Annotated in this window: 49 protein-coding genes (2 of these 49 cut by a window edge); 31 read left to right on the top strand and 18 right to left on the bottom strand. The window is 64.2% G+C overall.

What is annotated here, in order from left to right; translation table 11 throughout:
- Nucleotides 1-808, top strand: the 3' portion of a protein-coding gene (locus tag AIOL_RS13715; protein ID WP_049643498.1) for a Ppx/GppA family phosphatase. The gene continues 743 nt to the left of window position 1, outside the view; only the last 808 of its 1,551 coding nucleotides appear in the window; the start codon falls outside the window, past its left edge; the stop codon is at nt 806-808.
- A 344-nt stretch (nt 809-1,152) separates the two neighbouring features.
- On the opposite strand, the gene AIOL_RS13710 is transcribed toward AIOL_RS13715, so the two are convergent.
- Genes AIOL_RS13710 through AIOL_RS13695 form a run of 4 tightly spaced genes read right to left on the bottom strand, consistent with a single transcriptional unit; the run spans nt 1,153 to nt 4,553 of the window.
- Nucleotides 1,153-2,034 carry an amidohydrolase family protein gene (locus AIOL_RS13710; RefSeq protein WP_049643497.1) on the bottom strand — a complete coding sequence of 294 codons (882 nt, stop codon included), beginning with the start codon at nt 2,032-2,034 and terminating at the stop codon, nt 1,153-1,155.
- A gap of 3 nt (nt 2,035-2,037) precedes the next feature.
- Complete coding sequence (locus AIOL_RS13705; protein ID WP_235439031.1) at nt 2,038-3,090, bottom strand: 4-oxalomesaconate tautomerase; 1,053 nt, start codon at nt 3,088-3,090, stop codon at nt 2,038-2,040.
- A 36-nt stretch (nt 3,091-3,126) separates the two neighbouring features.
- Nucleotides 3,127-3,819, bottom strand: coding sequence for a 4-carboxy-4-hydroxy-2-oxoadipate aldolase/oxaloacetate decarboxylase (locus AIOL_RS13700; RefSeq protein WP_049643495.1), 693 nt, complete (start codon nt 3,817-3,819; stop codon nt 3,127-3,129).
- A complete protein-coding gene (locus AIOL_RS13695) occupies nt 3,816-4,553 on the bottom strand; it encodes a PIG-L deacetylase family protein (RefSeq protein ID WP_049643494.1) in 738 nt (245 codons plus the stop codon). Before AIOL_RS13695 ends, AIOL_RS13700 begins: the two co-directional genes overlap by 4 nt.
- Nucleotides 4,554-4,652: 99 nt before the next feature.
- Between AIOL_RS13695 and AIOL_RS13690 the strand changes: the two genes are divergently transcribed.
- The 9 genes from AIOL_RS13690 (at nt 4,653) to preA (ending at nt 12,745) form a co-directional block, all read left to right on the top strand.
- Nucleotides 4,653-5,888 carry a LysR family transcriptional regulator gene (locus tag AIOL_RS13690; protein WP_049643493.1) on the top strand — a complete coding sequence of 412 codons (1,236 nt, stop codon included), beginning with the start codon at nt 4,653-4,655 and terminating at the stop codon, nt 5,886-5,888.
- Nucleotides 5,889-5,995: 107 nt separating this feature from the next.
- Complete coding sequence (gene ligA / locus AIOL_RS13685) at nt 5,996-6,391, top strand: protocatechuate 4,5-dioxygenase subunit alpha (RefSeq protein ID WP_049643492.1); 396 nt, start codon at nt 5,996-5,998, stop codon at nt 6,389-6,391.
- Nucleotides 6,391-7,236 carry a class III extradiol dioxygenase subunit beta gene (locus AIOL_RS13680; RefSeq protein WP_049643491.1) on the top strand — a complete coding sequence of 282 codons (846 nt, stop codon included), beginning with the start codon at nt 6,391-6,393 and terminating at the stop codon, nt 7,234-7,236. Before ligA ends, AIOL_RS13680 begins: the two co-directional genes overlap by 1 nt.
- Before the next feature lie 76 nt (nt 7,237-7,312).
- Nucleotides 7,313-8,257, top strand: a complete 945-nt coding sequence (locus AIOL_RS13675) for a Gfo/Idh/MocA family oxidoreductase (RefSeq protein ID WP_049643490.1) — start codon at nt 7,313-7,315, stop codon at nt 8,255-8,257.
- A gap of 138 nt (nt 8,258-8,395) precedes the next feature.
- Entirely contained in the window at nt 8,396-9,724 is a 1,329-nt protein-coding gene (locus tag AIOL_RS13670; RefSeq protein ID WP_049643489.1) for an NAD(P)-dependent oxidoreductase, read from the top strand.
- 36 nt (nt 9,725-9,760) lie between these two features.
- Entirely contained in the window at nt 9,761-10,591 is an 831-nt protein-coding gene (locus AIOL_RS13665) for a class I SAM-dependent methyltransferase (RefSeq protein ID WP_049643488.1), read from the top strand.
- A 7-nt stretch (nt 10,592-10,598) separates the two neighbouring features.
- Nucleotides 10,599-10,922, top strand: coding sequence for a hypothetical protein (locus tag AIOL_RS13660; protein WP_049643487.1), 324 nt, complete (start codon nt 10,599-10,601; stop codon nt 10,920-10,922).
- 18 nt (nt 10,923-10,940) lie between these two features.
- Nucleotides 10,941-11,438 carry a hypothetical protein gene (locus AIOL_RS13655; RefSeq protein WP_049643486.1) on the top strand — a complete coding sequence of 166 codons (498 nt, stop codon included), beginning with the start codon at nt 10,941-10,943 and terminating at the stop codon, nt 11,436-11,438.
- 2 nt (nt 11,439-11,440) lie between these two features.
- Nucleotides 11,441-12,745, top strand: a complete 1,305-nt coding sequence (gene preA, locus AIOL_RS13650) for an NAD-dependent dihydropyrimidine dehydrogenase subunit PreA (RefSeq protein WP_049643485.1) — start codon at nt 11,441-11,443, stop codon at nt 12,743-12,745.
- A 271-nt stretch (nt 12,746-13,016) separates the two neighbouring features.
- Here the strand turns inward: preA and AIOL_RS13645 are convergent, their stop codons facing one another.
- Nucleotides 13,017-13,688, bottom strand: coding sequence for a FadR/GntR family transcriptional regulator (locus tag AIOL_RS13645; RefSeq protein WP_049643484.1), 672 nt, complete (start codon nt 13,686-13,688; stop codon nt 13,017-13,019).
- A gap of 182 nt (nt 13,689-13,870) precedes the next feature.
- Between AIOL_RS13645 and AIOL_RS13640 the strand changes: the two genes are divergently transcribed.
- The 17 genes from AIOL_RS13640 (at nt 13,871) to AIOL_RS13560 (ending at nt 34,305) form a co-directional block, all read left to right on the top strand.
- On the top strand, nt 13,871-15,208 hold the full coding sequence (locus tag AIOL_RS13640) for an NAD(P)/FAD-dependent oxidoreductase (protein ID WP_049643483.1): 1,338 nt from the start codon (nt 13,871-13,873) through the stop codon (nt 15,206-15,208).
- Nucleotides 15,209-15,268: 60 nt separating this feature from the next.
- Nucleotides 15,269-16,744, top strand: coding sequence for a glutamine synthetase family protein (locus AIOL_RS13635; RefSeq protein WP_049643482.1), 1,476 nt, complete (start codon nt 15,269-15,271; stop codon nt 16,742-16,744).
- A 153-nt stretch (nt 16,745-16,897) separates the two neighbouring features.
- Nucleotides 16,898-17,779, top strand: a complete 882-nt coding sequence (locus tag AIOL_RS13630; protein ID WP_235439030.1) for a glutamine amidotransferase — start codon at nt 16,898-16,900, stop codon at nt 17,777-17,779.
- Nucleotides 17,767-18,636 carry a GltB/FmdC/FwdC-like GXGXG domain-containing protein gene (locus tag AIOL_RS13625; RefSeq protein WP_049643480.1) on the top strand — a complete coding sequence of 290 codons (870 nt, stop codon included), beginning with the start codon at nt 17,767-17,769 and terminating at the stop codon, nt 18,634-18,636. Before AIOL_RS13630 ends, AIOL_RS13625 begins: the two co-directional genes overlap by 13 nt.
- A 99-nt stretch (nt 18,637-18,735) precedes the next feature.
- Nucleotides 18,736-20,097, top strand: coding sequence for an FMN-binding glutamate synthase family protein (locus AIOL_RS13620; protein ID WP_049643479.1), 1,362 nt, complete (start codon nt 18,736-18,738; stop codon nt 20,095-20,097).
- 82 nt (nt 20,098-20,179) lie between these two features.
- A complete protein-coding gene (locus AIOL_RS13615) occupies nt 20,180-20,593 on the top strand; it encodes a hypothetical protein (RefSeq protein WP_049643478.1) in 414 nt (137 codons plus the stop codon).
- 116 nt (nt 20,594-20,709) lie between these two features.
- Nucleotides 20,710-21,552, top strand: coding sequence for a carbon-nitrogen hydrolase family protein (locus AIOL_RS13610; protein WP_049645448.1), 843 nt, complete (start codon nt 20,710-20,712; stop codon nt 21,550-21,552).
- Nucleotides 21,549-22,133, top strand: coding sequence for a hypothetical protein (locus AIOL_RS13605; RefSeq protein ID WP_049643477.1), 585 nt, complete (start codon nt 21,549-21,551; stop codon nt 22,131-22,133). The genes AIOL_RS13610 and AIOL_RS13605 overlap by 4 nt, the downstream gene beginning before the upstream one ends.
- A gap of 194 nt (nt 22,134-22,327) precedes the next feature.
- Nucleotides 22,328-22,618: a DUF1330 domain-containing protein gene (locus tag AIOL_RS13600; protein ID WP_049643476.1), complete on the top strand. Its 291-nt coding sequence runs from the start codon at nt 22,328-22,330 to the stop codon at nt 22,616-22,618.
- Nucleotides 22,619-22,624: 6 nt separating this feature from the next.
- The gene (locus AIOL_RS13595) at nt 22,625-23,962 is read left to right on the top strand and encodes an NAD(P)-binding domain-containing protein (RefSeq protein ID WP_049643475.1); all 1,338 of its coding nucleotides are present in this window, start codon (nt 22,625-22,627) and stop codon (nt 23,960-23,962) included.
- Between the two features lie 114 nt (nt 23,963-24,076).
- Complete coding sequence (locus tag AIOL_RS13590; RefSeq protein ID WP_049643474.1) at nt 24,077-25,027, top strand: ABC transporter substrate-binding protein; 951 nt, start codon at nt 24,077-24,079, stop codon at nt 25,025-25,027.
- A 141-nt stretch (nt 25,028-25,168) separates the two neighbouring features.
- Nucleotides 25,169-26,194 (top strand): quaternary amine ABC transporter ATP-binding protein, encoded by a 1,026-nt coding sequence (locus AIOL_RS13585; protein WP_049643473.1) that lies wholly within the window; start codon nt 25,169-25,171, stop codon nt 26,192-26,194.
- A 56-nt stretch (nt 26,195-26,250) separates the two neighbouring features.
- Nucleotides 26,251-28,230 carry an ABC transporter permease gene (locus AIOL_RS13580; RefSeq protein WP_082152803.1) on the top strand — a complete coding sequence of 660 codons (1,980 nt, stop codon included), beginning with the start codon at nt 26,251-26,253 and terminating at the stop codon, nt 28,228-28,230.
- A gap of 103 nt (nt 28,231-28,333) precedes the next feature.
- Entirely contained in the window at nt 28,334-30,712 is a 2,379-nt protein-coding gene (locus tag AIOL_RS13575) for a DUF1989 domain-containing protein (RefSeq protein WP_049643471.1), read from the top strand.
- A 668-nt stretch (nt 30,713-31,380) separates the two neighbouring features.
- Nucleotides 31,381-32,226 carry a TauD/TfdA family dioxygenase gene (locus AIOL_RS13570; protein ID WP_049643470.1) on the top strand — a complete coding sequence of 282 codons (846 nt, stop codon included), beginning with the start codon at nt 31,381-31,383 and terminating at the stop codon, nt 32,224-32,226.
- Nucleotides 32,213-32,995, top strand: a complete 783-nt coding sequence (locus AIOL_RS13565; RefSeq protein ID WP_053101280.1) for a carbon-nitrogen hydrolase family protein — start codon at nt 32,213-32,215, stop codon at nt 32,993-32,995. The genes AIOL_RS13570 and AIOL_RS13565 overlap by 14 nt, the downstream gene beginning before the upstream one ends.
- Nucleotides 32,992-34,305 (top strand): NAD(P)/FAD-dependent oxidoreductase, encoded by a 1,314-nt coding sequence (locus AIOL_RS13560; protein WP_049643469.1) that lies wholly within the window; start codon nt 32,992-32,994, stop codon nt 34,303-34,305. Before AIOL_RS13565 ends, AIOL_RS13560 begins: the two co-directional genes overlap by 4 nt.
- An 87-nt stretch (nt 34,306-34,392) precedes the next feature.
- Here AIOL_RS13560 and AIOL_RS13555 read toward each other — a convergent pair whose 3' ends face one another.
- From AIOL_RS13555 to AIOL_RS13545, 4 genes are all read right to left on the bottom strand, one after another.
- Entirely contained in the window at nt 34,393-35,559 is a 1,167-nt protein-coding gene (locus AIOL_RS13555) for a cytochrome P450 (RefSeq protein WP_049643468.1), read from the bottom strand.
- Between the two features lie 82 nt (nt 35,560-35,641).
- Complete coding sequence (gene glnT / locus AIOL_RS13550; RefSeq protein WP_049643467.1) at nt 35,642-36,943, bottom strand: type III glutamate--ammonia ligase; 1,302 nt, start codon at nt 36,941-36,943, stop codon at nt 35,642-35,644.
- A gap of 638 nt (nt 36,944-37,581) precedes the next feature.
- The gene (locus tag AIOL_RS25730) at nt 37,582-37,743 is read right to left on the bottom strand and encodes a hypothetical protein (protein ID WP_200898756.1); all 162 of its coding nucleotides are present in this window, start codon (nt 37,741-37,743) and stop codon (nt 37,582-37,584) included.
- Nucleotides 37,744-37,768: 25 nt separating this feature from the next.
- On the bottom strand, nt 37,769-39,157 hold the full coding sequence (locus AIOL_RS13545) for an ammonium transporter (protein ID WP_049643466.1): 1,389 nt from the start codon (nt 39,155-39,157) through the stop codon (nt 37,769-37,771).
- A 656-nt stretch (nt 39,158-39,813) separates the two neighbouring features.
- Between AIOL_RS13545 and AIOL_RS26145 the strand changes: the two genes are divergently transcribed.
- On the top strand, nt 39,814-44,664 hold the full coding sequence (locus AIOL_RS26145; protein WP_053101277.1) for a LamG-like jellyroll fold domain-containing protein: 4,851 nt from the start codon (nt 39,814-39,816) through the stop codon (nt 44,662-44,664).
- A 258-nt stretch (nt 44,665-44,922) separates the two neighbouring features.
- Here AIOL_RS26145 and AIOL_RS13535 read toward each other — a convergent pair whose 3' ends face one another.
- On the bottom strand, nt 44,923-45,138 hold the full coding sequence (locus AIOL_RS13535) for a hypothetical protein (protein ID WP_152912526.1): 216 nt from the start codon (nt 45,136-45,138) through the stop codon (nt 44,923-44,925).
- A 223-nt stretch (nt 45,139-45,361) separates the two neighbouring features.
- On the opposite strand from AIOL_RS13535, the gene AIOL_RS23965 reads away from it, so the two are divergent.
- Complete coding sequence (locus AIOL_RS23965; RefSeq protein ID WP_082152586.1) at nt 45,362-47,707, top strand: M10 family metallopeptidase C-terminal domain-containing protein; 2,346 nt, start codon at nt 45,362-45,364, stop codon at nt 47,705-47,707.
- Between the two features lie 36 nt (nt 47,708-47,743).
- Here the strand turns inward: AIOL_RS23965 and AIOL_RS13525 are convergent, their stop codons facing one another.
- Together AIOL_RS13525 and AIOL_RS13520 are read right to left on the bottom strand one after the other, a co-directional pair.
- Nucleotides 47,744-48,544 (bottom strand): hypothetical protein, encoded by an 801-nt coding sequence (locus AIOL_RS13525; protein WP_049643464.1) that lies wholly within the window; start codon nt 48,542-48,544, stop codon nt 47,744-47,746.
- Nucleotides 48,545-48,557: 13 nt separating this feature from the next.
- Complete coding sequence (locus AIOL_RS13520; protein ID WP_049645444.1) at nt 48,558-49,187, bottom strand: DnaJ domain-containing protein; 630 nt, start codon at nt 49,185-49,187, stop codon at nt 48,558-48,560.
- A 74-nt stretch (nt 49,188-49,261) separates the two neighbouring features.
- On the opposite strand from AIOL_RS13520, the gene AIOL_RS13515 reads away from it, so the two are divergent.
- A complete protein-coding gene (locus tag AIOL_RS13515; RefSeq protein ID WP_049643463.1) occupies nt 49,262-49,519 on the top strand; it encodes a BolA family protein in 258 nt (85 codons plus the stop codon).
- Nucleotides 49,520-49,529: 10 nt separating this feature from the next.
- On the opposite strand, the gene AIOL_RS24465 is transcribed toward AIOL_RS13515, so the two are convergent.
- From AIOL_RS24465 to AIOL_RS25525, 5 genes are all read right to left on the bottom strand, one after another.
- On the bottom strand, nt 49,530-49,994 hold the full coding sequence (locus AIOL_RS24465) for a DUF4177 domain-containing protein (RefSeq protein WP_082152585.1): 465 nt from the start codon (nt 49,992-49,994) through the stop codon (nt 49,530-49,532).
- A 137-nt stretch (nt 49,995-50,131) separates the two neighbouring features.
- On the bottom strand, nt 50,132-51,085 hold the full coding sequence (locus AIOL_RS13505; protein ID WP_235439028.1) for a murein L,D-transpeptidase catalytic domain family protein: 954 nt from the start codon (nt 51,083-51,085) through the stop codon (nt 50,132-50,134).
- A 190-nt stretch (nt 51,086-51,275) separates the two neighbouring features.
- Complete coding sequence (gatB, locus tag AIOL_RS13500) at nt 51,276-52,784, bottom strand: Asp-tRNA(Asn)/Glu-tRNA(Gln) amidotransferase subunit GatB (RefSeq protein WP_049643461.1); 1,509 nt, start codon at nt 52,782-52,784, stop codon at nt 51,276-51,278.
- Nucleotides 52,785-52,869: 85 nt separating this feature from the next.
- On the bottom strand, nt 52,870-53,448 hold the full coding sequence (locus AIOL_RS13495) for a hypothetical protein (protein WP_049643460.1): 579 nt from the start codon (nt 53,446-53,448) through the stop codon (nt 52,870-52,872).
- Nucleotides 53,449-53,574: 126 nt separating this feature from the next.
- Nucleotides 53,575-56,487 carry a hypothetical protein gene (locus AIOL_RS25525; protein WP_049643459.1) on the bottom strand — a complete coding sequence of 971 codons (2,913 nt, stop codon included), beginning with the start codon at nt 56,485-56,487 and terminating at the stop codon, nt 53,575-53,577.
- Between the two features lie 162 nt (nt 56,488-56,649).
- On the opposite strand from AIOL_RS25525, the gene AIOL_RS13485 reads away from it, so the two are divergent.
- Nucleotides 56,650-57,345, top strand: a complete 696-nt coding sequence (locus tag AIOL_RS13485; RefSeq protein ID WP_082152584.1) for an SIMPL domain-containing protein — start codon at nt 56,650-56,652, stop codon at nt 57,343-57,345.
- Nucleotides 57,346-57,439: 94 nt separating this feature from the next.
- Here the strand turns inward: AIOL_RS13485 and AIOL_RS13480 are convergent, their stop codons facing one another.
- Nucleotides 57,440-57,671, bottom strand: the final stretch of a protein-coding gene (locus AIOL_RS13480; protein ID WP_049643458.1) for a malonate--CoA ligase. 1,280 nt of this gene lie beyond the right edge of the window; 232 of the gene's 1,512 nt are visible here — the last part of the coding sequence; the start codon falls outside the window, past its right edge; its stop codon occupies nt 57,440-57,442.

Raw genomic sequence — 57,671 nt, 5'->3', positions numbered from 1 at the left:
GACCGCCAAATCGATCCACCAAACGCTGAAATGGATCGACGAGCACGACCATGACGCGTTGCGGATGGCCAGCGGCGTGTCCGAGGCGCGCATGTCCCTTGTGCCCCTCGCGGGCGAGGTCTTTAAGGAGCTGATTCGCGCGATCAAGCCAAAGGAGATCGCGATCTCGAGCTACGGGATCCGTGAGGGCATGCTCTATCAGGCCATGCCCGAGGCGCTGCGACCACGCGATCCGCTGATCGAAGCCTGCCGGTTCTCCGAGGAGAAGGACGCGCGCATGCCCGGCTTTGGCGCGGTGCTTTATCGCTTCCTACAGCCGCTCTTTAACCAGGCGCCGCCAAACCGGCAGCGGCTGATCCAGGCAGCCTGCCTGCTGCACGATGTCAACTGGCGCGCGCATCCCGATTACCGCCACGAGGCCTGCTTTGACAGCGCCACCCGTGCCAGCCTGGGCGGGCTGACGCATACCGGGCGGATCTTTGTGGGCCTCGCGCTGCTCCATCGCTACAAGAGCAGCCGCGAGGGCACACGCCTGGCGGACCTGGTGGGGCTCTTGTCGGAAAAGGACGTGCACCAGGCCGAGGTTCTAGGGCGCGCGATGCGCTTTGCCTCGATGCTTGCGGCCAGCGACGCGACCGCGATGGGTGCGCTGTGCTGGAAGCCGCGCAAGAAAGAGCTGCACCTGCTACTGCCCCGCCATGCGGAAGGCCTGTTCGGAGAGGTCGCCGAGGCGCGTTTCAATGCGCTGGCAACGGCGCTGGCATCGCGGCCGGTGGTGCGCCGCCTGGCGAGGCGTTCAAATAGCTAAGGTCCTTATGTGGGCGAGATCAGGGTGTCGGCGGTTGGCCTGTAGCGGTCATTGAAGCGCTACCGCCCCGGACTTGATCCGGGGCCTCCACCGTGAGCCGAGCGCAACGCGGGCAGCGGCCGACCTGGAGGTCGCTTGTGCTACGGTTCTGTGTTGCGTGCGGTCTTCGAAAACGCCAGCGCTCCAATAGGTTGTGACGTTGCAAAAGCGGCCTCCTGGGGGAGGTCGGCCGCTGCCCGAGGCAAGCTCGGGCGGTTGCACTACTTGGATTCCGCTGCGTCTGGGGTCGGCAGGCGTTGTCAGGGTCGCGCATGTTGGCAACGCCCGCTCCAGGCCAATCCCGATCACCCCCAATAGAGCCGCATCGGGTTATCCACCAACAGCTTGCGCTGCTTCTCTTCGGTGTCGGCGATCAGTGGGATCAACTCGACCAATTGCCCATCGTCCGGCACGTGGCTCTTCATGTTCGGGTGCGGCCAGTCCGTGCCCCAAAGCACTCGGTCCGGATAGAGATCGACCAGCCGCTTCATGAAGGGCAGCACATCCGAGTAATTCTCGTGGCTGCCGCCGTGCTGGGTCAGCCGCTCGGGGCAGGAGACCTTGCACCAGAACTGGTCGCTTTCCATCAGGTCCACAAAGGCCTGGAAGTCCGGGTGGTCCACGCCTTTGGCCACGTCGGGCCGTGCCATATGGTCGAAGACCACGGTGACCGGCAGGCTCTTGAGGAATGGCACCTGCTCGGCGAAATCCGCCGCCTCGATATAGACGATGATGTGCCAGCCCAGGGGGGCGATCTTGTCGATAATGCGCTCGTAGTGATCGCGTGGCTTTGGGTCCACCAAGCGGCGCACGAAGTTGAAGCGCACGCCGCGCACGCCGGCGGCGTGCATTTCGGCCAACTCATCGGCGCTGATCTGGTCATCCACCACGGCGATGCCGCGGGCCATGTCATCCGAGGCCTTCAGCGCGTCGATCAGCGCGTCATTGTTGCGCCCGTGGCAGGAGGCCTGCACGATCACATTGCGGCTGAATCCCAGATGGTCGCGAAGCGCGAATAGCTGCTCCTTCGATCCGGTGCAGGGCGTGTATTTGCGCTCCGGCGCGTAGGGAAAGACCTCTTCCGGCCCGAACACATGGCAATGCGCGTCCACCGCGCCCTCGGGCGGCTGGTATTGCGGCTTGCGCGGGTTCTGGTGCCAGACCTTCCAGTCGGGATCCATGGGCATGGGCTATCCTTCCTCGTGCGGGAACACTGTCCCGTCCATCAGCTTGCGGGCCGTGCGCAGGATCGCGGCCTCTTTGATCTCATCGCCCTCCAGCGTGGCCACAACGGTCATCTCGCCGGTGGGGTGCTCGACTGAGAGGCTGCGGGTTTGGCCTGCGCCCCGCTCGGCCAGGTCATAGGCGGTGGAGCCGGGGATCAGGCAGGCCGTGGCCACGCTGACCGCGCCCAGCACACCGATGGTCTTGTGGCAGCGATGCGGGATGAAGGTGCGGGTGGAGATCGCGCCGCCATCGCGGGCGCGGCTCACCATGGTCATCTTGGGCACGCTCTTCTCAGTCACATCGCCGAGGTTCGTCAGCGGGCCGCAGGCCAGGCGGATCGCCTCGAGCTTGGCGCGCAAAGGGGCGTTCTCCTCAAGCGCTTGCGGGCTTTCCTCGCCGCTGATCCCTATGTCGGAGGCGCGGATCACCACGCAGGGCATGCCATTGTCGATCATTGTTACCTCGACGCCCTCCACGATGTCCGCGGCATTGCCCGTGGGCAAGAGCGCGCCGCAGGAGGACCCGGCGGTGTCCTTAAACGTGATTGGCACCGCCGCGGAGGGCAGGGGTACCCCGTCGATCCGGGCCTCGCCGCGATAGGTAACGCGACCCTGCGGGGTCGCCACCCGCGCCACGGCGACCTGGCCGGTGTTCTCCATATAGATGGTCACCGGCGTCTCGCCGTCATGTGCGGCGACCAGCCCGCGTTCAATCGCGAAAGGGCCGACGCCGGCCAGGATGTTGCCGCAGTTCTGCGCGTCCGTGACGATGGGCTGGTCCACGAAGACCTGCAAGAAGAGGTAGTCCACGTCCACGCCGGGGCGGTCCGATGCCTTGACCACCGCCACTTTCGAGGTCAGCGGGTCGGCCCCGCCCATCCCGTCGATCTGGCGTGTGTCTGGCGAGCCGAAAACGCTCAACAGGAATGCGTCGCGCTCGGCAGGCAGGTCCTCGGCCAGGAAGTACCCGCCCTTCGAGGTCCCGCCCCGCATCCACATGCAGCGCACGCCGCTCACTGTCGAGGACGCCTATCAGGGCAGATGAGACGCCCCCTAGACATACTTCAAACCCTTCTCGGCGAGGGTCTCGCGGAAGCCATACATGTCCAGCCCCAGCACGCCGGAGGCGAGTTTCTCGCGCTTGTCGCCCTCGTTGGCCTCGCGCGCCTGCGCCTTGGCCAGCACATCCGCGGCCTCATCGCGGCGCACCACGACCACGCCGTCATCATCGGCCACAACCACATCGCCGGGGTTCACCAGCTGCTGGGCGCAGACGACGGGCACGTTGACCGAGCCCAGGGTGGCCTTGATCGTGCCAGTGGCGCAGACCGCCTTGGACCAGACGGGAAAGCCCATCTCGGTCAGGTCCGCCACGTCGCGCGTGCCCGCGTCGATCACCAGCCCCACCGCGCCGCGCGCCTTGCAAGAGGTCGCCAGCAGATCGCCAAAATACCCCGCATCAGACGCGGACATCACCCCCGCGATCAGGATATCGCCGGGCTTCACCTGCTCAACGGCCACATGGATCATCCAGTTGTCGCAGGGCGGCATAAGGATCGTGACCGCGGAGCCTGCAACGCGGGCACCGCCATAGATGGGGCGCATGTAGCTGGCCAAGAGGCCCTTGCGCCCCTGCGCCTCATGCACCGTGGCCACGCCCGCGGCGGCCAGCCCGTCGATTACCGCCTGCTCGGCGCGCTCAATATTCTGGACGACAACGCCCACGTCTCCGGGTTGATAGCTCATGCCAGTTCATCCACGGTCTGCGGGAAGATCATCTGGAAGCCCTCGGCATGGGTGGCCTTGCGCCCGCCCGCCATGCCGCCGGAGTTCCGGCGGAAATGGTTGCCGCGGTTCTCGGCCACGTTGGTGTAGAAGTCCCACAGGTGCTCTTGGCCCTGCATGCACTCGATGGCGGCGCGTTTCTTGTCCCAGACCTCGGAGATGTCCAGGAACACGTTGGGCTTCCACTCCATCTGCTCGGTCTGGTGCGGCTCAAAGAGGTAGAGCTGCGGCGCGCCCAGGACCTTCTGGCCGGGGTTATGGCCCCAGGCCTGCGCGATCATGCGGCAGGTCAGCGCGAAGTCGGTCGTGTACATGTGGTCGGTGTTGTAGGGGTCCCATTTGGAGTGGCTCATCATCCATTTGGGTTGCACCGCGCGGATCACGTCGACCATGCGGTCCTGGGTCTCGCGGCCCAGGTCCAGCGGGTAGTCGCCCACGTCGAAGAACTGGATGTCATGCACGTCCAGGGCCTGGGCGGCGGCCTCGGCCTCCTTGCGGCGCTCGACTTTGACGCGGTCCAGCGTCATGCCCTCCTGCTTCCACAGCTTGGCGCTCTCGCCGCGCTCGCCATAGGAGAGGCAGACCACCGTGACCTCATAGCCCTTTTTCTGATGCAGGGCGATGGCGCCGCCGCAGCGCCAGACGAAATCGGCGGAATGCGCGCTGATAATCAGCGCGGTTTTTGTGTCGCTCATCGGATTCGTCCCCTATAACCTGTCTCTGCTTATTGTCGCGCTTCTTTTCTATCTTGCCAATTCGGAAAGCCGAGGCCCTAATAAGTTTCTGCTATACCGATGTTTGTGATGGTGAGCGCCGTGATGGAAATTCCGAACATAAGGCACATGCGCGTGTTTACGGAAACCGTGGCCACGGGGTCCGTCTCGATGGCCGCGGAGCGGGTGCATCTTACGCAGCCCGCCGCCAGCCAGGGGATCGCCAAGCTGGAGGCAACGGTGGGCGTTTCGCTGTTTTTGCGCCAGCAGGGGGCGATCGTGCCGACCGCCGAGGGCGCGCTTTTTGCGCGTCGCGTGAGCCGCGCCTTGGCGTTCATAGACGCGGGCGGCGAGCGGCAAAGCCGCCGCCTTGCAGGTGGCGACGTGCGCATTAGCCAGAAGGTGACCGCCGCGCAGCTGCGGGCGCTGATCGCCGTTGGCGACACCGGCAGCTTTACATTGGCGGCCGCAAAGCTTGGGATCGCGCAGCCCACGGTGCATCGCTCGGCGCGGGCATTAGAGCAGGTCCTGGGGCAGCCCCTATTCGGCGTGGTGCAAGGCGGGGTGGCGATGACGGCTTTCGGGCGCGCGCTGTTTCAGCAGGCCAAGCTTGCCCGGGCCGAGCTGGTTCAGGCCAGCGAGGAAATCGCCGCGCTGGCCGGGCGCGAGGCGTCGCGGATCATGGTGGGCAGCCTGCCTTTGGCGCGCAGCCAGATCCTGCCCGACGCGATTGATCACATGGTGCGGGCGCATAAGCGGTTGCAGATCCGAGTGATTGACGGGCGCTACGACGCCTTGCTGCGGGGGCTGCGCGAGGGGGATCTCGACTTTATCATCGGCGCGTTGCGCGGGGATCTGCCCGCCGATGACATCGTCGAGGAGGAGCTGTTCGACGACAAGCTTGCGATCATCTGCGGTCGGCATCACCCGCTGGCCTCCAAGCCGCATGTGTCGCTTGCCGATACGCTGAGATTCCCATGGGTCGGTCCGCCGAAATCGACGCCCTCCGGGCAGATTCTGGTCGCGGCGCTGGGCATCGATGACATGCCGAACACGCCGGTGCGCGTGGTGTCGTCTTCGCTGGTCCTGGTGCGGCAGCTCTTGGCGCGCGGCGACTACGTGTCGATCCTGTCGCGCCATCAAATCGCGCATGAGGTGCGGCAAGGCGACATCGTCGTATTGCCGATCCGCTTGCCGACGGGCGAGCGCCCGATTGGGCTGACGCGCCGGCGCGATTGGTCCCCCACGGCGCATCAATCCGCCTTCTTAGACGCCATCCGCGCGGCGGCGCGCGACGCGGTCCTGGGGGTGGAATAGGATTTTCTTATGCGTGGCCAGAGAATCAGATTTGTGTCATACGCCGCCAGATCGTACATATCGTCGTAATCCAAACGCGACTGCAGCAAGCAGGAGGGAGGAACCATATGGCCATCCAAAAAGACTACGAGGACATTCCCGGAACCTTTGTGTTTGACGCCGATCGGGCCCGGGTGGGATATCCTCTGAACCAGTTCTGCATCTCACTGGGCAAGCAGGCCGGGCGCGACGCCTTCGCGGCGGACCCCGAGGCCTATATGGCCAGCTTTGGGATGACCGAGGAACAAAAACAAGCCGTGCGCGACCGCGACTGGAACGCCATGTTCACAGTGGGCGGGAACGTCTATTACACCGCGAAGCTGGCCGCCAATGACGGGCTGAGCTTTCAGCAGCTCGCGGCGCTGATGACCGGCATGGGCCATGACGCCTATCGCGAGATGATGCTGAACGGGGGGCGCCCGATCGAGGGCAACCGCTACAAGTCCGAATGGGGAGAAGAGTAATGGCGAGGATCACCGCAGGGGTGGCCTGTTCCCACGTGCCCGCCATCGGCGCGGCCGTGGATCTGGGCAAGACCGAGGAGGAGTATTGGAAGCCTCTGTTCAAGGGGTTCGAGTACTCCAAGGAGTGGATCAAAGAGCATAAGCCCGACGTGATCTTTATGGTCTATAACGACCATTGCACCGCCTTTGATGCCTCGGTGATCCCGACCTTCGCGCTGGGCTGCGCGCCAGAGTTCAAGCCCGCCGATGAGGGCTGGGGCCCGCGCCCGGTGCCCGTGGTCAAGAACCACGGCGTGCTGGCCAGCCATATCGCGCAGTCGCTGATCCTGGACGAGTTCGACATCACCATCATGAACGAGATGGAGGTCGATCACGGCCTGACCGTGCCGCTGACGCTGATGTATGGCCAGCCCGAGGAATGGCCCTGCCTGGTGATCCCGCTGGCGGTCAATGTGGTGCTCTACCCGGCGCCGACGACGAACCGCTGCTACCAGCTGGGCAAGGCGATCCGCCGCGCTGTGGAGAGCTTTGACGAGGACCTCAACGTGGTGATCTTCGGCACCGGCGGCATGAGCCACCAGCTGCAATACAAGCGCGCCGGGCTGATCAACAGCGACTGGGACAACATGTTCATGGACAAGATCGTGAACGATCCGGTCGCCGCCAGCCAGATCCCGCATATCGAGTACCTGCGCGAGGCGGGCTCGGAAGGCGTCGAGATGGTGATGTGGTCGGTGATGCGCGGCGCGCTGGACGAGGAAGTGGAGCTGAAGCACCGCTTCTACCACGTGCCGGCGTCCAACACCGCCGTGGGCCATCTGATTATGGAAAACAAGGCCGCCTAGAGCGCCAAGGGGGCGGCGGCCCAGCGGGCCGCGATCCTCGCGCTTCGTCAGGGCGGGCCGGAAGAAAGGGAAGAACATGCGGATTTGCGTAGCGGGGGCCTATGGCGCCTTCGGCGTCAAACATATGGATGCACTGGCCGAGATCGACGAGGTCACCGTCACCTCGGTGATGGGACCAACGGCGGAGAAGATCGAGGCCTTCGCCAAGGAGCGCGGGGTCGGCCACTGGGCCACCACGCTCGAGGAATGCCTAGAGCGCGACGACGTGGACGCCGTGATCCTGGCCACGCCGACGCAGCTGCATGCCGAGCAGGCCATCGCGTCGATGCGCGCCGGCAAGCATACCTTCATCGAGATCCCGATGTCCGACAGTCTCGAGGACGCCAAGCGCATCTGCGCGGTCCAGGAAGAAACCGGCATGGTCTGTATGGCGGGGCAGGTGCGCCGCTTTAACCCCTCGCACCAATGGATCAAGAACAAGATCGACGCGGGCGAGCTGAAGGTCCAGCAGATGGACGTGCAGACCTATTTCTTCCGCCGCAGCAACATTAACGCCAAGGGCGAGGCGCGCTCGTGGACGGATCACCTGCTCTGGCACCACGCCTGCCACACGGTGGACCTCTTCCAATACCAGACCGGCGAGGTGGCCTCGCAGGCCTTCGGCCTTGAGGGCCCGCATCACCCCGAGCTGGGCATTGCCATGGACATGTCCATCGGCATGAAGGTGCCCTCGGGGGCGATCTGCACGCTGTCGCTGTCGTTCAACAATGACGGCCCGCTGGGCACGTTCTTCCGCTATATCTGCGACAACGGCACCTATATCGCGCGCTATGACGACCTCTATGACGGGCGCGAGAACCAGATCGACCTCTCGGACGTGGCGGTGTCGTCGAACGGGATCGAGCTGATCGACCGCGAGTTCATCGCCGCGATCAACGAAGGCCGCAAGCCGAATGGCGATTGCCACGAGGTGCTGGCCGCGATGGAAACGCTGGACCGGATCGAGCGCTCTTTGGCCTAAACGCTAGGCGCTTTGCAGTTTTGACGCCGCTTGCTTGGGCAGGCGGCGTTTTTTGTGCTTTCCCCTTCAAATTTTACCACTTGATAAAAAAATTACCTATGCCAGAGTGAGAGCAACCAAGCAGATAGGGAGCCTCTCATGGCCAACACCCCCTTTACGCCAGGGATCGCCGACCAGCGGCTGAGCGCCGAGGACTTGGCGAGGAACTTCGCCGACCTGCACGCGCCCTATGACGGGCACGAGGCCGCGGTGGCCGCGGATCGCTGCTATTTCTGCCACGACGCGCCCTGCGTGACGGCCTGCCCGACCACGATCGACATCCCGCTCTTTATCCGGCAGATCTCGACCGGCACGCCGGAAGCCGCGGCCAAGACGATCTTTGAGCAGAACATCCTGGGCGGCATGTGCGCCCGGGTCTGCCCGACGGAGACACTGTGCGAGGAGGCCTGCGTGCGTGAGGCCGCCGAGGGCAAGCCGGTGGAGATCGGACGCCTGCAGCGCTTTGCGACCGACACCATGATGGCCAAGCCGCACCCCTTCAGCCGCGCCGCGCCCACGGGCAAGCGCGTCGCGGTGGCGGGGGCCGGGCCCGCGGGGCTGGCCTGCGCGCACCGGCTGGCCATGCATGGCCACGACGTGGTGATCTTTGACGCGCGCCCCAAGCCCGGCGGGCTGAACGAGTACGGCATCGCCAGCTACAAAACCGTGGACGGGTTCGCCCAGGCCGAGGTGGACTGGCTGGTGCAGATCGGCGGCATCGCGATCCGCCGCGACGCGGCCATCGGGGACAGCGTCGGGCTTGATGCGCTGGTGGCGGAATTCGACGCCGTGTTCCTCGGGATAGGTCTGGCGGGGGTGAACGCCTTGCGCGCAGACGGCGAGGACAAGGGCGGCGTGCGCGACGCCGTTGAGTTCATAGCTGATTTACGGCAGGCCGATGACCTTTCCTCCCTGGGGGTCGGCCGCAACGTCGTGGTGATCGGCGGCGGGATGACCGCCGTCGACGCCGCGGTACAGGCCAAGCTCTTGGGCGCCGAGAGCGTCACCATCGCCTACCGCCGAGGCCAGGACCGCATGGGTGCCAGCGGGTTCGAACAGGATCTTGCGGCGCAAAAGGGCGTGCGGATCCTGTGCAACGCCCAGCCGGTGGCGGTGCATGGCAACGGCGCCGCGCAGGAGATCGAGCTGGAATACACAAGGCAGGGCGCGGGCGGGCTTGAGGGCACGGGCGAGACGTTTCGGATCGCCGCCGATCAGGTCTTTAAGGCCATCGGGCAGCGCCTGGACGGCGCGCCGCAGGGGCTGGCGCTGGAGGGCGGCAAGATCCAGGTCGATGCCAATGGCAGGACCTCCATGGCCAAGGTCTGGGCGGGCGGGGACTGCGCCACGGGCGGCGACGACCTCACGGTGACCGCCGTGGCCGAGGGGCGCGACGCCGCCGAGGACATTCATGCTACAATCGCGTAAGCTGGGGGCATTTCCAGAAACCAATTAGGCGCTGACATGGCCGAGCTAGAGACAACAGTAACGACGCATTACGATACCGGTGCGATCCTAGAGCGCATTAAGGCCGGCCTGATTGCCGCGGGCGCCGATGCCGAGGCACCCCAGCCAGCCGACCTGAAGGGCGTGGACGAGTTCCACACCGGCGGGCTGGAGGCGACCGAGGCCCTGCTGGGGCCGCTGGGCCTGACCGCCGAGATGTCTGGGTTGGATGTGGGCTCTGGCATCGGCGGCACGGCGCGGTTCATCGCCGAAAGCTATGGGTCCTATATGCATGGCGTGGATCTGACGCCCGCCTTTGTCGCAGTCGCCACCAGCCTGAGCGAGATGTGCGGGCTGGGGCATCGCACGGGGTTCCTGGTGGGCAGCGCGCTGGAGATGCCGGTGAGCGACGCCAGTTTCGATTTCGCAACGATGCTGCATGTGGGCATGAACATCGAGGATAAGACTGCGCTGATGCGCGACGTGGCGCGGGTGCTCAAGCCTGGCGGGCGCTTCGCGCTGTTCGACATTATGCAGGGCAATGGCGAGGCGATCACCTTCCCGGTGCCCTGGTCCTCGGTGCCCGAAAGCAGCTTTGTGGTGCCGCCGCAGGCCTATCGCGATGCCGCCGCCGCCGCCGGGCTGACCCTGGTGGCCGAGCGCAACAGGGGCGACTACTCCAAAGAGTTCTTTGGCCGGGTGTCCAAGGCCATGGTAGAAAGCGGCCCGAGCCCGATGGGATTGCAGCTGATCATGGGCGAAGAGGCCCCGGTTCGCTACGGCAACGCCATGGCCGCCTCGATGCAGGGCATCACCGAGACCTGGGAAATGGTGTTTCAGAAGGGATGAGGAACGCATGAGGAAGACGCTTTTTGCGGCGGTGTTGGGGATGGCGGCCGTGCCGGCCGCGATCCTACACGCCGAGACGCTCCGCGAGACCGAGCGCTTCGAGCGCAAGCGCGTCAGCGCGGGCGAGGAGGTGGCCCGCGAAGTGCCATGTCCGCGGGGGTACAACCTGACCTCTGGCGGCTATGCCCTCTATAACCTGCCCGACGACCGCGCCGATTTCCTGGTCACCGCCAGCTACCCGCATGAGGATGGCTGGCGGGTCGAGATCCGCAACGTCTCTGACCGCCCACTGCCGCTGACATTCCGTGTCTATGCGCTGTGCTCGAATTGAGAGAAATTGGATGCTTCGATGAGTGACCTCTCAAAAGAAACCCGGGCCGCGATCGAGCGAATTCGAGTGCTGGAAGATCCCGCGCGTCTTAGAAATATGATCGCGAACGCGCGTCGCCTGAAGAACGCGGAGGTCGAGCGCGAGGCCTTCAACCGCCTGTGCGTGGTCCAGCCCGAGGCTACGCCCGGGACTGTGGAGTTTGATGTTTGGCGGGCGATCCACGCTCTTGAGGAAATGTTTCGCGACGAGCGTGGCAAAACAGTGCGGCTCACACGAACTCGGCAAAAGATCACGAAGGACGGCGAGGCCAGGACCGTTTCAGACCTGGTGCTGAAGCCGGAGGCTTCGGCTGGGTTCCCGGCCCTAGTCGAAAGGGGGTTCCCGGGGCTGACCTTTGAGGCCGTCGTGCTTTCGCACCCAAAGACCTTCGATGACGAAATACAGCAAGCAGCGAAAGACAGATTGCACGGCGCAGGCGTCGATATGTCCGAGCTTCTAGGCGAAAAGGAGAGCTAGCTATGACCGATCTGACAAGCGACTTTCTGGGCATCAAAAGCCCCAACCCGTTCTGGCTGGCCTCGGCCCCGCCCACGGATAAGGAATACAACGTGCGCCGCGCCTTCGAGGCGGGCTGGGGCGGCGTGGTCTGGAAGACCCTGGGCGAGGAAGGCCCGCCCGTCGTCAACGTGAATGGCCCGCGCTATGGTGTGATCTACGGCGCCGACCGGCGCGTGCTGGGGATCAACAATATCGAGCTGATCACCGACCGCCCCCTCCAGACCAACCTTGAAGAGATCGCGGCGGTAAAGGCGGACTACCCCGACCGTGCCGTCATCGTCTCGATCATGGTGCCCTGCGAGGAGGCCGCCTGGAAGGCGATCCTGCCGCGCGTGGCCGAGACCGGCGCGGACGGCATCGAGCTGAACTTTGGCTGCCCGCATGGCATGTCCGAGCGCGGCATGGGCTCGGCCGTGGGGCAGGTGCCCGAGTATATCGAGATGGTCACGCGCTGGTGCAAGGAGCATTACGACAAGCCGGTGATCGTCAAGCTGACGCCCAACATCACCGACATCCGCTATCCGGCGCGGGCGGCGCATAACGGCGGCGCGGACGCGGTGAGCCTGATCAATACGGTCTCGTCGATCACCTCGGTGAACCTGGACAATTTCAGCCCCGAGCCCTCCATCGATGGCAAGGGTAGCCATGGCGGCTATTGCGGCGCGGCGGTGAAACCCATCGCGCTGAACATGGTGGCCGAGATCGCCCGCGACCCCGAGACGGCGGGCCTGCCGATCAGCGGCATCGGCGGGGTGACCACCTGGCGCGACGCGGCGGAGTTCCTGGCCCTGGGCGCGGGCAACGTGCAGGTCTGCACCGCGGCGATGACCTATGGGTTCAAGGTCGTGCAAGAGATGATCAGCGGGCTGAGCGACTACCTGGACGACAAGGGCATGACATTGCCGGAATTGATCGGCCGTTCAGTTCCCAACGTCACCGACTGGCAATACCTGAACCTCAACTACGTCACCAAGGCGCGCATCGACCAGGAGGACTGCATCAAATGCGGGCGCTGCTACGCGGCCTGCGAGGATACTAGCCACCAGGCGATCACCATGTCCGCCGACCGCGTGTTCGAGGTGCAGGACGACGAATGCGTGGCGTGCAATCTGTGCGTGAATGTCTGCCCCGTCGAGGGCTGCATCACCATGGAGGAGCTGGCGCCGGGCGCGATGGATCAGCGCACGGGCAAACCGGTGGAGCCGGACTATGCCAACTGGACAACGCATCCCAACAACCCAGCGAGCCGCCCGGCCGCGGAATAGGGGAGGTTCTGGGTCTTGGGAGCTGGAGATGTCGGATCTTGGCCTGGAGTAGACATTGGCAGGAGGCAATTTTCTTGCAAGAAAATTGCGAAACTCTTGCAAGAGTTTCTTTGGCGCGACACGCGATGATCCGCCTAGGGCGATCTCTTGGCCGCTTGCGAGCCCAACTTTCCTTGGAAGGAAAGTGCAAATCTCTTGCAAGAGATTTGGCCCGTCCCAACGCCCGCTCCAGGCCATTCCCCACACCAATCTCACGCATAGCTTGAACGGGCTAGGTCGCGGCCGCCCGCGTCAGCGACAGGCGTGCCGTCTCCAGATGCTCTTTCATGATGTTCGCCGCGCGTTCGGGCTCGCGGGTCTTGATTGCGTTCAGGATCTGGCGGTGCTGCGTGTTGTATTGCGCGATGATGCCGTCATCCAGGGTTAACTGCCGCATCCGGTTCCACTCGTCCTGGCTGCGCACGGAGTTGATTTGCCCGATGATCCAGATCAATAGCCCGTTGCCGGTGGTCTCGGCCAGCACGCGGTGAAACTCGGTATCCGCTTCGGCAAACCCAACCGGGTCGCCCGCGGAGGCCTCCATTCGCGCGCAAAGCGCTTCGAGCTTGTCGAAATCTGCCCTGCGGCCATGGATCACGCAAAGCCTGCAGATATGTGGCTCCAACGCAAAGCGCGCGTCGATCAGCTCGAGCGGGTTGGCTTGCTCGACGGCCTTGGCGGCGGTTTCCTGCGGCTGGAACGTGACATAGGTGCCGCTGCCGGGTCGCGTTTCGACAAAGTGTTCATCCTCGAGGCGATTCAGCGCCTCGCGCACCGTGTTGCGGGCCACGCCGTACTCGGTGGCCAAGTGGCGCTCGGCGGGCAGGCGCTCGTGCTGGCGGCGCTCCCCCTTCTGGATTTCCCTGCGCAGGGTCGCGGCGATATCTGCGGCACCTAGTTTCAAAGTGGTCGACTCCTTAAGCACATTTGATCCAATAATATACCAAAATGGTGAAGTTGCCAGCGAAATCCCCGATTTTGGATCAAAAAAGGTTGCTTTTTGGATTAACGGTTGCAGTATCTCACCGACACCAAGCGAAGGAGGCCGGGGATTCGGCCCGCCCGAGAGCCCGGCAAAGGAACGACATGGCATTCCCAGAACAGGCAAAATACGTCATTATCGGCGCAGGAATCCACGGCGTCTCGACCGCATGGAGACTGGCCGAGCGCCTGATTGAGAAGGGCGAGGAGGTCGCGGGCCAGATCGTCATCCTCGACAAGACCGGCATCGCCGCCGGGGCCAGCGGGATCGCCTGCGGCGTGGTGCGTAACAACTACTTCCAGCCTGCAATGCGCCGCCTGATGGCGCATTCGGTGAATGTCTGGGAAAGCGACCCAGAGGGGCTGAGCTACCACCCGGTCGGATACCTGCAGATCTCGAGCGAATCGATGCACGAGGATGTCGGCTCGATCTACGCCCAGCAGCAGGAGATCGGCTATCGCTCGAACTTCATCGAGGGCGAGGCCGATTGCGCCAAATACATGAAGCGCTGGTTCGGCGACTGGCAGGCCCAGGGGATTACGTCCGTGCTGCACGAAGAGCAGGGCGGGTATTCGAACCAGACCAAGACTATGTACGCGCTGGCCGACAAGGTCGAGAAGCTGGGCGTGCGGATCATCACCGGCGTCACCGTGACCGGGTTCAACCAGGAGAGCGGCTCCAAAGCGATCGCCTCGGTCGAGACGGACAAGGGCACCGTGGCCTGCGACCACGTGGTCATCGGGGCCGGGCCCTGGGTGCGGGACTTCTGGACAATGCTGGGCCTGCCCAAGCGCACCACCGTGAAGGCGGGCGACCAGAGCCAGGAAATGGACATGTGGCGCTATTGGCAGCTGGAGGAGGGCGTCTTGCAGATCGACCCCGACATGGGCCGCGCCGATGATGGCTCGCTTGGCCCCGTGGTGCATGTGGACACCGACGCGCCGCTGCATTCCACGGTGGATGGCAGCCTGATCACCGAAGAGATGTGGGGCATCTACTATAAGCCCGACTTTCATTTCGGCGGCATCCAGGGCGGCGCCTCGCCCTATAAGGTCGACACGCCGGTGGACGAGGTGCAGATCGACCCCTACGGGCCGTCCTCGCCGGAGTTCGTCTCCAGCCACGAGTTCGCGCATATGTGGGTCAGCGCGCTGGCGCATTGCCAGAAGCGCTATGAGGGCACCATGCCCAAGTACCATAAGGAGGCCTCGGGCGGCATTGGCTGCTTCACCCCCGACAGCTTCCCGGTTTTCGACACCTTCCACGAGAACGCCACCGTCATCGCCGACAGCAACCACGGCTGGAAGATGATCGGCGTGGGGCACCTGATCGCCGATGAGGTGATGGGCGAGCGCCAGGAACTGCTAGAGCCCTTCCGCAATTCGCGCTTCGCCGAGGGCAAGCTGCACCCGGTTTCCAACAGTCCTTACCCGTGGAGCTAACCAGTTAATTTTAGTGGGGCATAAGACCCCATAAACGCAACAACAGGGAGTAAAAGCACAGTGGCCACCGATCTTGAGAGATTTGTAGACGCCCCCGGGCGCGACGAGAAGATCAAAGAAGTCCGTGAGATGATCGACAAGCTGGGGATCGAGTATCTCTATCTGCAATTCGTCTCGATCACCGGCAAGATCATGGGCAAGGGCATCCCGGCCGATCACTGGGAGAGCGTTGCCAAGAAGGGCTTTCAGCTTGTCTACGGCGCCACGGTGAACCTCTTTACCGACCGCGCGGGCAACTACCTGGGCTATGGCCCCGAGGCCGCCGAGCTGGTGGGCATCCCCGAGCCCGAGACCTTCATGCAGCTGCCCTGGGCGCCGCAGATCGGGCGGATGTATTCCACGCTGTTCCGCAACCGCGAGGAAAAGGAAAACCCGGGCGGGTATCTGACCTCGGACGGGCGCGGCAACCTGCGCCGGCTGCACGAGGAGTTCACCGCCAAGCACGGCCGCAAGCTGCGCATCGGCACCGAGCCGGAGATGATGTGGCTGAAGTTCGACGAGAACGGCAAGCCGGGCCCCGGCTATTCCAAGCCCTATTGCTACCATATCGACCAGTTTGAATCGCTGCGCCCGGTGTCGATGCAGGTCATCAAGTATGCACGCCAGATGGGCCTGGATATGATCCAGGGCGACCACGAGGACGCGCCGGGGCAGCTTGAGCTGAACTGGATGTTCGACGATGTGCTGCGCAACGCAGACCGCCTGACCACGTACCGCCAGATCTGCGCCCAGGTCGCGCGCGAGCATGGCATCTTCGCCTGCTTCATGACCAAGCCCTTCATGGGCGTGTCGGCCTCGGGCTGCCACCACAACATGAGCCTGTGGCGCGGCGGAGAGGACGAGTTCGTCAAATGCGGCAACGACCCCGACAACCTGCCGGGGATGCGCGACAACTACATGTATGTGAAGGGCGGCGAGAACACGTTCATGCCCGATGACGACGATCCGCAGATGCCGGGGGCCGAGGGGCTCGTGGCGATCGGCGGTGTGGTCAAGCACCTGCAGGCGCTGACGGCGATTGGGTGTTCCACGGTGAATTCGTATCGCCGGCTCTGGGATACCGGCTTCTGGGCGCCGGTCTTCGCCGATTGGGGCTTCCAGAACCGCACCACGGGCCTGCGGGTCTCGGCGCCGGGCCGGTTCGAGTATCGCTCGGTGGATTCGATGGTGAACCCCTACATCATGGGCTCCACCCTCTTGGCGGCGATGGATGACGGGATCGACAACAATGTCAGCCCCGGCGAGCCGGAGGAGCGCAACATCTACGAGGCGATCAAAGAGGGCAAGGACGTCAAGAAACTGCCCATGTCGCTGGGCGAGGCGCTGGGCCACCTAGAAGGCAGCGAGGTCGTGCGTCGTGGCATGCCGGGCGAGATGTACCGTCTCTACCACGAGTACAAACACGACGAGTACGCGCGCTTCATGTCCACCGTCACCGATTGGGACAACGAAACCTACATGGAATGCTTGCCATAGGCCAGCAGGGGCGGTGGGCAAATTGCCCACCCTACACATCGCTCGTAGGGTGGGCAATTTGCCCACCTTCCATCGAAAAGAAGGAGGCACCGCTAAATGTGCGGAATCGCTGGACTTATCCATAAGGGGAAATCAAGCAACGTGGGTGGCGAGATGACCGCCATGTTGCAGGCCCTCAAACACCGGGGGCCGGACAGCACCGGCTACGCGGTCTATTCCAAGGGCCGCGCGCCCGAGGAATATGTGATGCGCATCAAGGTCGCCGAGGCCGAGGACAAGGCCATCGGCCGCGGTGTCCACAAGCTTATGGCCGACCGGGTGGCGCGGGTGGACGCCATCCTGGAAGAGCACGGCGCCAAGGTGGTCTCGAAAGAGGCCCCCGTCGAGCATGCGCTGCGCTATGTGCTGACCCATGACGGCGACACGCCCGCCATGGCCAACCATATCGAGGAGGACAAGGGCACCGAGATCCTCTCGATGGGCAACGGGCTGGAGCTGATCAAGGACCTGGGCGACGCCACCGTGGTGGCGGATGCCTACGGGCTGCACGAGTTCGAGGGCACCCACGGCATCGGCCACACCCGCATGGCCACGGAATCGGATGTGGATATCAAATCCGCGCACCCCTATTGGGCCTTCCCCTATAACGACATCTCGGTGGTGCATAACGGGCAGATCACCAACTACTGGATCATGCGCCGCGAGATGGAGCGCAAGGGCCACCGCTTTCAGTCGAACTGCGACAGCGAGCTTTTGGCGGTCTACACCGCGCATAACCTCGCCAATGGGGTGGAGCTGGAGGAGAGCCTGCGCCGCTCCATCGAAGAGATCGACGGCGTGTTCACCTATCTGGTCTGCACCAAGGACCAGCTTGGGATGGCCAAGGACACGATGGCCGCTAAGCCGCTGGTTCTGTACGAGAGCGACGACCTGATCGCGATGGCCTCCGAGGAGGTCTCGATCCGCGCGATCCTCCCCCATGAGATCGACACAACCGACCCTTACGACGAGGAGGTGCGCGTATGGCAAGCGTAAGTGATGCCGAGCTGAAGGCAATGACCCAGGAGGAGCGCGTAAAAGCGCTCGGCATGACCACGGAACAGCTGACGGGCAAGTCACTCTATATGGAGTTCGACCCCGACGCGCTGGAGCGGTTCGAGTACCCCTGGGCGCCCGTGGTGGATTTCAACAAGCGCACCGAGGTGGATTGCGACGGAAAGACCACCACCGAGGTGAACGAGAGCATCCGGGCTCTGATGGCCGAAGGCTATGGCACGATCGTGCTGCAGAACCCGCGCGGCATGCACTCGCTGGGTGTGGGGATCCTGTCCAAGCTGAACCTGATCGTCGAGGGCTCGACGGGCTATTTCGCGGTGGGGCTGATCGATGGCCCGAACGTGCGCATCACGGGGCGCGTGGGCTGGTCCTGCGGCGAGAATATGATGTCCGGCACGGTGATGATCGAAAAGAACGCCGGTTCCACCTTTGGGGCGGCGATCCGCGGCGGCGACCTGGTGTGTCGCGGCTCGGTGGGCTCGCGCACAGGGATCGACATGAAGGGCGGCACGATTATCGTGGGTGGCGACACCGGCGCTTTGTCGGGCTTCATGATGCAGCGGGGCCGGATGGTGGTCTGCGGTAACGCAGGCAAGAACCTGGGCGACTCGATGTATGACGGCACGATCTATGTCGGCGGCGAGATCAGAAGCTGTGGCGTGGACGCGGTCGAGGCCGAGCTGACGCAGCTTGATAAGGATTGGCTGACCCGGAAGCTGACGCAATACGGGATGATGCCGGAGAAGGGCGTGGACCACTTCACCAAGATCGTCGCGGGCAAGCAGCTTTGGAACTATGACAATCTCGAGCCGAACGAGAAGAAACTGATCCTCTGATGCTGGGCGGAGCCAAAATTTTTGGAAAAATTTTGGACGCAAATTTTGAAAATTTGCGCGCCCGCCGAGAGCACAGAGCGCTGACACAAAGGACATACCATGGCTGACGGAAGCCCAACGAAAAAACCGCTGGACCGCGATGTCAACCGCATCGGTGACAGCTTTATCTTCCCACCACGCGTCATGGACGACATCCATATCAAGGCCGAGCTTGGCCGGTACCGGATGCGTGGGTTCTCGCTGTTCAAGAAGATCCCGCACTGGGATGACCTGACATTTCTGCCGGGCACGCTGACGCGCTTTGTGATCGAGGGTTACCGCGAGAAATGTGAGACCAAGACCGTTATCGGCCCGCGCGCCAAGACGCCGATTGAGCTGGACATCCCAGTCTATGTGACCGGCATGAGCTTTGGTGCTTTGTCTTATGAGGCAAAGACCGCGCTGGCGCGCGGTGCGACCATGGCGGGCACCGCGACCTGTTCGGGCGAGGGCGGCATGATCCCCGACGAGCGGCGCTATAGCTCGAAATGGTTCTACCAGTGCATCCAGTCGCGTTATGGGTTTAACCCCAACCACCTGGTGCTGGCCGATGGCTGCGAGTTCTTCATCGGGCAGGGCTGTAAGGTCGGCCTGGGCGGGCATCTGATGGGCCAGAAGGTCACCGACCAGGTGGCCGAGATGCGTTCGCTGCCCGCGGGTATCGACCAGCGCTCCCCCGCGCGTCACCCTGACTGGCTGGGCCCGGACGACCTGGCGCTGAAGATCCAGGAGATCCGCGAGGCCACGGACTGGCAGATCCCGATCCAGCTCAAGCTGGGCGCGGCGCGGGTCTATGACGACGTGCGCATGGCGGTGAAATGCGACCCCGATAGCATCTATATCGACGGGATGGAGGGCGGCACCGGCGCCGGTCCGCACCTGGCCACGGAAGACACCGGCGTGCCGGGCATGGCCGCGATCCGTCAGGCCCGCAAGGCCATCGACGATTTGGGCAAGCGCGGCGAGATCAGCCTGGTTTACGCGGGCGGCATCCGCAATGGCGCCGATGTGGCCAAGGCGATCGCCCTGGGCGCGGACGCCATCGCGCTGGGCCACTCGGTGATGATGGCGCTGAACTGCAACAAGGATATCCCCGAGGCGAACTACCCCGAGGAGATCGGTGCCGAGCCCGGATATTGCTACCACTGCCACACGGGCCGCTGCCCGGTGGGCGTGGCAACGCAAGACCCAGCTTTGCGCGAGCGTCTGGACCCGGATGAGGCCGCCGAGCGCGTCTATAACTTCCTGCACACGCTGACGATTGAGGCTCAGCTGTTCGCCCGTGCCTGCGGCAAGACGCATCTGCATTCGCTGGAGCCCGAGGATCTGGCGGCGCTGACGATGGAGGCCTCGGCCATGGCGGGCGTGCCGCTTGCGGGCACGAACCACACCGTGGGCATCGAAGACTATCACCATCTTTAAGGGATGGCGGGGTGAACCCCGCCCTACAGAGCAACATACGTAGGGCGGGACTTGTCCCGCCGCCCTTCCAAAGGAGAAACACATGGCTGGAACAGTTTACCGAGGCTCCGAGATCAAGGATGTCGACCAGTTCCTGAACGACGCGGCGGGGCTTGAATCCGAGCGCGAGAAGGAGATCGGCCAGCATATCGGTTATCGCTATGACGTGAACCTGGTGCCGGACTACGCCCGGATCACGCCCTTTTTGACCAAATACATGGAGGTCATGGGCTGGGACGACCTCAACTGGCTAGAAGATGTGCATATGGGCTATGAAGAGGGCAAACCCGCCGTCTTTGATCGCAACATCAACGGCTGGGTGCGCATCCCCGACAGCATCGACTTGCCAGACAACCAGCAGGATCGTGACATGATCGCGCGCGAGTTGTTGATCAAGTTCCAGATGTCGGACCGGCATCCGCTGGTGAGCCTGCGCAAGGCCTATATGAAATTCTGATGGGGGTGTCGGATCGGCTTGCGCCGATCCGATCCGCTGGGAGGGGCTCTGCCCCTCCCAGACCCTCCCCGGGATATTTGAGAACCGAAGAAGGGGCGAAGTGGAGCTTGATTGAGATGGCACGGCACCTGGACATAGCATGTTTGCAGACGCGGCCCATGGCCAGCTTTGAGGAGGCGATTGACGAGGCCTTGCCCCTGGCTGAGGCCGCGGTGCAGGCGGGCGCCGAGATACTATTCTTGCCGGAGTATTGTGGCGGGTTGGCCTCGGACGGGCCCGCTTTGGCCCCGCCGGTGGCACCGGACGGGGCTCATCCCATGGTCGAGGCCTTCCGGGCCTTCGCGCGGGAGCGTGGCGTTTGGGTGATGCTGGGCTCGGTGGCGGTCGAAGGGCAAGGCGGCAAGATCATCAACCGCGGCTTCATGATCGACGAGAAGGGGCAAGTGGTCGGGCGCTACGACAAGATCCACATGTTCGACATCCAGCTCTCGGAGGCGGAGGTGTACCGCGAGAGCGCCCGCGTGGTCGCAGGCGGCGCGGCGGTGATCCACGACACGCCCTGGGGGCGCATCGGGCACACGATCTGCTATGACCTGCGCTTTCCCGACCTCTATCGGCAGCTTGCCCAAGCCGGGGCCGAGGTGATCTGCGCGCCCGCGGCCTTCACCCGCAAGACCGGCGAGGCGCATTGGCATGTGCTCAACCGCGCGCGCGCCATCGAGAACGGCTGTTACATGGTCTCGCCCTGCGCCATTGGGCCGGTGCCCGGCGGCGGCGAGAGCTATGGGCACTCCCTGGTGGTCGGCCCCTGGGGCGAGTTGGTGGCCGATGGGGGCACCCTGCCGGGGATCGTCTCGGCGCGCCTGGACCTGGGCAAGGTCGCCGAGGCGCGCGGGCGCATCCCCAGCCTGAGCCATGACCGCCCCTTCGCATTTGCCAAGCCGGAGGCTGCAGAATGAGCATCGCAACCGCGCTTGGCACCAGCTTTACGGACAGCAAGCTGCGCTCGGCCTTCCTGAAATGGCAGTGCCGGGTACGCCAGATGGCGATGCGCGACGCCGATGGGCGCCCCGATGACGGCATCATGCCCGCGCTGGTGCTGCCCGGCGACGCAGAGCCGCTGGGCCACATCATCACTATCCTCAACAAGGCGCCGGGCTATGCCCTGGTGCCCGAGATGCAGCACATGGCCGCCCGCACCAACGACCCCGCCGAGCGCCGCGCCAAGGCTATCGAGTTCCTGTCCTCTGCTTACTACCAAAAGCACAAGGAATTCAGCGACATACTCACCTCGACCTTCCCGCCAGAAAGCAAAGGCGCGGCGCAGATCCGCGCCGCCGAGCGCTGCACGCTGAAGTTCGACGCCTATAACCAGCGCTTCGATCTAGTGTGTAAGGTCTGGCGCTTGGCGCCGCATAACCCGCTCTACCAGGCCACGATGGCGCATAACGCGCTGTTTAATCCGGGGCTGCATCCGGACACAGAGGTGCTGGGTTTCGAGCCGGATTGGGAAGCCTCACGGGCCGAGCCGGGGATTTAGAATGATGAAGAATTCCTTAACGCGCCTGCGCCGGTTACCCCCTCCCTACCGCCCTCAATCCTTGGGCGATTCGGTGAATATTCCATTGAGATTGGGCGAGAAAAACGCAGGGTGGTGCGCTTGGCCGCAGCCTGCGGGATCCGCTCGCCGCCCGTTGCGCCAAACGCCCAAATCTGAGCGGGGCGCCAAGTAAGATGCCCAAAGGATACGTCATCGCGCAGATCAAAGTGACCGACCCGGTGGCCTATCCCAACTATGTTAAGCTTGTGCAGGCCACGCTGGAGCCCTTTGGCGGGCAGTTCATCGTGCGCGGCGGGCAGGCGGTCAGCTACGAGGGCACCCCGCCGGGCGACCGCAACGTGGTGATCCAGTTCCCCAGCTACCAAGCCGCTCAGGACTGGTACCATTCCGATATCTACGCCGAGGCCAAGGCCATGCGCCAAGCGGCCTCCTCATCCGTACAAACAATCGTTGAGGGAGTGTAAGAAACAATGACGAAACGCGTATGTGTGATTGGGGCCGGACCGTCAGGGCTGGCGCAGCTTCGGGCCTTCCAATCGGCCAAGGCCAAGGGCGAGGACATCCCCGAGGTGGTCTGCTACGAGAAGCAGTCCGACTGGGGCGGGCTTTGGAACTACACCTGGCGCACCGGAGTGGACGAGCACGGCAATAACTGCCACGGCTCGATGTACCGCTACCTGTGGTCGAACGGCCCCAAGGAGGGGCTGGAGTTCGCCGACTACACGTTCGAGGAGCATTTCGGCAAACCGATTGCCTCCTATCCGCCCCGCGCGGTGCTGTTCGACTACATCAAGGGCCGGGTTGAGAAGGCCGGCGTGCGCGATTGGATCGAGTTCGACACCATCGTGCGGGATGTGCGCGCGCGGGATGGCGGGTTCGAGGTCACCGTGCGCAACGAGAAGACCGATAGCGAGAAGACCGAGCAGTTTGATCATGTGGTGGTGGCCACGGGGCATTTCTCGGTCCCCAACGTGCCGGAATACCCCGGATTTGAGAGCTATAACGGGCGGCTCCTGCACGCGCATGACTTCCGCGACGCGCGCGAGTTCACCGGCAAAGACGTGATGATCATGGGCACCAGCTACTCGGCGGAGGATATCGGCAGCCAGATCTGGAAATACGGCGCCACGAGCATCGTGCAGAGCTGCCGGGGCGGGGCGACGGGCTATAAATGGCCCGAGAACTGGACCGAGGTGGCCGGGCTGGACCGGGTGGAGGGCAAGACCTGCCACTTCACCGATGGCAGCACCGCGGATGTGGACGCGATCATCCTGTGCACCGGCTACAAGCACCACTTCCCGTTCCTGCCGGACGATCTGCGGCTGAAGACCGCGAATATCCTGGCCGCCGACGACCTCTACAAAGGGGTCGTGTGGAACCACAACACCGACATGTTCTACCTGGGCATGCAGGACCAGTGGTACACGTTCAACATGTTCGACGCCCAGGCCTGGTGGGTGCGCGACGCGATCATGGGCAAGATCGCGATCCCCTCTGACATGGCCACGCTGGAGGCCGATGTGGCGCAGCGCAAAGCCGAAGAGGGCGCGCTGGCCGACGACTTTGCCTGCATCGACTACCAGGGCGCCTACACGATGGAGCTGATCGAGGAGACGGATTACCCGAGCTTCGACATCCAGGCGGCGAACCAGGCCTTCTACGAGTGGAAGAAGCACAAGAAGGCCGACATCATGACCTTCCGCAACAACGGCTACACCAGCCCGATGACCGGCACCAAGGCGCCAGAGCATCACACGCCTTGGAAGGACGCGCTGGACGACAGCTTAGAGAGTTATTTGCAAGTTTAGGGGTTCAAGAGCGCGGGGCGCGCAGGGTGCGCGCCTTTGAAATTAATAGACCGGTGGACGAACTGCGGGCATCCTATCCAAGCGGCGGAAACGTCGCACATCAGGGAGATTACTATGAAAAAACTCACAACAACAGTGATTGCGGGCGCGATTGCGGCGATGCCCTTCGCCGCGTCGGCGGCTGACAGCAGCGACCCGATCGTAATTCCGATCCACAACTGGTCCAGCCAGATCGTGATGAGCCACGTGGTGGGTCAGATCTTTGAGGGCATGGGCAACAATGTCGAGTTCGTGACCACGGACAGCCAGGCGGTCTACGAGTCGGTGCGCCTGGGCGACGTCACGCTGGAGCTTGAGGTCTGGGAAGGGGCGTTCGGCGCGTCCTTCCGTGCAGCACTCGAGAAGGGCGGTCTGCATGACGTCGGTGACCACGACGCGGTGACCCGCGAGGATTGGTGGTACCCGTCCTGGACAAAAGAGGCCTGCCCTGGTCTGCCAAGCTGGGAAGCGCTCAATGACTGCGCGGCGCTCTTTAAGACCGCCGAGAGCGGCGACAAGGGCATGTATCTTGACGGGCCCGTGGACTGGTTGAAGCATGGCCAAGAGCGCGTCGCGGCGCTGGGCATGGACTTCATCGTGGTGAACGCGGGCTCCGCGGCGGCGCTCTGGGCGCATATCGGCAATGCCGAGGCCTCCAAGACGCCCATCGTGGTCTTCAACTGGACGCCCAACTTTGCCGAGGCCGTGTGGCCGGGTGAGTTCGTCGAGTTCCCGACCTGGGAGGACGGCTGCGACAAGGACCCCGCCAAGGGCCCCAACAAGGACGCGCTTTACGACTGCGGCAACCCGGCGGATGGCTACCTCAAGAAGGCCGCCTGGGACGGGATGAAGGGCAAGTGGCCCGGCGCCTATGATGTGCTGGCCAAGATCTCCTTCACCAACGCCCAGATCGCCGAAATGGCGCGCCTGGTCGACGTCGAAGAGTTGGAAGCCGAAGAAGCCGCCGAAGAGTGGCTGGCCGCCAACGAAGACGTCTGGAAGCCCTGGGTCGAGGCTGGCAGCTAAAGGCGCCGCTCGGTCCGTCCGAATGGGCGTCCTCGCGATGTCGAAGACGCTCAATAGGGCGGATGAGACGCCACCTTTCAAAAACCGTCTTCGGGCCATGTAATCTGGCCCGAAGACATCTTGGCAAGAAAGAGGGGCAATATGCCATCTGAAGACACCGTTATCTCTTGCCGCAATGTGTGGAAGCTCTTCGGCCCGCACCCTGAGAAATTTCTTAAGAGCATGCCCGATGGCATGGGTTATGACGAGATCGCCGTCGCGGGCTATATCGCGGGCGTCAAGGACGTCACGCTGGATGTCAGCCGCGGCGAGATGCTGGTGATCATGGGGCTTTCGGGTTCTGGCAAGTCCACCCTGGTGCGCTGCCTCTCCCGCCTGCACGAGATCACCGGCGGCACGGTCGAGGTCGAGGGCACTGACATCGGCGGCTTGTCAGAGCGCGACCTGATCGAGCTGCGCCGCAACAAGATGGGCATGGTGTTCCAAAGCTTTGGCCTGCTGCCGCACCGCACGGTGCTCGAGAACGTGGCCTTCCCGCTGGAGATGCGCGGCCAGGATCGGCACGCCAGGCGTGCCCGCGCCCTAGAGGTGGTCAAGCTGGTGGGCCTGGAGGGGCGCGAGGAGTATTTCCCGCGCGAGCTTTCCGGCGGGCAGCAGCAGCGCGTCGGCATCGCCCGCTCGCTCGCCATCGAGCCCGACATTTGGTTCCTGGACGAGCCGTTCTCGGCGCTCGACCCGCTGATCCGGCGCGAGATGCAGGACGAGTTCCTGCGCCTGCAAGAGATGCTGGGCAAGACCATCGTTTTCATCACCCATGACTTCGACGAGGCTTTGCGCCTCGCCGACCGCATTGCGATCATGAAGAACGGCGCGGTCGAGCAGATCGACACGCCCGACCAGATCGTGCTGAACCCCGCCACGGAATATGTCGCCAAGTTCACCGAGGAGATTGATAAATCCCGCGTGGTGCATGCGGGCGTTCTGGTTGAGGAGGGGGCGCACCCTGCGGGTGGCGATCCTGTGGATGCGGGCGCCACGATCCAGTCCCTGGCGCGGCGCATCGTGAACGATAGCGCCGACACCATCCCCGTGGCGCGCGATGGCAAGGTGATTGGCGCCATGCCGCGGGCCAAGGCTTTGAACGTGTTGCTTGGGGGCGCCGGGTGAGCGCCCTGCGGGCATGGGTTGACGCTCCGGGCAATACGCGCCGGGCGATCTGGGCCATGCTCGGCGTGGCGGTGCTCTTGACGGTGCTGCGCCCCTGGCTGCCCGCCGGGTTGGTGCGCATCCCCGAGGCCTGGCTGTTGCCCTGGCGGGACTGGATCGACGTGGCCTTTGAGTTTATCCGCGGCGACCGCGAGGAGGGGCGCTTTGGCCTGATCTACATCACCCGCGCGCTCAGCGGCGGGCTGGAGTTCATCCTCGATGCGGTGGCCAACGTGCTTTACGGCAAGCACCGCTGGCCGCGGATCGAGCAGCTGCCCTGGCCGGTGATCACGGGCTGCATGGCGGTTCTGGGCTATGCTTTGGGTTGTTGGCGCCTGGCGCTGCTGGCGGGGGGGACGTTCCTCTGGGCGGCGCTGATTGGGCAATGGGACCTGACCATGGAGACGATGAGCGTGATCGCGGTGGCGGCGCCGTTTGCGTTCACGATTGGCGGGCTGTTGGGCATCTGGTCGTGGAAGTCCAAGCGCGTCGAGGAGACGATCAAGCCGCTGCTTCTGGTCATGCAGGTGCTGCCCTTCTTCAGCTACCTCTTGCCCGCGGTGATCTTCTTTAAGGTGGGGCCGACGGCGGCCACCGTCGCGACCATCGCCTACGCGCTGCCGCCGATGATCCTGATGACGACACTGGGGCTCAAGAAGGTCAGCCCGGAGGTGATTGAGGCGGGCAAGATGTCGGGCTGCTCCAGCTGGCAGATGCTGCGGCATGTCTACATCCCCTCGGCGCGGACCGAGATCATGGTGGGGCTGAACCAGGTGATCATGCTCTGCTTGGCCATGGTGGTGCTGACGGCGGCCATTGGCATGCCGGGGCTGGGCGCAAAGCTGCTGGCGATGATGGGCTCGTTCAAGCTGGGGCGTTCTCTAGAGATCGGCATCACCATCGTGCTGCTGGCGGTGACGCTGGACCGGTTGTCGAAGGCCTGGGTGGTCAAGCAGCCCGAGCATTTCGAGAAGGGCACGCCCTGGTGGCGGCGCAACATATATCTGGTGGTGGGCATCGCCAGCTTTGTCGGGCTCTATCTGCTCAGCTGGGTCTCGCAGGGGCTCTCGAATGTGAATTTCGAGGACCTGACCTGGTCGAACGCGCATCAATACGCGGGCGGCGTGCTGGACGAGGTCAAGCGCAAGCAGTCGATGACCCAGGGCCGGGCGCTGGACGGGCAGATCAAGCAGTTCCTGGCCTTCGACTGGGTGCAGAGCACGACCTACGCGATCCGGTATTTCTTCAACAACTTCATCCTGATCCCGTCGGAGAAGGCATTGCTCTTCGTACCGACGCCTGCGGTGATCCTGGCGGTGACGGCGCTGGCGCTGGGTCTGGGCGGGTTCTGGCCGGGGCTTCTGGCGCTGGTGTTCTTCTGCATCGTCGCCGAGTTCGGCTATTGGGACCGAGCCATGCTGACCCTGCATTCGGTCTTTATGGCGACGTTCTTTGCTTTCCTCTTTGGCGCGCCCCTGGCGGTCTGGGCGGCGCGGCATGAGGCGCGCGCGCGGCGCCTGATCCTGCTCTGCGACACGTTCCAGACCTTCCCCAGCTATGTGTATCTGCTGCCGGCGGTGATGCTCTTTGGGATCTCGCCGGTGACGGTGATCATCTCGATCCTGATCTACACGATGGTGCCGGTGATGCGCTATACGGTGGAAGGCCTGCGCGGGGTGCCCGCCGAGATGGTGGAGGCCGCCGAGATGTCCGGGGCCACGCGCAGCCAGAAGCTTTGGAAGGTGCAGATACCGCTGGCGATGCCCACCATCGCGGTCGGGTTGAACCAGGCGCTGGTCTTTGCGTTCTTCATGGTGATCATCGCCGAATTCATCGGCACGCGCGATCTGGGCCAAGAGATGCGCAAGACGCTGGCGGGCACGCATCTGGGCTGGAACTTCGTGCTGGGCTTCTCTGTGGTCTTCATGGCGCTGACCTTTGACATTGCGATCAACGCCTGGGCCGAGAGGCGCCGCAAGATCTTGGGGCTGGCGTGATGGCATGTGACTGGAACAGGGCGCGGCGTCACCCGGTCTCTGGCTGCACCGTCCTACGCGCCGCGCGCTGCGCCGTCCTCGCTTGTTTCACGGGAGGCAAGACATGACCGTTCGCCCAGTTTTCGAAGTGCCATGGGAGCGCAAGGGCGTGCTAAAGCCCGGCCTGCCGATCCTGCCCCATGGGGTGGAACGCCACCCGGTGCCCGGCGGCGGCTCGCGCGCCGTGCCGATCTATGCCGGTGACGAGGTGATCGTGCTGGATCGCGAGGGGTTGCAGCCGGGTGAGTTGGTGATCTTTGGGCCCGATCGCCGGTCGGACGCGGCGATGCTGGGCGCAAAGGGGCAGGGGCGGCCCACCGCGACGATTGAGACCTTGGCCAATGGCTCGCGTTCCGGGGCGCAGGTCTTGAAGGCCCTGGCCGCCGTCGGGTTCAACATCGAGGCCGGGGACGCGGTGCCGGTCTTTGCGGAAGGATCGCGTCCTGGGGATCAGGTCGCCTTCACTGCCGAGAGCGACGGGTTGTTGATATGCGCCGCCCCGGGCGGGCCGATGGATGCGCATGCGCAGAATGCGCCGACCGAGCTGATCCTCTACATTCGCCGCGCCGACCCCAAGCTGGCCAAGGACAACCTGACCGCGCCGGACCCGCTGGCGGACCCGCTGCTCGACCAGAACATCCAGCCCGGCCACGCTCATGCCTATGAGGTCAAGAAGGGCGAATACATTCAGATCCTGGATGTGAAAGGCCGCGAATGCTCTGATTTCCAGGCCTTCTCCCTGCGCGCGCTGGACAAGGGTCTGGAGCGCGAGATCGACCCGACCACCACGCGCTCTCTGATGGGCAGCCTCTATCCGGCGCCGGGCATCTTCTCCAAATACTGGTCCGTCGATCATGAGCCCCTGGTGGAGATCGTCCAGGACACCTGCGGGCGGCATGACACGTTCGGGCTGGCCTGCACGGCGCGCTATTACGAGGACCTGGGCTATCCCGGCCATGTGAACTGCTCGGACAATATGAATATCGAGCTCGGCCATCACGGTATCCGCCCGCGCGGCGGCTGGCCGGCGATCAACTTCTTTTTCAACACCATGCTGGACGATACCAACGCGCTGGGCATGGACGAGCCGTGGTCGCGTCCCGGCGATTTCGTGCTGTTGCGCGCGCTGAGCGACCTGGTCTGCGTCTCCAGCGCCTGCCCCTGCGACGTGGACCCGGCCAACGGTTGGGAGCCCACCGACATCCAGCTGCGCACCTACAAGGCGGGCGAGGATTTCCAGCGCTCCATCGGCTACAGAAAATCTGCGGAGGCGGATGTGGAAGACACCAAGAAGACCGGGTTTCATGACAGCTTTGCCGCGCATACTCGCGATTTCGTTGAATATAACGGCTATTGGCTGCCCAACAGCTTCCCCAATGTCGGCACGATCGGCGAGTATTGGGCGGTGCGCGAGAAGGCGGCGGTCATGGATCTGTCGCCCCTGCGAAAGTTCGAGGTCACGGGGCCAGATGCCGAGGAGCTCTTGCAGCTCTGCCTGACGCGCAACATCAAGAAGCTCGCGGTTGGGCAGGTGAGCTATACCGCGATGTGCTACGAGCATGGCGGCATGATCGACGACGGTACGGTTTACCGGCTGGGAGAGATGAATTTCCGCTGGATCGGCGGCAATGACACGGGCGGGCTTTGGCTGCGCCAGCAGGCGCAGGAGCGCGGGCTGAACGCCTGGGTGCGGTCTTCGACGGACCAGATGCACAACATCGCCGTCCAAGGGCGGCTGAGCCGCGAGATCCTGTCCCAGATCTTCTGGACCCCGCCAAAGCAGCCCACGATTGACGAGCTGGGCTGGTTCCGGCTGACCATTGCGCGTGTGGGTGATTTCAGCGGCACCTCGGTGGTGATTTCGCGCACCGGGTATTCGGGTGAGCTGGGCTACGAGATCTTCTGCCACCCGCGGGACGCGAAGGAGATCTTTGACCGGGTCTGGGAGGTCGGAGCGCCGATGGGCATGCAGCCCTTGGGCTTGGCGGCGCTGGACATGATGCGCATCGAGGCAGGGCTGATCTTTGCCGGCTCCGAGTTCGATGACACGACGGACCCTTGGGAGGCCGGGATCGGTTTTACGGTGCCGCTGAAATCGAAGAATGACGACTTCATCGGGCGCGCCGCACTCGAGGAGCGCAAGGCGCACCCGCATCGCAAGCTGGTGGGGCTGGAGATCGAGGGCGGGCTGGTGCCCAGCCCCGGCGATTGCATCCGGCTGGGCAAGGCGCAGGTGGGCGAGGTGACCTCGGCGATGAAATCGCCGCTCCTGGGCCGAGTGATTGCCCTGGGTCGTGTCTCGGTGGCGCATTCCGAGGTCGGGACCGCGTTGGAAGTGGGGCAGCTCGATGGGCAGCAGAAGCGGCTGAAGGCGATGGTGACCAGCTTCCCACATTTCGATCCGACGAAGGCGCGCGTTAAGGGGGAGTATGCGGACGGGTAAAGGCAGGGGTTGGCCTGGACGGGACCTCTGGGCTCAAACGAAACGCCCTTACAACGCTTGCCGACACCAGACGCCACGGAGCCCAAGCAACGCAACCGCCCGAGCTTGCCTCGGGCAGCGGCCGACCTCCCCCAGGAGGCCGCTATTGCCACGTCGCAAAATACTGAAGCAAATGCGCTCGCAGGGCCCGTGTGCCAAGTGGCAACGTTATACAAGCGTCCTCCAGGTCGGCCGCTGCCCGCGTTGTGCTTGGTTCAAGGTAGAGGCACCGGATCAAGTCTGGGGCGGCAGATCTCCAACGCCCGCTTCAAGCCAAGACCAGCCCCACCGTTTGGGCGCGGTTCACTCCGTCACCTGCCGAGGCCCACTCTCGACCATGGCCGCTTTCTGCCGAAGGCCGTGCCCGAGATTCCTGAACCGGGTTTTGTCGTGGCGTGCTCTAAGTGCCATACGCAAAGCCGACGTTTTGCCGACGTTTCGCCGACCCTAGAAATCCCAATAGAATCAGCCTCCAGACCGTGTTTCGCATGCAAGCGGACGACAAGCACCGCGCGCAGCGTTTACACATCCGTAATGCACTTGCGACTGGCGACAAGCCCAAGGTCGTTTTCGATGTAGCGCTCGCGGGGCCCAGGCCATAGGCTTTTGCCAAAGCGAGGGAGGATGCCATGCGGATCGAGAAACTCACCCCGGCGATTGGCGCTGTTTTGCACGATGTCGACATTGCCGCGCCGGATCACGAGGCGCTCTACCAGGCGCTGCTCGAGCATCTGGTGATCTTCATCCGCGGGACAGAGATCAGCCCGCGCGCGCATCTGGGATTCGCCCAAGGCTTCGGTGACCTCAGCCCGCCGCATCCCGTCTACCCGCATGTCGAGGGGCATCCGCAGATCATGCGGCTGGCCAATGGTTCAGGCAGCCCGCCGGACACGAATTCCTGGCATACGGACCTGACTTTTAAGGCAGAGCAGCCCTTTGCCTCGGTCCTTGTGGCGCGCACGGTGCCGGATTGCGGCGGTGACACGATTTGGTCGTCGAACTACGCTGCCTATGATCGGCTGCCTGACGGCATGCGACGCGACCTGGAAGCGCTGGAGGCGGTGCATGATATGGGCGACTTCCGCAACAACTTTGCCGAGGGCGGCGACCCTGCGGATCGCGATACCTCGCTGATCGAGGGCATGGCGCGCATGGGACAGGTCGTGAAGCCGCTGATCGGCGCGCATCCGGTCACCGGCGCCAAGTTTCTCAACTACAATGTGGCCTTCGTCAGCCATATCCTGGGGCTTACGACCGAGGCCTCGAATGCGCTCAAGACCTGGCTGACCGGGCATATGAACCAGCCCGAGGATCAGGTGCGGTGGCGCTGGCGCCCGGGCGATCTGGCGATGTGGGACAACCGGGTGACGATGCATTACGCCGTCGCGGATTACCTGCCCGCGCCGCGCGAGATGCATCGCATCACCGTGATCCGGGACCGCCGCGAGGGGAGCGCCGCACGTGCCGCAGAATGACTTTCGGCTCGCCCTGGCGCAGTCCCCCGCAGAGCTGACCGGCGAGGCCGCGCGGTTCGCCTGGCTTGAGGAGGTGCTGTCGGGCATGGAGCCCGCGGACCTTCTGCTGCTGCCAGAGTGCTTTCCCACGGGCTACAACATTCCCAATGAGATCCCGGCGCTCGCCCAGGCCCCGGACGGGCCTTGGGCGCAGCGCATGGGCCAGCTCGCGGCGCAGCATGGCTGCGCGATCCTCTATGGCTATCCCGAGCGCGCGGGCGATACGCTCTTCAACGCCGCGCAATGCATCGGGCCGGACGGGGCCGCGCTGCACCACTTCCGCAAGCTGGCCATCCCGCCGGGGATTGAGCGCGGGCTCTACGCCCCCGGTGCGGGGGCGGGCGTCTTTGCCTATCGTGGGCTCAAGATCGGTGTGCTGATCTGCTACGACGTGGAGTTCCCCGAGACCGTGCGGCACCTGGCGCTGCAGGGCGCCGACCTGGTGCTGGTGCCGACCGCGCTGGGCGCGCGCTGGCCCTGGATCGCCGACGTCACCGCCCCGGTGCGCGCCTATGAGAACGGGATCCACCTGGCCTATGCCAATCATTGCGGCACCGAAAACGGGGTGGAGTTCTATGGCCATAGCGTGATCGCGGGCCCGCATGGGCGCGAGCTGGCGCGGGCGGGGGCGGCGCCTGGGGTGATCTACGCCACGATCGACGCCAGCCTGCGGGACCAGTTCTATGCCGATGTGCCTTATCTGGATGACGTAAAGGAGCTGGCGCTATGAGCCTGTTTGTCGAGGATCACGCGCCGCTGGGGCAGCCCTATTGGTGGGAGGGGGCGGAGTGGCCTGATTTGTCGGCGCCGCCGCCGGAGCGGGTCGACCTTTGCGTGATCGGGGCCGGTTACACCGGGCTCTCGGCGGCCATTGCCGCCCATGACACCGGCGCCAAGGTCTGCGTGATCGACGCGGGCCAGCCGGGGCAGGGCGCCTCGACCCGCAATGGCGGCATGACCGGCGCGCATCCTAGGCTGGGCTGGGAGGCGCTGCGCGACCTCTTCGGTGAGGCGGTGGCCGACGGTATCTTTGCCGAAGCCGGTCCCGCGCTGGGCTTCGTGCGCGATCTGATCGCGCGCGAGGAGATAGACTGCGACTTTCAGCAGACCGGGCGCATCCAGCTCGCGTGGACCGCCAAGCATTTTGCCGCGCAAGAGGCCTTGGCCGCGCGGGTGCGCGAAAAGAGCGGGATCGAGGCGCATGTGGTGGCGCGGGACGAGCTGGGTTCCGAGATCGAGACCGAGCGATATTTCGGCGGGCTGGTGATCCCCAGCCATTGCGCGGTGCATCCCTGGAAGTACCATAACGGTCTCTTGCAGGCGGTGCTGCGGCGCGGGGCGGCGGTCATCGCCCACTGCCCTGCAGTGGGAATTGATCGCGATGCTGGTGGCTTCACTGTGCGCACACCGAAGGGCGATATTCGCGCGGGCAAGGTGCTGATGGCCACCAACGGCTACACATCCGGGCCGTTCCGGTGGTTCCAGCGCCGGGTCTTCCCGCTGCCGAGCTACCTGATCGCCACAGAGCCCTTGCCGCCGAACCTGATGGGGCATCTGGCGCCGGGGCGGCGCATGATGGTCGAGACCCGGGCGCGGCACAGCTATTTCCGCGCCTCGCCGGATTGGACGCGGTTTCTTTACGGCGGGCGGGCCTCGATGCGGCCCATCGACATGCGCAGCGCGGCGCGGCGGTTGCATGCCACGATGGTGGAGGTCTGGCCGGAGCTGGCCGAGACCAAGCTCAGCCATGTCTGGTGGGGGAATACGGGTTACTCCTTCACGCATATGCCCTCTGTCGGGGAGCGGGACGGCGTGCACTACGCGATGGGCTTCTCGGGGTCTGGCACGGTGATGGCGCCCTATCTGGGGGCAAAGGCGGCCTGGCGTGCCTTGGGGGATGCGCGGGGCGAGACGGCCTATGCGGCCTCGCCCCTAAAGACGCACTGGCTGCATCCCGGCGCGCGGCCGCATTTCCTGAAGCTCGCGGATCTGTGGTATCGCAGCGCGGTGGATTGGCGCGATAGTTTCCAGGGGAGATAGCGCCGGGTAGATGTGTATAAGAGACAGCGCAGGGCCCGTGTNCACCCACCCGCCCCCGCCCGCCGACCCGGCGCTTTGTCGGAGGGGTTACTCTGTGAAGCGAAGGGGCAGTCGCGCGGGGCTTGTGTTGCCGGTCTCGGGCAGCCATTCTGGCTGGGCTGCGAACGCCACCTCGGAGAACCGGCCCACCAATACCCGCAGTGCCGCGGCCATATCCGTGCGCGCCACGAACTGCCCCAGGCAGTGATGCGCCCCGCCGCCAAAGCCGAAATGGGCCTTGCGCTTGACGGTGACGTCGAACTGCCAGCCGGTGTTGGCGCGCGGGTCCGTTGCGGTGGCGTGCGCCAGGATGTGCAGCGTGGTGCCCTTGGGGATGGGGACGCCGCTCAGCTCGAAATCCTCGGTGGCCTCGCGGGTGGACCAAGTTGTGGTCGGACGGGCGCGGATCGCCTCCTCTATGGCGCCCGGGATCAGCCCCGGGTCGGCGCGCAGGGCGATCCATTGCGCGGGGTGCTCCGCCAGCAGCGCCAGGGCGAAGCCCAACTGCGCACGGGTGGTGTCCACCCCGCCGAAGATCGAGATCACCACGAGGTCGAGGATCTGCTGGTCGCTTAGCTGATTGCCAGCCGCCATTAGGCGGGTGACATAGTCATCGCTTGGGGTTTTGCGCGCCCGGGCCACCATCTGCCGCGCTAGGTCCATCAGGCGGTCCGTGGCGGAATTGAACAGCTGTTCATGCGCCTTCGCATCGAGCCCCATGGCCAGCCCCAGCCGAACTGCGTCCTGGGCGATCCACTCGGCCTCAGTTTCGGGCAGGCCCAGCAGCGTGGTAATGGCGCGGCCCGCGAAGGGCTCGGTGAAGTCTGCGATGAACTCGCAAGGATCGGGCAGCGCCTCTGCGAGGCGCGTTGCCGTGGCTTCGAATTGCGGCACAAGGCGCGCGATCCAATTTGGCGCCAAGGCGGTTTGCGCCGCCAGGCGCAGCGCTTTATGCGCCGCGCCCTCCTGGCCGATCACGCTGTCGGACCAGAACCGCGCGAAGCTGCCGGTGAGGCCCATGGTCTCGGGCCAGGCGTGGCTGCCTTGGCGCAGGCGCCTGTCGCGCAAGAGTTGCCCCGCCTCGCGGTGGCGCAGCACCGCCAGACCAAAGGGGGTTTGCGCGCACCAATGCGCCTCTCGTGCCGCGAGAACTTCGGGGCTTCGGGTCGAGAACCCCTCGGCGGTCAGGTCCAGGAAGGGCAGGGGGCCGCTCATCCGCCCTTTGAGCGGGAGGACCCGCTTTGGGCGTCTTCGCTGCGAGGACGCCCGCCAAGGCGGATCGAGCAGCCCCCTTGCACTAGCAATCCAGCGTCTGCTGGCGCTCCCAATCCGTCAGGTGGCGCGTGTAGTCGGTCCAATTCGCGTGCTTGAGCTTCAGATAGGCCTCGGTGAACTCCGCGCCCATCGCTGCGCCAAGAACCCTGTCCTTCTTAAACGCCCGCAGCGCGTCGAGCAGGTTCAGCGGCAGCTTCTTCACGCCGCGCGCCTTATGCGCCTCGCTATACATGTCGATGTCCAGCCGCTTGCCCGGATCGGCCTGGGTCTCGATCCCGTCGAGCCCCGCGGCCAGGATCCCCGCCATCAGCAGGTAGGGGTTCGCCGCGCCGTCCGCCAGGCGGAACTCGATGCGGCCCGCGTCGGGGATGCGGATCATATGCGTGCGGTTATTGCCGCCATAGCTGACCGTGTTGGGGGACCAGGTGGCGCCGGACGCCGTCACCGGCGCGTTCAGCCGTTTATAGCTGTTCACCGTGGGGTTGGTGATCGCGGCCAGCCCCTGGGCGTGGGCCATCAGCCCGCCGATGAAGTGGTAGCAGTCCTGGCTTAGGCCCATCCCCTCGGGGTCGTTGTCATCCGCAAAGAGCTGCGCGCCGCCCTCCATCATCGAGATATGCACGTGGCAGCCGTTGCCGGTGATGTGCCCGAAGGGCTTGGGCATGAAGGTCGCGCGCAACTCGTGCCGTGCGGCGATCTCCTTGACCATGAACTTAAAGAACGCCAGCCGGTCGGCGGTCTGCAGGCATTCGCCGTAATCCCAGTTGATCTCGAACTGGCCGTTGGCGTCCTCGTGGTCGTTCTGGTAGGGGCCCCAGCCGAGCCCCTCCATGGTCGAGCAGATCTCAGAGATGACATCGAAACGCCGGAGCAGCGCCGATTGGTCGTAGCAGGGCTTCTCCTGGGTGTCGCGCGGGTCCGAGATGTCGCTGCCATCGGCGTTGATGAGGTGGAACTCGGGCTCCACGCCGGTCATCAGCTGCTTGCCGCCGGCCTTTTCGCGCAGGGACTTCAGCACGTTGCGCGGGGCCTGCGCCACGGGGGCGCCGTCCATCCAGGGGTCGCCCGCGACCCAGGCGACCTCGGGCTTCCAGGGCAACTGGATCACCGAGGAAGGGTCGGGCATCACGAACATGTCCGGATGCGCGGGCGTCATGTCCAGCCAGGAGGCGAAGCCCGCGAAACCCGCGCCGCTTTCCTGCATATCCGCCGCGGCGGAGGCCGGCACCAGCTTGGCGCGCTGATGCCCGAAGAGGTCGGTGAAGTTGAAGAGAAAGAATTTCACGCCATTGGATTGGGCGTAGTCGTGCAGGCTGTCGGTCATCTGGCTCCCCGGTCTGTCTTTCTGCGGTTGGCCGGATTTGGCCCGCCCAGGTGGAGCGCTGTCAAGGGGAAGGGGTGCCTATGGCGACCCGTTAGAACATTTTTTAACTGTGAGGCAAATTGAGGCAGGAGTTTTGTATATGTGCACGAGCGAGGATTTCCTGAGACAAGGGGGGGAATTGCAGGCTATGTGCTGGGGAGGCCGCGCAGGATCATGGCGTGGGGAGGTCCTTGTTTGGCCTGGGAGCAGGCATTAGAAGCCCGCCGCCCCGGACTTGATCCGGGGCCTCTACCTTGAACCGAGCGCTACGCCGGCAGCGGCCGACCTGGAGGTCGCCTGCGCGACGGTTCTGAATTGCGAGCGATCTTCCAAAACGCCAGCGTTCCAATGGGGTGCGACGTGGCAAAAGCGGCCTCCTGGGGGAGGTCGGCCGCTGCCCGAGGCAAGCTCGGGCGGTTGCTTTGTGTGAGTCCCGTCTCATCTGGTGTCTGCAAGCGTTGTCGGGGCGGTGCGCTTGTTGGCAACGTCCCCTCCAGGCCAAACTCACCTGCCGACGCAATTGAAGATCCCAAAAAAGAGAAGGGCCGCGCGAGGCGGCCCTTCCTGTTCCGATTGTCCTGCGGTTCACATCCGCCAGGCTATTTCTTGTATTTTTTGGCCTCAGACGCGTGTCCGACCCACAGCACCACCACGCAGGCGATGATGGCGATCGCGGTCCAAATGCCGGGCATCGGGCCGCCCGCGCCAGGGAAGATAGCGCTTCCGGCCAGCGAGGCCCAATCTGTTCCAGGAAAACCCATGTCGTTCTCTCCTTCCTTTTTTGTCCTATTCCGCCGGGGCGGGTGAAGTTGGAATGCCCTCGGGATAGGCTTGTACCGGGACCTTCGTCGGGTCCAGCCCGTCCAGCTGCGCCTGATCCGGCACCCGCAGCATGCCCAGCATCTTCAGGATGAACGAGGTCACCCAGCCGGTCCCAAAGCCGAGGATTATGAAGACCACAGAGCCCACAAGCTGCCCGATAAAGGATGTGGTCGCCGCGCCTTCGGCCTCGATGGCCGGATAGCCCGAGGCAAAGATGCCCAGCATCAGCATGCCGTAGATGCCGATGGTGCCGTGCACCGTCACCGCGCCGACCGCGTCGTCGACCTTAAAGGTCCTCTCCAGCCAGTCTGCACAAGGCTTAAGAATGACACCGGCCACCAGCGCGATCACGAAGGCTTGCGCCGGGAAGTAGATGTCCAGACCCGAGGCGCAAGAGATAATCCCCGCCAGCGCGCCCGACATCATCCAGAACGGGTCTTTGGTGCAGACCCAGGCGCCGATGATCCCGCCCGCGATGGACATCAGGATGTTGAAGGCCAGTGCGCCAAGGTTGGTGGGCGTGCCGTAGATGGTGGCGAAGTTGTGCCCCCAGGACCAGCTCTCGCCGCCTGGCACGACGCAGGCCATCAGGAAGCCCCAGAAGCCGACGATAATCAGCATCAGGCCGGTGATGGTAAAGGGCATGTTATGGCCGCCGATGTCGTTGGACGAGCCGTCATCGTTGAACTTGCCGATCCTTGGCCCAAGGTTGAACAGCACCCCAAACGCGAAGAACGCCGCCACCGCGTGGACAAGCCCCGCCGCACCAAAGTCATGCAGGCCCCACTGGGTCACCAGCCAGCCGTCGGAATGCCAGCCCCAGGCTGCCGCAACGACCCAGCTAAACCCGCCCAGCACGATCGCGCAGATGATGAAGCCAACCGTCTGGATGCGCTCGATCAGCGCGCCCGACATGATCGAGGCCGTGGTCGCCGCAAACAGCGCAAAGGCGCCCCAGAAAACGCCGTCGATCTGGTCACCCGTATTGGGGCCCATATAGGCCGCGCTCTCGCCCCAACCCCATGCGATCGAGTTCGCATAGGCGACGCCAGAGATCTCCATGGCGCCCATAGAGCCGCTTAGCCCTGTCGGCAGAGCCCAATAGAGCCACCAGCCAAAGAAGTAGAAGGCCGGGATCACGAAGGCGAAGGCCAGAATGTTCTTAACACCAGAACTCAGAACGTTTTTCATCCGGGTCGCGCCCATCTCATAGGCGAGGAAGCCCGCGTGGATGATGATCATGATTGGTATTGTAATGTAGTAATACATCTCGGCGAAGTTGGTGTTGGTCGTACCACCCTTCGCCTCCATGGCAGTCACCCTGGCTGCCAACTCGGCGAGTTGTTCTTCCATCGAATGGATCCCCTCTGTTGCGTCTGGCCCAGATATTGTCCCGGGTCCTCTTGTTTGCACGCGAACTATACACCGAACCTAATCCACGCCAAATCCAAATTCTGAGCCAAAACTATACCGAAAGAGGTTTTTTTTGCGAACAAGTCCTACATATTGATGTCTGTGGGTCATTTTGCTGCCGATATAGACGCCAGCACAGGTTTGGTTCTGTTCGTGTACCAATTTTGAACCGGGGGCTGGCCGTGCCGCTGCTACTTTGTGCCGAGGGACGTCACTTTTGTTCCAGGATGGGTTGCCAACTGACCGCCGCGCATTGGGCCAAATGCCTCCGATTGATTCGAGAAGTTTACGTTGGGGAAGCCTTTTGGCTCGGCGGAGAATTGCGAGTTTACCAAGTTTGGAGACAATCGCGTTTTTCACCCACCGATTGCACGCCTTTTTGCAAATGCAATAGGCGACAACTGGCGTCTTCATGCCGACGTAAATGAAACGTTTACAAGATCTTCACGCCTTTGACGGGACTAAAGAAATTGCGGGTCGCGCCCTCTGGCGCATCTCCGCAACCACGCACCGCGCCGCGTTCTGGCCACGTTCTGCCACAAACAGGCCCGAAAAGGCGGCCCGGATATGCTCAGGCGTTACCAGGAGAGAGTCCCATGTCAACCAGTGTCCCGACCCCGCCGGTCTATAGCAACTCAGCAAGCTCGACTTATACCGGCGGCCAAGCCGGCGTCATCCAAGTCCCGCATAGCGCGGCCCTCAGCGCCCCGAATGCGACGATATCGCTGGGCTTCACGGCAACCGCCACCACCGGGTCCTATGCGCTGATCTCCAAGGACAGCAAGGGCAAGAACGACGGAGAGTTCACGGTCTGGATCTCGGATGGCAGGCTGAAGATCTCGATCGAAGAGAACGGCGTGACCAAATGGGTCACCGTGCCGGATGTTATCATCGAGGAGGGCGCGCAGCACCAGATGGCGCTCTCGGTGGGCGCGGACGGGCTAAGTGTCTGGCTGGACGGGCAACTTGTGGCGGCCGAGCCCGAATTCACCGGTGGCATTGACGGCAACACCAGCGATCTGCTCGTCGGGGGAACCATGGCCTATAGCAGCAGCGCTCCCTCGTCGCTGTTCCGTGGAGAGATCGGCAATGTGAACGTCTATGACCAGCAGCTGGGCGAGGCGGACATGTTGAGCCTGGCGGCGGAGGCCGCACCGATGGCGGCCAATATGTCGGCCATGATGAGCGCCATGGATGCGCTGCAGCCCAGCTTTGGGCAGCTGCACCACGGCTCGGACACCTATATCGACATCCTTTCGGATTACGGCGTCAGCAACCACGGCCATGTGATGCGCCCCATCGACATGGCGATGGGCGACATGGGCGCCAATACGCTTGCGGGCACGACGGCGGATGACGGCATCAACGGCATGCTGGGCAATGACAACATCGACGGCGCGGGTGGCAACGACATCCTGCAGGGCGGCTATGGCAATGACACGGTGGTCGGCGGCGACGGCAACGACATCATCGACGGAGGCCATGGCGAGGACAACCTGTCGGGCGGTGCGGGCAACGACCTGATCATCTCGCGCTCGGACGCGCGCGAGCCCTATGTGGGCCAGCCGGTGCCGGCGGGCACACCGAATGGCGGGCAGGTCTATCCCGGGCAGCCGATCCCCGGCAACGACGTGATGTCCGGCGGTGCGGGCGCCGATATCTTTTATTTTCAGACGCTTATCAATGCGCGCGAGGAATTCATCCGCGAGCACACCAATAATGACGGCACGATCAACTGGCACGGCGTGGCGGGCGAGAACGGCAATATCCACGACCACTGGGTCGACAGCATCGGCGACGACGTGATCCTGGATTTCAGCCGCGCCGAGGGCGACCGGATCGTGATCGAGGGCCATACGACGCAGATCAGCTCTATCACCTATGGCGACAGCAATGGCGACGGGGTGATGGATCACTCCGTCATCCGGCTTTACTCGGACCAGGGCAACAATGGCGGCGCCCATGATGACGACGATCTTGGCTCAATCACCGTCTATGGCGATCTGGTGATGCTCTCGGATATCGAGCATACCGCCGCGCCCGCCTATGGCATCGTGACCTCTGTCGAGGATCTGTCTGAGGCGATAACCCCGCTTGATCCCGGCACCAGCCAAGGCCCCATCGCGCCGCCGTCTACTGTGACAACGGTGACCGGCCCGACGATCCCCAGCGGCGCGACCCCGGTTTATGCCATCGCGGGCACGCAGCATTATGACGGCTGGGACGGCGAGTATATGGATGCGGGCCACATGGCGGCGCTGAACCTGGCCAGCGGCACGCTGTCGCTCAGCTTCAACCTGGACGGCACGATTGGTGACTTCGCGCTGATCTCCAAGGACAACCGCGACAAGAACGAGGGCGAATTCACCGTCTGGGTCCAGGACGGCACGCTGAAGATCGTGATCGAAGAGGATGGTGTTTCGAAGTCGCTGCGGGTGCCGGATATGACGCTCGAGGCGGGCGTGGACTACCAGCTTGCGGTGTCCTTCGGGGCGGACGGGCTGAGCATCTGGATCGATGGCCAACTCGTGGCCGCAGAGCCCGAGTTCACCGGCGGCATCGACGGCAATGACAGCAGCCTGGTCATCGGCGGCAGCCGCGCCTGGACCAGCCAGGAGAACGACGCCCATAGCGAGTTCCGCGGCGAGATCGGCAACGTCAATTTCTATGACGCGCAGTTGGGCGAGGCCGACATGCTGGCGCTGGCCTCCAGCGTCGGGGCCACGGGCGCCAGCGCCAGCGCGATGGCAAATATGATGGACGCGCTGCAGCCGAGCTTTGCGCAGGGGCACCACGCCTCCGACACCTTCATTGACCTGATGCAGGATTACGGCCTCAGCGGCCACGGCCATTTCATGAACCCGCTGGCGATGCAGACGGGCGGCATGGCGGGCAACAGTTTGACCGGCACCGCCGCGGCGGACGGCATCAACGGCATGGCGGGAGACGACGCCATCGACGGGCTCGGCGGCAATGACGTGCTGCAGGGCGGGTATGGCAATGACACGGTGATGGGCGGCGACGGCGACGATATTATCGACGGTGGTCACGGCGAGGACAGCCTGGTGGGCGGTGCGGGCGACGACTGGATCATCTCGCGCTCGGATGCGCGCGAGCCAGAGGTCGGCCAGCCCACCCAGCCCGGCGAGGGGCAGGTCTACCCCAACCAGCCAATCCCCGGCAACGACGTGATGGAGGGCGGCGCGGGCGCGGATGTGTTCTACTTCCAGACGCTTATCAACGCGCGCGAGGAGTTCATCCGCGAGCACACCAATAGCGACGGCACGATCAACTGGCACGGCGTGGCGGGCGAGAACGGCAATATCCACGACCACTGGGTCGACAGCATCGGCGACGACGTGATCCTGGACTTCAGCCGCGCCGAGGGCGACCGGATCGTGATCGAGGGCCACACGACCCAGATCAGCTCTATCACCTATGGCGATGCCGATGGCGACGGGCTGATGGATCACTCCGTCATCCGGCTGTACTCGGACCAGGGCAACAATGGTGGCGCCCATGACGATGACCAGCTGGGCACGATCACCGTCTATGGCGATCTGATCACCGAGGCGGATATCGAGCACACCGCGGCGCCAGCCTACGGCATCGTGACCTCGATCGAGGACCTGTCCGAAGCCGTCACGCCTTACGATACCGGCACCTCTCAGGGCCCGATCCAGCCGCCTGCGAACCTTGGTTCGATTGCCGACCACATGGCCGGGAATGGGCAAGAGGCGATTTTTGCCGCCGCGGGGGATTTCTCGTTCATCCCGCAAGAGCGCGCGCCGCTGGTCTTCGACCACCAGGCGGGCCTGGAAATGGCGCAGGGCACGATTGCCTTCAGCTTCAATGCCACAAACCTAAATGGCTACGAGTTCCTGTTCTCCAAGGATGCGACGGGCTTTGGCAATGGCGGGCATGTCTCGGCCTATATCGAAGCCAATGGCGATCTGGTGGTTCGTATCCAGGATGGCAATGAGACCAGGTATCTCATAGCGCAGGGCGCAATCTCCGCCGGAGAGACCTACGATTTCGCCTTCTCCTTCGGACTGGGCGGGGCGCAGCTCTTCCTCAACGGTACGCGGATGGCCATGATTGCCGACAGCACGTTCACCATGCAGGGCAATTCAGAGCTCTTGGTGGTTGGTGCGAATGGCTGGTCCAGCGATCCGGGCCAGGCCAATAACTTGCACGGCCATTTCGACGGCACGATCACGGATTTCACCATATATGACGCGCAAGTTGACGGCGGCGATATCGGCCAGCCGCCGCCAACGCAAAGCTACTCCTTCAGCTTCATTGACGCGACCTTGGGCATGAACGCTGCCGGAGACGTGACGGTGACGCATAATGGTACGGTCTATATCGTTCCGGCCGACGCGCAGGTTGTGGAATTCGCTGACATCACGGTGAGCCTGTCGAATACCGGTGTCGGGACCAACGCGTCCGAGACGATGAGCGGCGGCAACTCGCGCGATATCATGGTGGGCCTGGACGGCCAGGACACGATGATGGGCAATGCGGGCAATGACACGCTCGATGGCTGGTCCGGCGATGACCAGGTGTTTGCGGGCAACGGCCACGATTCGGTTCTGGGCGGCGGCGGCCACGACCTGCTGAACGGCGACAACGAGAACGACACGATCCGCGGCGGCGACGGCAATGACACCTTGGCTGGCGGGCGCGGCGATGACTCGCTGATGGGCGACAATGGCGATGACTGGCTTTGGGGCTGGCTTGGTCTTGACACCTTGAATGGTGGCGAGGGCAATGATCACCTGTTTGGCGAGGAGGACAGCGATCTGCTGGATGGCTGGTCGGGCAATGACGCGCTGTTTGGCGGCCAGGGTTGGGACACGCTTTACGGCGGTGACGGCAATGACCTGTTGAACGGTGATGCCGACGACGACCTGCTGTTTGGCGGCAATGGCAACGACACGCTGGCTGGTGGCCATGGCAACGACTTCATGCATGGCGAGGACGATGCCGACCTGCTGGTTGGCTGGCTTGGCAGTGACACGCTGGAAGGCGGCAACGGCAATGACACGCTGAACGGCGAGGAGGATAACGACACGGTCTCTGGCGGCGCGGGCGATGACCTGCTGATCGGCGGCACGGGGGATGACCTCCTTGTGGGCTGGTTGGATGACGACACGCTGGACGGCGGGGCCGGGAACGACGTGATGAATGGCGAGCAGGGCAACGACGTTTTCATGTTCTTTGACGGTCACGGCGACGACATCATCCTTGGCTTTGAGGCCAACAACGATCTTGAGGACATCAACTTGGCCGGCATCTCGGCGATCACCGATCTCAACGACCTGGTGAGCAACCACATGAGCCAGCAAGGCGCCGATGTGGTGATCGATACGGGCTCTGGCTCGATCACGCTGGCGGGTGTGCAAATGGGCGATCTGCTGGACGGCAACGACTTTATCTTCTGAGCTACGGCGCGCTGCCAATTCCCTGGATCACAGGGTTTGGCGGTGCGCCCACGCGGTCAATGGCCGGGCGCTATAGATCGCTACGCGGGGTGCCGGCTTGAATTCCGGCCGGCGCGCCCCGCAATCAAGAGGCCCCACGCGTTCCCCCAAGCCGCGTGGGGCCCAGTTCGTCCAAAGCCCAGATCCTGACAGCTGGTGCGGCTGGTCCGCGCGGGTCAGCCTGCGTCGCCCCTGTGCGCAATCCTCCATCGAGGGTGCCTACTCGGAGGCGCTGAACCCGAACTTGGACGCAAGCTCTGCGCGGGTGAACAACAGAGGCGCCTGACCGGCGGGCTGCCGGATGATCAACCGGTACCGGCCATCGGGCTGCGGCTCGTAATAGGGGATGTCTATGGGGCCCAGCTTGGCAAGATGGGCGAGATAGTCGTCAAGCGTCGCAAAGCTCTTGCCGCGCGCGTCAGGCAGTCCGGCCACTCGATCGCCTCCAAAACTAGGCGTGGCGAGGCTGGAGGCGAGGACCAGCGCAAACATCGCGCCCCGCACGGCCAACAAGCGCCGATAATCGTCTACAGCTCTAGATTTCATTGCATCTAACGATAATCTTGGTTGCCCAAAGCCGCAAGCTTTGGAATATTAGTCTTAAGCTCGGGGGTAAGAGAATGGTTTTTCATCTTATTGGATTTGAGGGGCGCTCACGATGTGCATAATATGTAATCGATTCAATCCGTTCCATGAGAACTGCGAGTATGAGGGCCTTCCGAATGGGGGCGCATCAGAGCTGGGCGGCGTAAGCGGGCTTACTGTCAACGAGGGTGCGGACGCTGCGGCGAGCATATCCACCAGCTATTCCATGGGCGTGGGGGATACCTTTGTGGGCACGCTCGGTGCTGCAGGGGATCAAGATTGGGTCGCGGTGAATGTCACGGCCGGTCAGAGCTATACGTTTACAATGAACGGCGCCTCTCTGTCGGATCCGCTTCTGCGCCTCTACGACGATTCAGGCAACCTTATCACATTGAACGACAATATCTCGTTCCCGAGCAATCCGAATGCACAGATCAATTACACGGCCACGCATACCGGGACCGTTTTTGTGGCGGCCGGGGCCTTCGATGATAGCCTGACCGGGACCTATTCGATCACAGCTACCGGAGGCGCAGTCACACCCCGGCCGAGCAGCGGGGTTCAGCCGCTATCGTCAATCGATTGGGGCTATTCGGCGCCGTCGACGATCAACGTCTTCTTCGCCGCGGCGGGCGTGACTGTGAACGACGGCTCGACTTGGACCACCACCGGTTGGTCTAGCTACGAGATGCAGCAGATGATGCTTGGCTTCGAGAATTTCGAGAACGTGGCCAATGTGACGTTCAACTACGTCAACAGTATCAGCCAGGCTGATTTCGTGATGTTTGAGTCCACCACTGCGACGACTGCCCTTGGCTATTGGGCCGTGGGCGGCGGCAGCATTACGTATGGCGCGGCAAGCTATTCGCTGGACGGTTGGGGCGTCTTCAACGCGTCAGGCCAGGGCTGGAACACCGCGGGCCTGGCGCAGGGCGGCTATGGTTATGTGACGGGGATTCACGAGATCGGGCATGGCTTGGGTTTGGCGCACCCGCATGATGGCGGCGGAACCTCTTCGGTCATGACCGGTGTGAGCAGCGCCTTTGGCGACTATGGCACTTATGGGCTGAACCAGGGCATCTGGACGACCATGAGCTACAACGATGGGTGGCAGACCGCGCCGCACGGTCAGACCCCGTCGACCAATTACGGCTATCAAGGCACGCTGATGACGCTGGACATCGCCGAGTTGCAGAACACCTACGGCGCGAACACGACCTACAACACCGGCGACGACATCTATTGGCTGCCGACCTCAAACGGGGCTGGCACCTTCTATTCGTCGATCTGGGACGCGGGCGGCACGGACACGATCCGCACGATGGGCGGGATGGCGCATATCATCAACCTGCAGGCGGCGGATCTAACGAACTCGTCGACCGGCGGGGGCCAAGTGTCATACGGTACGGGCATCCATGGCGGCTTCACCATCGCCAACGGGGTGGTGATCGAGAACGCCATCGGCTGGACCGGCGACGACACGATCGTGGGCAACGAGGCGGCGAACACGCTGGACGGCTGGTCGGGGCACGACCGGATTTTCGCGGGCAACGGCAACGACCTGGTCATCGGCGGGGACGGCGATGACCTGCTGAACGGCGATAATGAGAACGACACGATCCGCGGCGGCAACGGCAACGACACCGTGGCGGGCGGGCGCGGAGACGACAGCTTGTTCGGCGACAACAACGACGACATCCTGTTCGGCTGGCTCGGGCTCGACACGATCAACGGCGGCGAGGGCAACGACACGCTGATCGGGGAGGAGGACAGCGACCTGCTGGACGGCTGGTCGGGCAACGACTGGCTCTATGGCGGGCAGGGCTGGGACACGCTGATCGGCGGCGGCGGGGCCGACAACCTCAACGGCGACGGCGAGGACGACGTGCTGATCGGCGGCGACGGCAACGACACGCTGGCGGGCGGCACGGGCAACGATTTCCTGCACGGCGAGGACGACAACGACCTGCTGTTCGGCTGGCTGGGCAATGACACGCTGGAGGGCGGCAACGGTAACGATACGTTAAACGGTGAGGGCGATAATGACACCGTGTCGGGCGGCGCCGGGAACGACCTGCTGATCGGCGCCGACGGCGATGACTTCCTGGTGGGCTGGCTGGACAACGACACGCTGGACGGCGGCGCGGGCAACGACCTGATGAACGGCGAGGGCGGAAGCGACGTGTTCGTGTTCTTCGACGGGCACGGGTCGGACACGATCCAGGGCTTCGAGGCCACCAACGACCTGGAGGATATCGACCTGGCGGGCGTGGCGGGGCTGACGAGCTTTGCGCAGATGGTCGCGACGAACGCGATCACGCAGGTCGGCGGGGACGTGGTGATCGACACCGGCACCGGCACGATCACGCTTGCGGGCGTGTCCTTAGGCGACCTCGATCAGGCTGACTTTATTTTCTAGGGCCGTTTGAGCCAAAGCTCCCACGCTGCGCTGCGGTCAAACTGGCACCGGGCGGTAGAGCCCTAACGCCTCGGCGGCGCGGCGCTCTGCGGCGCCATAGCTTTTGGGGTCTTTGTACCCCGCCGTCTCGATGCCCCAAACCAGGGGCCGCTCATCTTTGATCATGCCAAAGATCGCCGCGGATAGGGCGTCAGAGGACACGTTGTTGCGCCGTTCGACCAGGCGGCGCGGCAGCCTCCACCGGTCCCACCAGACGACCTGCCCCTGGTGCATCAGCCTTGCGGCGTGGTGAAAGGCGGGCTCCATCCCGTCCTGCAGCCGATAGCTTATGAAGCTCTCCCGCTGGCCCGTGATCTCGGCCTCCAGCGCATAAAGCGGGTCCGGGTCGGCGATCTCTTGCAAAAAGCGGATACGCTGCCCGAGATGTTTCGGCGGATCGCCCAGGATGCTCTGGGTAGATCGGTTTTTGCGGGTTACGCGCAGCTTTGGAATGCTGCGCTTGGCATCAAAGAGCGAGAACCAACGCGAGCGTTCCTTGTCGGCGTGGTACTTCCACGCGGCCTTAGATGCCGGATCCGTGGCCACCAGGTCTTCGACGTCGCGCACAACGATCTTGGCGTCCAGGCTGACCGGCAGCTTGCCCCAATCTGAGCTCAGCTGCGCGAAGAGCCAGATTGTGTCCCCCGCCTTGATGCGCGCGGGGGTGCCATGGCGCGCGCTGGTGGTGTGGAACTCGGGCGTGGCAAAGCCCGCGCCCTCGGATTGCGGCAGCTCAAAGAAGGCGCCGCTTTCGACGTCGCCCACCACGCGCTTAAAATACTGGGCGTAATGCGCCATGGCGCGGCGCGCCTCAGCTTTGGAAGTGGCGGCTGTCTTTGATTTGGTCCCAGGCCCAGACGACCTCTTGCAGCCGGTCCTCGTCCGAGCGATCGCCGCCGTTCATGTCTGGGTGCAGCACCTTGATCAGGCCCTTATAGGCCTTGCGGATCTCGGCCTTGGTCCAGTGGTCCTTGCATTCCAGGATATCCAGGGCGCGGCGCTCGGTCGGGGGCAGCTTGCGGGTGCCGGTGATCGACTTGCCGGGGTTGCGGGTGGCGTTGCCGCCCAGCACCTGATGCGGGTCGTCGATGCCCAGACGGGACCAGGCGCGGGCCTCGTCGCCGTGGTTGAACGGCTTGGTCTCGCGCTCCCAGACGCGGTCCTTGTCCATCTGCTCTTGCAGGTCTTCCTCGGTGGTGCCGTTGAAGAAGTTCCACTTCAGATTGTACTCGCGCACGTGATCCTTGCAGAACCACAGGTACTCGTCCAGGTGGTCCGGGGATTTGGGCGCGCGGTATTGCCCGGCCTCCTGGCAGCCAGGATGCTCGCATTTTCTTGTCGAGGTCTCAAATGCGCCGGACATGCCGCGCTTTCCGCGCGTCTGCTTTTTCTTTGTGGACGAGACGCGGATATCGAAACCGAATGGATCTGACTTGCTCATCATACCTGCCTTTTCGACTCGGTCGTAGGAGTTTAAGGGTTTCATGGCGATGTGAAAGGGGGGAACCGGAAAAAATGCGGGTCCAAGAAGAGATTGAGAGCAGATTGCGTGCGGCCTTTGCGCCGTCCACGTTAGAGGTTGTGGACGAGAGCGAGCAGCACCGCGGGCATGCGGGCTATCAGGAGGGCGGTCAGAGCCACTTTCGAGTGCAGATCGCCGCGGCGGGTTTTGCCGATCTGTCGCGAATCGCGCGCCACCGTGCGGTGCATGAGGCCCTGGGCAAGGACCTGGTGGGGCGCATACACGCCCTAGCATTGCACATCAGCGCTTAGGCGCGGGCGCCTATTGCGCGGCGATGTCCTGGGCGCGCGTCGGAGTGACCGCAGGGGCGCTGCCCTCGGCGGCACGAGACGGCGCTGACACGGCGGGCGCGGCGCCCATTGCGGCCGAGCGGAAGGTCGGGATCGTCGCCCGCTCTGTCGCGGGCGTCATTGGCGCGGGTGTGGGGTCTGTGATCGGCTCTGGAGCAGCGGCCACGGCGGTTTCAACCACCGCCTGCGGCGCGTGCCCTTCGTCAAGCGCCCGGCGGAACACCAGCATGTTCTGGAAGGTCGTCGTGCGCCCGGTCAGGCCGGAGCGTTCCTCGCAGGGCAGGGTGTCGGTGCGCTGATACTCCCAGCCATCGGCGCCGTATTCGTTCATCAAAGCCGAAAGCTCGTGGGCAAAGCGGTTATCCGTGCCCTTCACGCCCTTTATCTTGCCGGGTTTTCTCGGCGCAGGAACAACTTTGTACTCATACCGGGCCATGAGATCCCCCCTAAAAAGCAACGCAATGAGGCCGTGTTCTAGCAGAGAGCCCCGATCCAAGCCAGATCGTTTTCCCGCCATGTGGATAAATGTTGCCGCGCAGCCGTTGAATGGGGCGGCGAAGCGCCGACAAGCCGCTAATTACAGATCGGCAGCACCAGTGGCGGGTTCTTCGGCAAGGACCTGCGCCAGGCGTTGATGATGGGCTGGAGCTTGTGCTTGGGCCAGAATTTCGGCGCGCCAATCGCGCTGAGGCAAGCGGCGTTCCAATAAAGCCCCGAGCCCGCCGACAAACGACCGTTCCGGGCCGCGTTGGCCACTGCATTGATGTCGCGGCCCTCGGGGTAGATGTAGAGCGTCGTGGGGTTGCCCTCGACCAGCGCGGTGATCTCCTTTGAAACCTCCTGCGACCAGGTGGTGCAGCCATTGCTGCGCCCGCCGGTGTAGTTCACCAGCCGCCCATAGGGCACATAGCCGTCCTTATCCGCATGCGGGCTGTCCGGGTCCTGATAACGGCACTGCCATTTCACGAAGACCGCCGGGTGCCCTCCAATGGCGCGCTCGCGGGCGTTGCGGGTCTCGCCCTCGCCGTCGAACAGGATGAAGGTGCGGTAGAACGGCACCTTGTCGCCGATATAGCCCTTGAACGAGGTCCGTGTCTCGGCGGTCACATAGGCGCCCCCCGCGGTCAGCTTGGAGCCTTCCGCGTTCGAGAAGTTCTTGGCGCATTGCCGCCCGTTCGAGAAATTCGCCCGCTGCAGCTTGCGCCCGTTGCCATAGCCAGACGAGACCGCGCGGAAGGTGCGTTGGCGCTCGCAGATCACATAGAATCGCGGCCCCGGCGCGCCGTTCGGGGCCGCGCTTGGGCGCGTGGCGTCCATCGCCAGGTAGCAGGGGTTCGTGACGTCACCATTGCGGCGCTTCGTTTGGTAGAGCGCGCGGGCGCGTTCCAGCACCACGGGCGCGATCTGCCCCTCGCCGGTGCCGACATGGGCCTGCAGCCAGCGGGGGATGTCCTGCGCGGCTTGGGTCGGCCCAACGCCAGAGGCGACCACAAAGGCCAGGGTGAAACGCAGCGAACCTAACCTCAACGAAAACACCTCCTGGACATCCATCGTGGCGCCAGCCTAGCACAGTTTTGCGCGGCTGGAGCGACAATGCTCCGGACAGGCGTTTAACCGCGCGGCCGCCAGTGGCCTGGCCGCAGGGAGAGGCGCTGGTAGGCGGGCTGCCTCCCGAAATGATCGGGGGCAGGCCCGCGCGGAACTCGATTGGTCGCGCTTAGCCGTTCAGCTTCTGCGCCACCAGCTGGTTCACCGCCTTGGGGTTGGCCTTGCCGCCGGTCGCCTTCATCACCTGGCCCACGAACCAGCCCGCGAGCTTGGGGTTCACCTTGGCCTTCTCGACCTGGGCGGGGTTGGCGGCGATGATCTCGTCCAGGGCGGCCTCGATGGCGCCGGTATCGGTGACCTGCTTCATGCCGCGCTCTTCGACGACCTGGGCGGGGTCGCCGCCCTCGGTATAGACGATCTCAAACAGGTCCTTGGCGATCTTGCCCGATATGGTCTCGGCCTTGATCAGGTCCACGATCCCACCCAGCTGCGCCGCGGTGATGGGGCTTTCGGCGGTGGATTTCTCGTCCTGCTTCAGCCGCCCAAAGAGCTCGTTGATCACCCAGTTGGCGGAGAGCTTGGCGTCACGCCCCGCGGCGACCTCTTCGAAGTAATCGGCGTCCTCTTTCTCAGCGGTCAGCACCGAGGCATCATAGTCGGTCAGCCCCAATTCCATCAGCCGCGCCTTCTTGGCGTCGGGCAGCTCTGGCAGATCCGCGGCGATGTCATCGACCCAGCCCTGCTCGATCTCCAGCGGCAGCAGGTCGGGGCAGGGGAAGTAGCGGTAGTCATGCGCCTCTTCCTTGGAGCGCATCGAGCGGGTCTCGCCCTTGTCCGGGTCATAAAGCCGGGTCTCTTGATCCACTTTGCCGCCGCCCTCGACGATGGCGATCTGGCGGCGCGCCTCGTGCTCGATCGCCTGCTGGATAAAGCGCATCGAGTTCATGTTCTTGATCTCGCAGCGGGTGCCCAGATGGCTGAAATCCTGGGTCTCCTGATAGCGCTCATAGGCGCCGGGCTGGCAGATCGAGACGTTCACGTCGGCGCGCAGGTTGCCGTTCTGCATGTTGCCATCACAGGTGCCCAGATAGCGCAGGATCTGGCGCAGCTTGACCACATAGGCTGCGGCCTCCTCGGGGCCGCGGATATCCGGCCGCGACACGATCTCCATCAGGGCCACGCCGGTGCGGTTGAGGTCGACGAAGGACATCGCCGGGTCCATGTCGTGGATCGACTTGCCGGCGTCCTGTTCGAGGTGGATGCGCTCGATGCGCACCAGCCGCGCCACGCCGGGGCCCATCTCGACCAGCACCTCGCCCTCGCCCACGATGGGGTGGTAGAGCTGGCTGATCTGGTAGCCCTGCGGCAGGTCGGGGTAAAAGTAGTTCTTGCGGTCGAAGGCGCTGGTCAGGTTGATCTCGGCCTTCAGCCCCAGCCCGGTGCGCACGGCTTGCGCGACGCAGAACTCGTTGATCACCGGCAGCATGCCCGGCATCGCGCTGTCCACGAATGCCACGTTGCTGTTCGGCTCGGCGCCGAAAGCCGTGGAGGCGCCCGAGAACAGCTTGGCCTTGGACGAGACCTGCGCGTGCACCTCTAGGCCGATCACCAGCTCCCAGTCGCTCTGGGCGCCCTGGATTACCTTGGGTTTCGGGGGCTCGAAGGTTAGGTCAAGCATCGTTCCATCCATATGCTGAGGTCGGCGGCTGTTCTAGGTCAGGCCGCCGACCGAGACAAGGGAGGAACCGCCGCCCGAGCAGCGCCTATTGACCGCAGAGCCCCTGGGCGCGCAGCGCCTGGCAGTTAACGCCATAGCTTCCGTGGATCGAGCCATCGGACTGAAAGCGATTCTTGCCGGTCTTGTACTTGCCGCACTGCTGGTCACCGGTCATGATCCAGCCGATACTGACAGTGTAGGTGCCATTGCGTTTCTTGGGGCAACAGGTGCTGTGCTCGACCCGGCTTTTTAGACTATCAAATCCGTTCGGCAGCCCGATCTTGATGCCGCCCTTCCAGCGCAATTCTGCGCCGTTACGAGCTGCACTCCCGCGCTTGCAGGAATCGGGGATCTTGTGGCTGTGGCGCGTGTTCCAGAGATCCGATATGCAGCGCATCGCGTGTTTGCGCGCAGTCGCGCGGCAATCATTGGCCCAGAGCTTGCCTTTGCAGACGCCATACCCTGTGATACTTGCCAGGCTCAAGTATTCCTTGGTGGAGAGAACATAGCCAGCGACACTGGCATGGCAGCTGCGCTGAATGGAGCCGGCCTCGACGGGGGCGGGGGGCACTAGGCTCGTAAGTGTAATGGCCCCGGCAAGGGCAGCAGTTAACAGGCGGTTCATAACGGCATCTCCTATATGCAGAATTAAATGTTCTGCGCATAGGACGCGCCGCAGGGGCACAGGGTTCAAAAAAACTTTGGCCTAGGGGCCTCCGGGGGGCAAGTTTGCACGGAAAGCGCGCCGGCGCTAACCGCGCGGCAGCTTCAGCGTGATATTGCGCCCGCCTTTGACATAGCGCAGCTCGGCCTGGCCGATGGCCGCCACGCGACCGCCATCGACGCGGTCACCGACCACAACCTTGACGTAGCGGCCCGACTTCAGGCGCACCAGGGCGCGCCGATCCGAGGGCGAGCCGTAGACCCCGATCAGGTTGACCTTGCTGAGGTTGATGGCGTTCTTCTCGGTTGCGGCCTTCGCCACCGAGGCGCGCGACGGGATGCGCGGCACGACCGCGGCGGCGACGTCGCGCGTGGGGCTGGTGCGGCTTCCTTGGGTCGGCGGCTCGACGACCTCGCGGGATGCGGTCACCCGCGCCGAGGCCAGCGCCCGGCGCGCAGAGGTCGCAACGCTGGCAGGGCGCCCTTTCGGCAGGCGCGAGGCGGCGACGGCCAGCTCGGTCGCGTCCTCGCCCGCGACAGGCGCCTCGTCCGCGGCGACCTCTTCCTGGATCGAGGGCGGGCGTATCACGGGGCGGATCGCCGCCAGCTCGGTCTCGGTGAAGTTCTCGCCGTTTGGCGCCTGGTTGAAGGTCTCTTCAAAGTTTGCGGGACGGGCCTGCGGGCGGAACTCGCGCAGGCGCTCCTGCTCGGGGGTCAGAACCGGCTCTTGCGGTGTGATGGACGTTTGCGCCGGGGCCTCTGGTTGTTCCGGTGTGATCACGGTGGGCTCTGGCGTGGAGGATGGCTCCGGTGTGCCGGGGCGCAGCTGCGGCGTCACCGGCGGCAGGCCAAGATAGACCACAGTGCCGCTTGGCGCGAGCGTGCCGCCAGGCGAGGCGCGCACCAGCCCGCGTTCGTCCAGGTCAAAGCTCACACCCAGAGGCGCGGGCGGCGCAAGCGTGACCGGGCGCGCGTCGGGGCCTGCGCTTGGCAGGCCCTGCGGCGTGGCCGCTTGTAGGCTGGGATCAAGCGAGGCCAACTGCAGCCCTTCCAGCCGGTCGCCGTCCTGCGGGTCCGCGGGCGCGTCCGGGTCAAGCTGCCACACCCCAGAGGTAGCATAGCGGCGCTCGGCCTCAGCGCGCGAAGGCGGGGCCTCGGTCACGCGATCCGGCGGCGCGGATTGTGAGAGGTCGATCGCGGCGGGCGGGTCCAGGCGGGCCACTTCGATGACTGGCTCTGCTGTGTCGGTTTCGGGGGGCGTACCAGAGGCTGCGTCGGGGGCAGGGGCCGTCGCAGAGTCGTTGGCCGCAGCGGGATCCGTCTCCAATGCGGTGGTGGTTTCGCCCAGCGGCGCTGCGGGCGTTGTGTCGGGAAGATCGGCCTCGGCCGCAGGGGCGGGGCCAAGTGCTGCGTTCACCGCCGAGTCGATGGCGTTTTGCAGAGGCGCGGGTTCTTGCGTGCTCGCGACGACATCCGCGCCGCTGTCGCCCGGTTCGGGCGACGCGACTTCTGGCGCGGTCACTTCGGGCGCTGGCGGGGCCTCGGCTGCTGCGGGCCGCGCGCTGGGCACCAGGCTCGTCGCCGGGCCGACGCCAGCCTCCGCGCCGCCCTCAATCGGCCCGGTGGGCTGGATCGCGGCGATCTGCGGGGGTGTTTCGGGCGCGCCATCGGGCGCAAACAGCATCGACCAAAGCGCCGCCACGCCAAGCGCAAGCAGCAGCAAGAACGTCAGGGTCAGCCCGAGATATTTCGGCTTGCCGCGCGTGCCGGCTGTCCCGCGCTCGCCAAACACCGTCATGGACGAGGCTTCCTGCCCCGCGGCGGCGATGGCCGCCTTGCGGTCGCGCAAACGGTTGGGGCTGGTGCCGGGCAGGCCGCCTAGGGCAAAGCGCGACTCCGCGGGCATGGCAGCACCACCTGCGCCATTTGGCTTGGGGGCGATGACTGGCGCGCTGAGCGCCGCGGCGGGAATTGGCTCTGGCGCGACAGGCGGCGGCGTGGCCTTCGCGGCATCCTCAGTATTCCAATGTGGCAGGTCCGGGACGTCGTCGATATCGAGGGCCGAGTATCTGTCAACCTGATCGCGGGGCTCGGCGGGTTCCGGGGGCAGGGGCTCTAAGGGCGCCACGGGCGGGTGCGGTCTTGCCAAATAGCTGCTGGCTGGTTCGGCGGTCGCGCTGGCATGGCCGCGGCGCGACGCGAAGGTGACGGCGGCGGTCTCTTCTTCGGTGCTGGCGGGCGCCTCGGCGGCGGGCTCGTCCGTCTCTTCCGTCTCTTTCGTCGCCGAAGCGGGCGCGTCACCATCCGAAGGCACCTTGGCGGCGGGCGCAGCCGGGGTCGCGGCCTTCTTTTTCTTTTTGCTTTTCTTCGGCTTTGGTTTCTCGGCGGGCTCTGGGTCGGGCGCGGCGGTGTCTTCGGCGGGGGGCGGTTTCGCCTTTTGGGGCGCGCTTGCGCTCTCGCCGATCACTTCGATCGCGACGAGGTCGGGTTCCAACGTGTCACCGCCCTCCAGAATGGCCGAGGCAGCCTCGGTCACGCCAAAGAACGGCTCGCCCTCAAAGCCGTCGGAATGCGGCATGCCCACGAAGGAGACCGGGTTGAAGCGGAAGTCGTTGGCAAAACTCTCGGCCTCGCGCAGGGTCTCTTGGGCCACGACCGCGACTTGGGCCTTTGTGCCCATCCCCTTCCAGTCAAAGACCAGGTCCTCGACCGCGTAGGGGGTGAGCCCCGCCAGCCCCTCGCGGATCTGGCGCAGCCGGGCGGCCTCGTCCGGGCCGGGGGCGGGGATTTCGGTGTAAAGGATCTGCGAATCCGGGATCACCAGCTTGCAAGCGATGCCGCCCTGTTCCAGGTCCACGGCCGTCTCGCGCAGCACCTTAAGGCGCGCATTCAGATCCGGGTCATCCAGGCGCACATCGCCCAGCAGGGTCCAACCGGTCTTGGCCCGGTGCAGAAGGCTGATGCCTTCATGGGTCAGATTGAGGGCGAAGTTAGGCTTCATCCGATTGATCTATCACAGATTATGAGCGCCCTTGGAGTCGTGCCGAACTGCGTGCAACCCTACAGCAACAATCCGCCGAGGGGAAGCTATGCGGGGTGCGAATTGACTTGGCATCTGTTTCCCTGCTGAGATGTACGGGTGATTTACCGAAGGAGTGTTGCGATGCGGATAACAGTAGCATGGATTGTGGTCGCGTTGCTGGGCGCGTTCTCGGGGGGCGCCGACGCGCAGGGCCAGCTGACCGTGACGGGCGAGGGCGCCGTGCAGGCCGCGCCTGACATGGCCACGATCACCGTCGGCGTCGTCTCGCAAGAGCCAACCGCCGCAGCCGCGCTGGGCGAGACAAGCGCAAGCACCGGCGCGCTGCTGACATTGCTGTCCGAGATCGGCATCGAGCAGGCGGATATGCAGACCTCGAACCTGCAGCTCTCGCCGGTCTGGGATCAGCGCAATTCCGGCAGCCGCGAGCAGCCCGGCATCGTCGCCTATCGCGCCAGCAACAACGTCACGCTCCGGGTGCGCGTGCTGGGCGATCTGGGGGCGATCCTGGACGACGTGGTGCAAAGCGGCGCCACGCAGTTCAACGGGCTGGTCTTCGGGCTCCAAGAGCCGCAGCCAGCCCAGGACGCCGCGCGCGCGGCGGCTGTGGGGGACGCGTTGCGCAAGGCCGCGCTTTACGCCGAGGCCGCTGGCGTGTCGCTGGGTCCAATCCTGGCGATCAACGAGGGCGGGGTCGCGACCCCGCGCCCGGTGGAGATGGCGCAGTTCGCGGCCCGTTCCGGGCCGGTGCCTATCGCGCAGGGCGAGTTGAATATCACCGCGCAAGTCACTGTTGTATTTGAGATTTCGGGGCAATAGTCGCCGCAGGATTTGGCGCTGATTGAGAAGGCTGGGCCCTGAGCCTTGGATGCCGGAGTAAGCCGAAGCGGGCCTACGCCCAGGCGGCACAAGGCTAGCCCACGAACACGCTCTTGAACTCTTCGCGCAGCACGTTCTTTTGCACCTTGCCCATGGTGTTGCGGGGCAGGGCCTCTGCCACGGCGTAGTGGCGCGGTTGTTTGAAACGGGCCAGCCCCTCTGCGACCTGCGCCTTGACGGCGTCTAGGTCGATCTGCGCGCCCGGCTCGGGCACAATGACGGCCACCACGCTTTCGCCGAAATCGGGATGCGGCGCGCCCACCACG

Source organism: Candidatus Rhodobacter oscarellae (assembly GCF_001078595.1).
Lineage (GTDB): Bacteria > Pseudomonadota > Alphaproteobacteria > Rhodobacterales > Rhodobacteraceae > Rhodobacter_B > Rhodobacter_B oscarellae.
This window is presented reverse-complemented; position numbering and strand designations above follow the sequence as displayed.

What these genes read in the sequence shown, in the direction of transcription:
- AIOL_RS13690 (WP_049643493.1), top strand. Translation starts at nt 4,653, where the DNA reads ATGTTTGTGATGGTGAGCGCCGTGATGGAAATTCCGAACATAAGGCAC.
- AIOL_RS13695 (WP_049643494.1), bottom strand. Translation starts at nt 4,553, where the DNA reads ATGAGCGACACAAAAACCGCGCTGATTATCAGCGCGCATTCCGCCGAT.
- AIOL_RS13520 (WP_049645444.1), bottom strand. Translation starts at nt 49,187, where the DNA reads ATGAGCAAGTCAGATCCATTCGGTTTCGATATCCGCGTCTCGTCCACA.
- AIOL_RS13610 (WP_049645448.1), top strand. Translation starts at nt 20,710, where the DNA reads ATGGCACGGCACCTGGACATAGCATGTTTGCAGACGCGGCCCATGGCC.
- AIOL_RS13525 (WP_049643464.1), bottom strand. Translation starts at nt 48,544, where the DNA reads ATGGCGCATTACGCCCAGTATTTTAAGCGCGTGGTGGGCGACGTCGAA.
- AIOL_RS13625 (WP_049643480.1), top strand. Translation starts at nt 17,767, where the DNA reads ATGGCAAGCGTAAGTGATGCCGAGCTGAAGGCAATGACCCAGGAGGAG.
- AIOL_RS13585 (WP_049643473.1), top strand. Translation starts at nt 25,169, where the DNA reads ATGCCATCTGAAGACACCGTTATCTCTTGCCGCAATGTGTGGAAGCTC.
- AIOL_RS13545 (WP_049643466.1), bottom strand. Translation starts at nt 39,157, where the DNA reads ATGGAAGAACAACTCGCCGAGTTGGCAGCCAGGGTGACTGCCATGGAG.
- glnT (WP_049643467.1), bottom strand. Translation starts at nt 36,943, where the DNA reads ATGACCGACAGCCTGCACGACTACGCCCAATCCAATGGCGTGAAATTC.
- AIOL_RS13655 (WP_049643486.1), top strand. Translation starts at nt 10,941, where the DNA reads ATGAGTGACCTCTCAAAAGAAACCCGGGCCGCGATCGAGCGAATTCGA.
- AIOL_RS13615 (WP_049643478.1), top strand. Translation starts at nt 20,180, where the DNA reads ATGGCTGGAACAGTTTACCGAGGCTCCGAGATCAAGGATGTCGACCAG.
- AIOL_RS13495 (WP_049643460.1), bottom strand. Translation starts at nt 53,448, where the DNA reads ATGAACCGCCTGTTAACTGCTGCCCTTGCCGGGGCCATTACACTTACG.
- AIOL_RS13515 (WP_049643463.1), top strand. Translation starts at nt 49,262, where the DNA reads ATGCGGGTCCAAGAAGAGATTGAGAGCAGATTGCGTGCGGCCTTTGCG.
- AIOL_RS13640 (WP_049643483.1), top strand. Translation starts at nt 13,871, where the DNA reads ATGGCATTCCCAGAACAGGCAAAATACGTCATTATCGGCGCAGGAATC.
- AIOL_RS23965 (WP_082152586.1), top strand. Translation starts at nt 45,362, where the DNA reads ATGTGCATAATATGTAATCGATTCAATCCGTTCCATGAGAACTGCGAG.
- AIOL_RS13555 (WP_049643468.1), bottom strand. Translation starts at nt 35,559, where the DNA reads ATGAGCGGCCCCCTGCCCTTCCTGGACCTGACCGCCGAGGGGTTCTCG.
- ligA (WP_049643492.1), top strand. Translation starts at nt 5,996, where the DNA reads ATGGCCATCCAAAAAGACTACGAGGACATTCCCGGAACCTTTGTGTTT.
- gatB (WP_049643461.1), bottom strand. Translation starts at nt 52,784, where the DNA reads ATGCTTGACCTAACCTTCGAGCCCCCGAAACCCAAGGTAATCCAGGGC.
- AIOL_RS13570 (WP_049643470.1), top strand. Translation starts at nt 31,381, where the DNA reads ATGCGGATCGAGAAACTCACCCCGGCGATTGGCGCTGTTTTGCACGAT.
- AIOL_RS13665 (WP_049643488.1), top strand. Translation starts at nt 9,761, where the DNA reads ATGGCCGAGCTAGAGACAACAGTAACGACGCATTACGATACCGGTGCG.
- AIOL_RS13485 (WP_082152584.1), top strand. Translation starts at nt 56,650, where the DNA reads ATGCGGATAACAGTAGCATGGATTGTGGTCGCGTTGCTGGGCGCGTTC.
- AIOL_RS13560 (WP_049643469.1), top strand. Translation starts at nt 32,992, where the DNA reads ATGAGCCTGTTTGTCGAGGATCACGCGCCGCTGGGGCAGCCCTATTGG.
- AIOL_RS25730 (WP_200898756.1), bottom strand. Translation starts at nt 37,743, where the DNA reads ATGGGTTTTCCTGGAACAGATTGGGCCTCGCTGGCCGGAAGCGCTATC.
- AIOL_RS24465 (WP_082152585.1), bottom strand. Translation starts at nt 49,994, where the DNA reads ATGGCCCGGTATGAGTACAAAGTTGTTCCTGCGCCGAGAAAACCCGGC.
- AIOL_RS13580 (WP_082152803.1), top strand. Translation starts at nt 26,251, where the DNA reads ATGCTCGGCGTGGCGGTGCTCTTGACGGTGCTGCGCCCCTGGCTGCCC.
- AIOL_RS13660 (WP_049643487.1), top strand. Translation starts at nt 10,599, where the DNA reads ATGAGGAAGACGCTTTTTGCGGCGGTGTTGGGGATGGCGGCCGTGCCG.
- AIOL_RS26145 (WP_053101277.1), top strand. Translation starts at nt 39,814, where the DNA reads ATGTCAACCAGTGTCCCGACCCCGCCGGTCTATAGCAACTCAGCAAGC.
- preA (WP_049643485.1), top strand. Translation starts at nt 11,441, where the DNA reads ATGACCGATCTGACAAGCGACTTTCTGGGCATCAAAAGCCCCAACCCG.
- AIOL_RS13675 (WP_049643490.1), top strand. Translation starts at nt 7,313, where the DNA reads ATGCGGATTTGCGTAGCGGGGGCCTATGGCGCCTTCGGCGTCAAACAT.
- AIOL_RS13595 (WP_049643475.1), top strand. Translation starts at nt 22,625, where the DNA reads ATGACGAAACGCGTATGTGTGATTGGGGCCGGACCGTCAGGGCTGGCG.
- AIOL_RS13680 (WP_049643491.1), top strand. Translation starts at nt 6,391, where the DNA reads ATGGCGAGGATCACCGCAGGGGTGGCCTGTTCCCACGTGCCCGCCATC.
- AIOL_RS13590 (WP_049643474.1), top strand. Translation starts at nt 24,077, where the DNA reads ATGAAAAAACTCACAACAACAGTGATTGCGGGCGCGATTGCGGCGATG.
- AIOL_RS13605 (WP_049643477.1), top strand. Translation starts at nt 21,549, where the DNA reads ATGAGCATCGCAACCGCGCTTGGCACCAGCTTTACGGACAGCAAGCTG.
- AIOL_RS13575 (WP_049643471.1), top strand. Translation starts at nt 28,334, where the DNA reads ATGACCGTTCGCCCAGTTTTCGAAGTGCCATGGGAGCGCAAGGGCGTG.
- AIOL_RS13700 (WP_049643495.1), bottom strand. Translation starts at nt 3,819, where the DNA reads ATGAGCTATCAACCCGGAGACGTGGGCGTTGTCGTCCAGAATATTGAG.
- AIOL_RS25525 (WP_049643459.1), bottom strand. Translation starts at nt 56,487, where the DNA reads ATGAAGCCTAACTTCGCCCTCAATCTGACCCATGAAGGCATCAGCCTT.
- AIOL_RS13710 (WP_049643497.1), bottom strand. Translation starts at nt 2,034, where the DNA reads ATGCCCATGGATCCCGACTGGAAGGTCTGGCACCAGAACCCGCGCAAG.
- AIOL_RS13670 (WP_049643489.1), top strand. Translation starts at nt 8,396, where the DNA reads ATGGCCAACACCCCCTTTACGCCAGGGATCGCCGACCAGCGGCTGAGC.
- AIOL_RS13600 (WP_049643476.1), top strand. Translation starts at nt 22,328, where the DNA reads ATGCCCAAAGGATACGTCATCGCGCAGATCAAAGTGACCGACCCGGTG.
- AIOL_RS13630 (WP_235439030.1), top strand. Translation starts at nt 16,898, where the DNA reads ATGACCGCCATGTTGCAGGCCCTCAAACACCGGGGGCCGGACAGCACC.
- AIOL_RS13620 (WP_049643479.1), top strand. Translation starts at nt 18,736, where the DNA reads ATGGCTGACGGAAGCCCAACGAAAAAACCGCTGGACCGCGATGTCAAC.